Origin of the sequence: Streptomyces sp. DvalAA-43 (assembly GCF_900091725.1) — a bacterium.
Classification (GTDB): Bacteria; Actinomycetota; Actinomycetes; order Streptomycetales; family Streptomycetaceae; genus Streptomyces; species Streptomyces pulveraceus.
In genome coordinates this window covers 56,901-114,021 of the sequence record NZ_FMBW01000057.1, presented here as the reverse complement: position 1 = coordinate 114,021, position 57,121 = coordinate 56,901, and the positions used below count along the sequence as shown (strand labels likewise).

The 57,121-nt window shown below is 71.3% G+C and carries 52 protein-coding genes and 5 tRNA genes (2 of these 57 only partly in view); 38 read left to right on the top strand and 19 right to left on the bottom strand.

All coding sequences use genetic code 11. From position 1 onward, the window contains the following. The 6 genes from GA0115234_RS23960 to GA0115234_RS23935 form a co-directional block, all read left to right on the top strand. A protein-coding gene (locus tag GA0115234_RS23960; protein WP_093545203.1) for a serine/threonine protein kinase crosses the window boundary here: on the top strand, nt 1–1,714 show its 3' portion. 632 nt of this gene lie to the left of the window's left edge; the window shows 1,714 of its 2,346 coding nt (coding positions 633–2,346); its start codon lies beyond the left edge, outside the window; the stop codon is at nt 1,712–1,714. Further along, nucleotides 1,715–3,124: a hypothetical protein gene (locus GA0115234_RS23955; RefSeq protein ID WP_093545200.1), complete on the top strand. Its 1,410-nt coding sequence runs from the start codon at nt 1,715–1,717 to the stop codon at nt 3,122–3,124. It begins immediately after the preceding gene. Further along, entirely contained in the window at nt 3,121–4,125 is a 1,005-nt protein-coding gene (locus GA0115234_RS23950; RefSeq protein WP_256088790.1) for a hypothetical protein, read from the top strand. Before GA0115234_RS23955 ends, GA0115234_RS23950 begins: the two co-directional genes overlap by 4 nt. Further along, the gene (locus GA0115234_RS23945; protein WP_093545197.1) at nt 4,122–5,354 is read left to right on the top strand and encodes a hypothetical protein; all 1,233 of its coding nucleotides are present in this window, start codon (nt 4,122–4,124) and stop codon (nt 5,352–5,354) included. Before GA0115234_RS23950 ends, GA0115234_RS23945 begins: the two co-directional genes overlap by 4 nt. 153 nt (nt 5,355–5,507) lie before the next feature. Further along, entirely contained in the window at nt 5,508–7,091 is a 1,584-nt protein-coding gene (locus GA0115234_RS23940; RefSeq protein WP_072487290.1) for an acyl-CoA carboxylase subunit beta, read from the top strand. Between the two features lie 70 nt (nt 7,092–7,161). Beyond that, nucleotides 7,162–7,365, top strand: a complete 204-nt coding sequence (locus GA0115234_RS23935) for an acyl-CoA carboxylase subunit epsilon (protein WP_093545194.1) — start codon at nt 7,162–7,164, stop codon at nt 7,363–7,365. A gap of 73 nt (nt 7,366–7,438) precedes the next feature. On the opposite strand, the gene GA0115234_RS23930 is transcribed toward GA0115234_RS23935, so the two are convergent. The 8 genes from GA0115234_RS23930 to GA0115234_RS23895 form a co-directional block, all read right to left on the bottom strand. Then, nucleotides 7,439–8,020 carry a GTP-binding protein gene (locus GA0115234_RS23930; RefSeq protein ID WP_014048542.1) on the bottom strand — a complete coding sequence of 194 codons (582 nt, stop codon included), beginning with the start codon at nt 8,018–8,020 and terminating at the stop codon, nt 7,439–7,441. Continuing rightward, nucleotides 8,001–8,624, bottom strand: coding sequence for a DUF742 domain-containing protein (locus GA0115234_RS23925; protein WP_093545191.1), 624 nt, complete (start codon nt 8,622–8,624; stop codon nt 8,001–8,003). Before GA0115234_RS23925 ends, GA0115234_RS23930 begins: the two co-directional genes overlap by 20 nt. An 89-nt stretch (nt 8,625–8,713) precedes the next feature. Continuing rightward, nucleotides 8,714–9,127 carry a roadblock/LC7 domain-containing protein gene (locus GA0115234_RS23920; protein WP_006127847.1) on the bottom strand — a complete coding sequence of 138 codons (414 nt, stop codon included), beginning with the start codon at nt 9,125–9,127 and terminating at the stop codon, nt 8,714–8,716. A gap of 10 nt (nt 9,128–9,137) precedes the next feature. Continuing rightward, nucleotides 9,138–12,311 (bottom strand): sensor histidine kinase, encoded by a 3,174-nt coding sequence (locus tag GA0115234_RS23915; RefSeq protein ID WP_093545188.1) that lies wholly within the window; start codon nt 12,309–12,311, stop codon nt 9,138–9,140. A gap of 347 nt (nt 12,312–12,658) precedes the next feature. Further along, nucleotides 12,659–13,240 carry a GTP-binding protein gene (locus GA0115234_RS23910; RefSeq protein ID WP_072487286.1) on the bottom strand — a complete coding sequence of 194 codons (582 nt, stop codon included), beginning with the start codon at nt 13,238–13,240 and terminating at the stop codon, nt 12,659–12,661. Further along, the gene (locus GA0115234_RS23905; protein ID WP_003966010.1) at nt 13,221–13,628 is read right to left on the bottom strand and encodes a DUF742 domain-containing protein; all 408 of its coding nucleotides are present in this window, start codon (nt 13,626–13,628) and stop codon (nt 13,221–13,223) included. The genes GA0115234_RS23910 and GA0115234_RS23905 overlap by 20 nt, the downstream gene beginning before the upstream one ends. A gap of 133 nt (nt 13,629–13,761) precedes the next feature. Then, entirely contained in the window at nt 13,762–14,184 is a 423-nt protein-coding gene (locus GA0115234_RS23900) for a roadblock/LC7 domain-containing protein (RefSeq protein WP_003966009.1), read from the bottom strand. Next, complete coding sequence (locus GA0115234_RS23895) at nt 14,185–17,961, bottom strand: sensor histidine kinase (protein WP_093545185.1); 3,777 nt, start codon at nt 17,959–17,961, stop codon at nt 14,185–14,187. Between the two features lie 579 nt (nt 17,962–18,540). On the opposite strand from GA0115234_RS23895, the gene GA0115234_RS23890 reads away from it, so the two are divergent. The 9 genes from GA0115234_RS23890 (at nt 18,541) to GA0115234_RS23850 (ending at nt 22,597) form a co-directional block, all read left to right on the top strand. Further along, entirely contained in the window at nt 18,541–18,729 is a 189-nt protein-coding gene (locus GA0115234_RS23890) for a hypothetical protein (protein WP_093545182.1), read from the top strand. Nucleotides 18,730–18,879: 150 nt separating this feature from the next. Next, complete coding sequence (locus GA0115234_RS23885) at nt 18,880–19,656, top strand: fumarylacetoacetate hydrolase family protein (protein ID WP_093545179.1); 777 nt, start codon at nt 18,880–18,882, stop codon at nt 19,654–19,656. Further along, nucleotides 19,649–21,121, top strand: a complete 1,473-nt coding sequence (gene gltX, locus GA0115234_RS23880; RefSeq protein ID WP_093545176.1) for a glutamate--tRNA ligase — start codon at nt 19,649–19,651, stop codon at nt 21,119–21,121. Before GA0115234_RS23885 ends, gltX begins: the two co-directional genes overlap by 8 nt. Before the next feature lie 164 nt (nt 21,122–21,285). Next, nucleotides 21,286–22,005 carry an HAD family hydrolase gene (locus tag GA0115234_RS23875; RefSeq protein ID WP_093545173.1) on the top strand — a complete coding sequence of 240 codons (720 nt, stop codon included), beginning with the start codon at nt 21,286–21,288 and terminating at the stop codon, nt 22,003–22,005. An 87-nt stretch (nt 22,006–22,092) separates the two neighbouring features. Continuing rightward, nucleotides 22,093–22,164 (top strand) — tRNA-Gln (locus GA0115234_RS23870). A 35-nt stretch (nt 22,165–22,199) separates the two neighbouring features. Next, nucleotides 22,200–22,272: transfer RNA gene (locus GA0115234_RS23865), tRNA-Glu, on the top strand. A gap of 60 nt (nt 22,273–22,332) precedes the next feature. Then, nucleotides 22,333–22,405: transfer RNA gene (locus tag GA0115234_RS23860), tRNA-Glu, on the top strand. 12 nt (nt 22,406–22,417) lie between these two features. After that, nucleotides 22,418–22,489, top strand: a tRNA-Gln gene (locus GA0115234_RS23855). A gap of 35 nt (nt 22,490–22,524) precedes the next feature. Continuing rightward, nucleotides 22,525–22,597: transfer RNA gene (locus tag GA0115234_RS23850), tRNA-Glu, on the top strand. 84 nt (nt 22,598–22,681) lie between these two features. Here GA0115234_RS23850 and GA0115234_RS23845 read toward each other — a convergent pair. After that, nucleotides 22,682–23,323 (bottom strand): MerR family transcriptional regulator, encoded by a 642-nt coding sequence (locus GA0115234_RS23845; RefSeq protein ID WP_093545170.1) that lies wholly within the window; start codon nt 23,321–23,323, stop codon nt 22,682–22,684. A gap of 89 nt (nt 23,324–23,412) precedes the next feature. Between GA0115234_RS23845 and GA0115234_RS23840 the strand changes: the two genes are divergently transcribed. Then, nucleotides 23,413–23,910: a DUF4188 domain-containing protein gene (locus GA0115234_RS23840; protein ID WP_093545167.1), complete on the top strand. Its 498-nt coding sequence runs from the start codon at nt 23,413–23,415 to the stop codon at nt 23,908–23,910. 91 nt (nt 23,911–24,001) lie between these two features. On the opposite strand, the gene ndgR is transcribed toward GA0115234_RS23840, so the two are convergent. Beyond that, nucleotides 24,002–24,718 carry an IclR family transcriptional regulator NdgR gene (gene ndgR, locus GA0115234_RS23835; protein ID WP_014048551.1) on the bottom strand — a complete coding sequence of 239 codons (717 nt, stop codon included), beginning with the start codon at nt 24,716–24,718 and terminating at the stop codon, nt 24,002–24,004. A 174-nt stretch (nt 24,719–24,892) separates the two neighbouring features. Here ndgR and leuC point away from each other — a divergent pair, with 174 nt between their 5' ends. The 4 genes from leuC (at nt 24,893) to GA0115234_RS23815 (ending at nt 28,060) form a co-directional block, all read left to right on the top strand. After that, nucleotides 24,893–26,317: a 3-isopropylmalate dehydratase large subunit gene (gene leuC, locus GA0115234_RS23830; protein WP_093545164.1), complete on the top strand. Its 1,425-nt coding sequence runs from the start codon at nt 24,893–24,895 to the stop codon at nt 26,315–26,317. A gap of 5 nt (nt 26,318–26,322) precedes the next feature. Beyond that, a complete protein-coding gene (gene leuD / locus GA0115234_RS23825) occupies nt 26,323–26,916 on the top strand; it encodes a 3-isopropylmalate dehydratase small subunit (RefSeq protein ID WP_093545161.1) in 594 nt (197 codons plus the stop codon). 104 nt (nt 26,917–27,020) lie between these two features. After that, entirely contained in the window at nt 27,021–27,248 is a 228-nt protein-coding gene (locus GA0115234_RS23820; RefSeq protein ID WP_093545158.1) for a hypothetical protein, read from the top strand. A 143-nt stretch (nt 27,249–27,391) separates the two neighbouring features. Then, nucleotides 27,392–28,060 (top strand): HU family DNA-binding protein, encoded by a 669-nt coding sequence (locus tag GA0115234_RS23815; RefSeq protein WP_093545156.1) that lies wholly within the window; start codon nt 27,392–27,394, stop codon nt 28,058–28,060. A gap of 134 nt (nt 28,061–28,194) precedes the next feature. Here GA0115234_RS23815 and GA0115234_RS43630 read toward each other — a convergent pair whose 3' ends face one another. Further along, complete coding sequence (locus GA0115234_RS43630) at nt 28,195–28,398, bottom strand: hypothetical protein (RefSeq protein ID WP_237541659.1); 204 nt, start codon at nt 28,396–28,398, stop codon at nt 28,195–28,197. A gap of 10 nt (nt 28,399–28,408) precedes the next feature. Then, nucleotides 28,409–29,140: a 2-phospho-L-lactate guanylyltransferase gene (gene cofC / locus GA0115234_RS23810; protein WP_256088792.1), complete on the bottom strand. Its 732-nt coding sequence runs from the start codon at nt 29,138–29,140 to the stop codon at nt 28,409–28,411. Nucleotides 29,141–29,295: 155 nt separating this feature from the next. Here cofC and GA0115234_RS23805 point away from each other — a divergent pair, with 155 nt between their 5' ends. The 3 genes from GA0115234_RS23805 (at nt 29,296) to GA0115234_RS23795 (ending at nt 32,316) form a co-directional block, all read left to right on the top strand. Continuing rightward, entirely contained in the window at nt 29,296–30,048 is a 753-nt protein-coding gene (locus GA0115234_RS23805; RefSeq protein WP_093545152.1) for a lysophospholipid acyltransferase family protein, read from the top strand. Further along, nucleotides 30,045–31,055, top strand: a complete 1,011-nt coding sequence (locus GA0115234_RS23800) for an NAD(P)H-dependent glycerol-3-phosphate dehydrogenase (protein WP_093545149.1) — start codon at nt 30,045–30,047, stop codon at nt 31,053–31,055. The genes GA0115234_RS23805 and GA0115234_RS23800 overlap by 4 nt, the downstream gene beginning before the upstream one ends. A 103-nt stretch (nt 31,056–31,158) precedes the next feature. After that, nucleotides 31,159–32,316, top strand: coding sequence for a D-alanine--D-alanine ligase family protein (locus GA0115234_RS23795; protein WP_093545146.1), 1,158 nt, complete (start codon nt 31,159–31,161; stop codon nt 32,314–32,316). A gap of 48 nt (nt 32,317–32,364) precedes the next feature. On the opposite strand, the gene GA0115234_RS23790 is transcribed toward GA0115234_RS23795, so the two are convergent. Continuing rightward, nucleotides 32,365–32,847 carry a DUF3515 domain-containing protein gene (locus tag GA0115234_RS23790; protein ID WP_370804556.1) on the bottom strand — a complete coding sequence of 161 codons (483 nt, stop codon included), beginning with the start codon at nt 32,845–32,847 and terminating at the stop codon, nt 32,365–32,367. A 19-nt stretch (nt 32,848–32,866) separates the two neighbouring features. Continuing rightward, a complete protein-coding gene (locus GA0115234_RS23785) occupies nt 32,867–33,100 on the bottom strand; it encodes an Lrp/AsnC family transcriptional regulator (RefSeq protein ID WP_093545140.1) in 234 nt (77 codons plus the stop codon). 324 nt (nt 33,101–33,424) lie between these two features. Here GA0115234_RS23785 and GA0115234_RS23780 point away from each other — a divergent pair, with 324 nt between their 5' ends. Both GA0115234_RS23780 and thiD read left to right on the top strand, forming a co-directional pair. Next, on the top strand, nt 33,425–34,396 hold the full coding sequence (locus GA0115234_RS23780) for a thiamine-phosphate kinase (RefSeq protein WP_093545137.1): 972 nt from the start codon (nt 33,425–33,427) through the stop codon (nt 34,394–34,396). 10 nt (nt 34,397–34,406) lie between these two features. After that, nucleotides 34,407–35,213, top strand: coding sequence for a bifunctional hydroxymethylpyrimidine kinase/phosphomethylpyrimidine kinase (thiD, locus tag GA0115234_RS23775; protein ID WP_093545134.1), 807 nt, complete (start codon nt 34,407–34,409; stop codon nt 35,211–35,213). Between the two features lie 78 nt (nt 35,214–35,291). On the opposite strand, the gene rpmB is transcribed toward thiD, so the two are convergent. Beyond that, complete coding sequence (rpmB, locus tag GA0115234_RS23770; protein WP_030928661.1) at nt 35,292–35,477, bottom strand: 50S ribosomal protein L28; 186 nt, start codon at nt 35,475–35,477, stop codon at nt 35,292–35,294. A 258-nt stretch (nt 35,478–35,735) separates the two neighbouring features. On the opposite strand from rpmB, the gene GA0115234_RS23765 reads away from it, so the two are divergent. After that, nucleotides 35,736–37,355 carry a DAK2 domain-containing protein gene (locus tag GA0115234_RS23765; RefSeq protein ID WP_093545131.1) on the top strand — a complete coding sequence of 540 codons (1,620 nt, stop codon included), beginning with the start codon at nt 35,736–35,738 and terminating at the stop codon, nt 37,353–37,355. Nucleotides 37,356–37,480: 125 nt separating this feature from the next. On the opposite strand, the gene GA0115234_RS23760 is transcribed toward GA0115234_RS23765, so the two are convergent. Next, entirely contained in the window at nt 37,481–40,438 is a 2,958-nt protein-coding gene (locus GA0115234_RS23760) for a hypothetical protein (RefSeq protein WP_093545128.1), read from the bottom strand. Continuing rightward, nucleotides 40,435–42,324 carry an HSP90 family protein gene (locus tag GA0115234_RS23755; RefSeq protein ID WP_093545125.1) on the bottom strand — a complete coding sequence of 630 codons (1,890 nt, stop codon included), beginning with the start codon at nt 42,322–42,324 and terminating at the stop codon, nt 40,435–40,437. The genes GA0115234_RS23760 and GA0115234_RS23755 overlap by 4 nt, the downstream gene beginning before the upstream one ends. 211 nt (nt 42,325–42,535) lie before the next feature. Here GA0115234_RS23755 and recG point away from each other — a divergent pair, with 211 nt between their 5' ends. The 8 genes from recG to mutM all read left to right on the top strand — a co-directional run bounded on the left by recG (nt 42,536) and on the right by mutM (nt 50,026). After that, a complete protein-coding gene (recG, locus tag GA0115234_RS23750; RefSeq protein ID WP_176729252.1) occupies nt 42,536–44,752 on the top strand; it encodes an ATP-dependent DNA helicase RecG in 2,217 nt (738 codons plus the stop codon). Nucleotides 44,753–44,894: 142 nt separating this feature from the next. Beyond that, nucleotides 44,895–45,479, top strand: coding sequence for a 16S rRNA (guanine(966)-N(2))-methyltransferase RsmD (gene rsmD, locus GA0115234_RS23745; protein WP_093545122.1), 585 nt, complete (start codon nt 44,895–44,897; stop codon nt 45,477–45,479). Between the two features lie 26 nt (nt 45,480–45,505). Beyond that, entirely contained in the window at nt 45,506–45,985 is a 480-nt protein-coding gene (gene coaD, locus GA0115234_RS23740; RefSeq protein ID WP_202554107.1) for a pantetheine-phosphate adenylyltransferase, read from the top strand. 98 nt (nt 45,986–46,083) lie between these two features. Beyond that, nucleotides 46,084–47,175 (top strand): cell division initiation protein, encoded by a 1,092-nt coding sequence (locus tag GA0115234_RS23735; protein ID WP_093545116.1) that lies wholly within the window; start codon nt 46,084–46,086, stop codon nt 47,173–47,175. 169 nt (nt 47,176–47,344) lie between these two features. Continuing rightward, the gene (locus tag GA0115234_RS23730) at nt 47,345–48,019 is read left to right on the top strand and encodes a YceD family protein (RefSeq protein WP_093545113.1); all 675 of its coding nucleotides are present in this window, start codon (nt 47,345–47,347) and stop codon (nt 48,017–48,019) included. A gap of 2 nt (nt 48,020–48,021) precedes the next feature. Further along, entirely contained in the window at nt 48,022–48,195 is a 174-nt protein-coding gene (gene rpmF, locus GA0115234_RS23725) for a 50S ribosomal protein L32 (protein ID WP_003965982.1), read from the top strand. Between the two features lie 19 nt (nt 48,196–48,214). Continuing rightward, nucleotides 48,215–49,039 carry a ribonuclease III gene (gene rnc / locus GA0115234_RS23720; RefSeq protein ID WP_093545110.1) on the top strand — a complete coding sequence of 275 codons (825 nt, stop codon included), beginning with the start codon at nt 48,215–48,217 and terminating at the stop codon, nt 49,037–49,039. A 117-nt stretch (nt 49,040–49,156) separates the two neighbouring features. Then, nucleotides 49,157–50,026 (top strand): bifunctional DNA-formamidopyrimidine glycosylase/DNA-(apurinic or apyrimidinic site) lyase, encoded by an 870-nt coding sequence (gene mutM / locus GA0115234_RS23715; RefSeq protein ID WP_093545107.1) that lies wholly within the window; start codon nt 49,157–49,159, stop codon nt 50,024–50,026. Here mutM and GA0115234_RS23710 read toward each other — a convergent pair. Both GA0115234_RS23710 and GA0115234_RS23705 read right to left on the bottom strand, forming a co-directional pair. Further along, entirely contained in the window at nt 50,023–50,418 is a 396-nt protein-coding gene (locus GA0115234_RS23710) for a winged helix-turn-helix transcriptional regulator (RefSeq protein ID WP_093545104.1), read from the bottom strand. The two genes, mutM and GA0115234_RS23710, sit on opposite strands and share 4 nt — an antisense overlap. A gap of 76 nt (nt 50,419–50,494) precedes the next feature. Further along, complete coding sequence (locus tag GA0115234_RS23705) at nt 50,495–51,406, bottom strand: CAP domain-containing protein (protein WP_093545101.1); 912 nt, start codon at nt 51,404–51,406, stop codon at nt 50,495–50,497. Between the two features lie 145 nt (nt 51,407–51,551). Between GA0115234_RS23705 and GA0115234_RS23700 the strand changes: the two genes are divergently transcribed. The 4 genes from GA0115234_RS23700 to GA0115234_RS23680 all read left to right on the top strand — a co-directional run. Next, complete coding sequence (locus GA0115234_RS23700; RefSeq protein WP_093545098.1) at nt 51,552–51,833, top strand: acylphosphatase; 282 nt, start codon at nt 51,552–51,554, stop codon at nt 51,831–51,833. 439 nt (nt 51,834–52,272) lie between these two features. Continuing rightward, complete coding sequence (locus GA0115234_RS23690; protein ID WP_018551753.1) at nt 52,273–52,485, top strand: hypothetical protein; 213 nt, start codon at nt 52,273–52,275, stop codon at nt 52,483–52,485. A 337-nt stretch (nt 52,486–52,822) separates the two neighbouring features. Beyond that, a complete protein-coding gene (locus GA0115234_RS23685; RefSeq protein WP_093545095.1) occupies nt 52,823–56,554 on the top strand; it encodes an AAA family ATPase in 3,732 nt (1,243 codons plus the stop codon). Nucleotides 56,555–56,759: 205 nt separating this feature from the next. Beyond that, nucleotides 56,760–57,121, top strand: the beginning of a protein-coding gene (locus GA0115234_RS23680) for a sugar porter family MFS transporter (RefSeq protein ID WP_093545091.1). It continues 1,057 nt past the right edge of the window; 362 of the gene's 1,419 nt are visible here — the first part of the coding sequence; it begins with the start codon at nt 56,760–56,762; its stop codon lies beyond the right edge, outside the window.

The window sequence follows — 57,121 nt, the reverse complement described above, 5'->3', positions numbered from 1 at the left end:
CGTCGGCGACCGCACGCTCTCCGCCGTCGTCGAGGCGACCCGGCAGGGCAACTTCGTCCTCGACATCGAACACGTCATCACCTACGGCTGCCAGATCCTCGAAGCCCTCGCCCATCTGCACGGCATGGGATTCCTGTACGGGGACATGAAGCCGTCCAACGTCGTCCACCAGCACGACGGCGTCAAGGTCATCGACCTCGGCGGGGTGCGCGGGAGCCGCTCCGCCGGGCTGCCCCCCGTCATCACCCCCAGATACGCCGCGCCCGAGACGGCCGGCAACGGTGCGCTGACCATCGCCCACGACATCCACACCGTCGGCGCGACCCTGGCCGAACTGGCCGGCTGGGCGGTCGGCGACGATGTGCCCGGCCTCGGCACCAGCTCGTTCCGGCTGGTGGTGGACCGGGCCACCGACCGCGACCCGGAACGCCGGTTCGCCGACGCCGAGGAGATGGCCGGCCAACTGCGCGGAGTGCTGCGCGAGATCCGGGCGCTGCGCGGGAAGCGGGACCGGACCGAGCCGTCCACCTACTTCACCCCGTCCACCGAACTGCTCGGCGCACGGCTGGGCACCGTGCCCGACTACGCGCACTGGCTGGACCGCGCCCCGCACCGCCGCGACGAGACACGCGAGGCGCCCGCCCTGGACTCCGGGATCCCCACCCCCACCGAGATCGCCCGGCGGCTGCCCGTCCCCCGGCCCTACCCCGGGGACCCGGAGGCGGCCCGGTTCCTGGTGAGCAGCTACGACCCCGCCCGGCTGCTGGCCCAGCCCGGGTCGGGGGAGCGGTCGGTGGAGATCTGCCTGCACAACGCCCGGCTGCTGCTCGGCCAGGAGGGCGGCGAGGCGGTGGCGCTGGCGCGCGAACAGGTGGAGGCGGCGAACGCCATCCCCGGCCCGGGGCCGGTGCGGCAGTGGCGCCTCAGCTGGCACTGGGGACTCGTCGCACTGCGCAGCGCGGACGTCCTGGACGACCGGCGGCAGCTGCTGGAGGCCGCCCTGGAGCACTTCGCCGCCGTCCACCGGGCGCTGCCCGGCGAGTACGCCGCGAAGCTGGCCCTGGCCTATGTCGCGGAACAGCTCGGCCCGGACCGCCCGGCCGGTGCGATCCCTTCGGCGTACGAACTCTTCCGGGCCGTGCACGCCCGCAACCCCTCCCACGTCGGTGCCGCGCTGGGGCTGGCCAGGCTGGCCCTGGCGCGCGGCGACCGGGACGCGGCGGCCGAGGTGCTGGACCTGGTGCCGGACGAGTCGCGGGACCACGCCGTCGCCCGGATCGCCGCGCTGCGCATCCGGGCCGCCCGGCTCGCGGCGGGCGGGCGACCGCTGCCCGGGAAGCGGCGGATCGACGCCGTGCTCGCCGCGGTCCCGCTGCGCGAGGGCGGCCCCGGGCCGCATCCGGCGTCCGTGGTGACGGGCGACGAAGCGGCCCGGCTGCTCCGTACCGAGCTGTACGAGTGGAAGCTCGACGCGGTCCGGGCGGAGGCCGGTGGCGTACGGCCCGACGGCCGCTGGTGGCGGCGCGGACTGCCCCCGGCACCGGTGCCCGGGGAACCGGCCGTACGGGCGGAACTGGCGGGCTCCTACCGCTGGATGGCCCGCCAGTGCAAGGACACCGCCGACCACGAGAAGCTCATCGACCTCTCGCACGCCGTCCGCCCGCAGACCCGCTACTGGTTCCCACCCCGACGCCGTACCCCCGGAGGCAGCTGAATGGGCCGTACCCCCGCGTCGTCCGGTCTCGGCATCGGTCTGTCCGTCCAGGTCGCGAAGAGGCAGCGCCCGGACCGGGACGCCCGGATCGACGCCCATGTGAAGGTCCGGGCGGTCGCCGTGGGCCCGCGCGACCGGGTCCCCGCCGTCGACATCGCCCTGGTCATCGCGGTGGACGTGGCCGCCGTACGGCGGGACGCGGCCGTCGCGGCGCTGTCCGGGACGGTGGCGGAGCTGCCCGACGGGATCTCCTACACCGTGCTGGGCGGCGGGGCCGCGCAGTGCTACCCGCTGCGCGGCCGATGGGCGCTCGCCGGTCCCGACGACCGGCGCGACGCCGCCTTCAGCGTCGGGCGGATCGCCGCGGCCGCCGAGGGACAGGAGCCGCCCGGATACACCGGCTGGCTGGCCAGGGCGCGCGCACTCTTCGCCGAACGCGCCCTGCCCGTACGGCACCTGCTGCTGATCACCGACGGCAGCAGCCGGGGCGAGGGCGACGACACCACCCGCCCGGACAGCGCGCTGAGCATCGAACTCGACCGCTGCGAAGGGGAGTTCACCGCCGATGTCATCGCGCCCGGAGCGGGCTGGGACCCGGCCCCGCTGCTCGCCGTTGCGGACCGGCTGCACGGCGCCGCCGTGCCCTCGCCCGACTCCTTCGCCCCCGCCGTCACCGCCGCCCTGGGCAGGCTGCGCCGGGTCCGCAGCCCCGAGCTCCCCATCGAGGTGACCGTGCGCCCCGCGGTGCGGGACGTGACGCTGACCGAGACCGCACCGCATCAGCAACTGCTGGAACCGGAGCCCGTCCAGGACGCTCCGCGCCGCCTGGCCTTCCGCACCCACCAGTGGAAACCGGAATCCCGCGACTACCTCCTCACCCTCCGCGCCGACGCGGGCAACGACCCGCTGGGCGTGCCCCTCCAGTTCGCCGCCGTCACCGTCGGCGGCGCCACCGAGGCGGTCGTGGTCAGCTGGCTGCCGTCCGGAACCGCCGCGGACACCGCACGCATCTCCGGGGCCGTGGGCCGCAACATCCACACCATGAACGTCTCCACGCAGATGCGGACCGCCCTCACCCACGGGTACACCGCCCTGGACCTGGCGGACCGCGGGCGCGCCGAGGCACAGCTCGGACGCGCGGTCCGGCTCGCCACCGAGATCGCCGCCGACTGGGCCGTGGACGAGGTCCGCAAGGTCGCCCGCATCGTGGACGCCCCGCGCGGGATCGTCCGGATCGGGCCGGGCGTCGACCCGGGCGCCGTACGCCAGGGCATGCTGAGCATCACCTCCGGGCACCCCGTGGAGCTGCCCCCGGTGCCCCGGGCCGGGCCCGCGGTCCCGTGCCCGCACTGCGGCCATCCGGCCGGACCGGCGGCCGTGTACTGCATCGACTGCGGGAGGCGGCTGTGACACCGCGACGACGATCGGGCCGCGGCGCCTACCGGTCCAGGACCCGGCGGCTGCTGGAGTGGCATCTGGCCGCGATGCTGGTGGCCGCCCTCGTCTCGATGAGCGCCCTGCTCGTCTCGTACCGCGAGGTCCAGATCTCGGCGGGCGAGATGCGCAGCCGAGGCGCCCCCGCCGTGCAGGGAGTGGCCGCCACCCAGCTCGCCCTGCTGCGCGCCCACAAGGAGGCCGAGGCGTCGGTCCACAGCGGCATCGCCGACGTGGTCGGCGCCGGTGCCCGGTACGAGAACCAGCTCGCCGCCGCCGACCAGGGCCTGTCCCGGCTCTCCGACGTGCAGATCGACGGGGACCGGGGCCGCGGGGTGCTCGAAACCGTGAACGGGGTGCTCACCTCGTACAGCAGCTCCATCACCCCCGGCGCGGTGAAGTACGTGTCGGACGAGCCGATGCAGACCGAGAAGTTCACCGAGGCCGAGATGCTCCTCACCCGTGCGGGCACCGGTGTGGTGCCGCGCCTGGATGTCCTCCAGGGGCACCAGATGGCCCGGATCGACACGCTCAGCTCGCTGAACCCCTTGCAGTGGTCCGGCTGGGCGGCCGCCGAACTCGGCCTGCTGGTCCTGGTCCTGATCACCCTCTCCGCGCTGTGGGTGCTGCGCACCCGCTGCGGCCACAGCCTCGACCTCTGTCTGCTGGTCTCGCTGCTGGGCGTCGTCTTCCTGGCGACCGGCCCGCTGATCGCGACGAGCACCACCCAGGACCGGCTGGCGACCGCCCGCGACGGGCTGGTCCGGATCGAACAGCAGGCCCATGACCACCGCGATCTGGCCGCCTCCCAGCAGGCCGTCACGGACACGGCGACCCGGGTCCGCGCGGGGCTGGCCGCCCAGGGCTGGCAGAGCGGCGTCTACTACGGGGCGCTCGCGGCCGGTGCCCTGATCGTGCTGCTGCCCGCCGTCGGTATCGGCCGTCACCTGAACGCCGACTACTGGAGGACCGGATGATGCGTCGCGCCCGCGCCCTCCTGCTGGTGCTGTGCCTGGCGCTGGTGGCGGCGGGCTGCGGGCTCGCCGCGCCCGGCAGCGGTGACGAGCAGCCGAAGGTGACGATCCTCGGGCCGTGGACCGACAACCAGGAGGCCCAGTTCAAGGCGGTCCTGGACACGCTGGACACCCCGTACACCTACCAGGGCACCGCCGCGACCCGGGAGGTCCTGCTCGCCGCGGTGCAGGCGGGCAATCCGCCCGACATCGCGATCCTGCCGGGCGTCGGGGACCTCGTCGAGTACGCCGCGGAGCGGCGGCTCCGCCCGCTGGGCAAGGGCGCGGGCGCGAAGTACGGCAGGCCCTGGCAGCCGGAGGCGAAGGGCATAGAGGCCGATCTCTGGGTGCCGCTCAAGGCGGACCTCAAGAGCATCGTCTGGTACCGCGAGGACCGGCCGCCGCCCTCCTCACCCGCGCCGCTGACCTCCTGGTGCATCGGCATGGGCGACGACGGGGCCTCGGGCTGGCCGGGCAGCGACTGGATCGAGGACCTGATCCTGCAGACGGCGGGCCCGGTGCTGTACGAGCGGTGGGCGACCGGGGAACTGAAGTGGACGGACGGCCCGGTGGTCCACGCCTGGAGCCTGTGGGCCGGTCTGCTCGCCCAGGACCCGGCCGCCGCCCGCCGGGCCCTGCTGCGCGACCACCGGGGCGCGCCGGGCGGCAGCGGACTGCTCTTCGGCGGCGGCTGCGCGCTGGAGCACCAGGGCTCCTTCGCCCGGTCCTTCTACGGGGACGACCGGGACCGGGCCGCCTTCACGGACTCCGCGCCGCTGCTGCCCTCGGGCCCGAGGCTCAAGGGCCGCGAGGTGTCCGCCGACTTCGCCGCGCTCTTCGGCGGCTCCGCCGAGGCCCGCGAGCTGCTCACCCGGCTGACCTCGCGCCGGGCCCAGGAGGAATGGGGCCGCCGGGCCGGGGTATTCTCGCCGGACTCCGGGGTACCGGCCCGGGACGGCACGGTCGAGAAGCAGATCAGCGGCCGCCTCACCGACCAGCGGGTGCCGCTCTGCCTGGACGCCTCCGACGTGATGCCCGCCGCCGTGCGGGACGCGTTCTACGAGGCGGTGCTGCTGACCATCGCCCACCCCGACGCCCCGGTGCGGGACCGGCTGGACGACGTCCAACGGGTGCAGGAAGCCCAACCGGACCACACCGGAAGGCTGACAGGGGTGTGCAGCAGACCACAGTGAGTCTTTGTCGGACTCGCACAAAGACTGCCCCGTACTGGCTGGTACTTCGCCTGCATGCCGCCCGGCTTCTGTGGGGCTCCGCCAGGAAACGGGTCAGGAGACTGTACGGAGTCGACGGCAGGATTTCCTTGCCGGGCTTCGTAGGGTCGGTACATGACCGTTGTGGACGAAACCCCGGGCGAGCCGAGCGACACCCGTGGCCGTGTGGCCGAACTGCTGGCGCTGCGTGAGCAGGCCCGTCGCGGACCGAGTGACCGGGCGACCGAGGCGCAGCACGCCAAGGGCAAGCTGACGGCGCGTGAGCGCATCGCGCTGCTGCTCGACGAGGGTTCGTTCAAGGAGGTCGAGCAGCTGCGCCGGCACCGGGCGACCGGCTTCGGCCTGGAGGAGAAGAAGCCGTACACCGACGGTGTCATCACCGGCTGGGGCACGGTCGACGGCCGTACGGTCTTCGTCTACGCGCACGACTTCCGGATCTTCGGCGGCGCGCTGGGCGAGGCCCACGCGACGAAGATCCACAAGATCATGGACATGGCCATCTCGGCCGGTGCGCCGCTGGTCTCGCTGAACGACGGCGCGGGCGCCCGTATCCAGGAGGGCGTGAGCGCGCTCGCCGGATACGGCGGGATCTTCCAGCGCAACACCCGGGCGTCCGGTGTCATCCCGCAGATCAGCGTGATGCTCGGCCCGTGCGCGGGCGGCGCGGCCTACTCCCCGGCGCTGACCGACTTCGTCTTCATGGTCCGTGAGACCTCGCAGATGTTCATCACCGGACCGGACGTCGTCAAGGCGGTCACCGGCGAGGAGATCACCCAGAACGGGCTCGGCGGCGCGGATGTGCACGCCGAGACCTCGGGCGTCGCGCACTTCGCGTACGACGACGAGGAGACCTGCATCGCCGAGGTCCGCTACCTGATCGGGATGCTGCCCTCGAACAACCGCGAGAACCCGCCGACCGCCGCGAGCGACGACCCCGCCGACCGGCGCGGCGACGTCCTGCTCGACCTGGTTCCGGCCGACGGCAACCGCCCGTACGACATGCACAAGGTCATCGAGGAGCTCGTCGACGACGGCGACTACCTGGAGATCCACGAGCGCTGGGCCCGCAACATCGTCTGCGCCCTGGCCCGGATGGACGGCCAGGTCGTCGGCATCGTCGCCAACCAGCCGCAGTCCCTCGCCGGCGTCCTGGACATCGAAGCCTCCGAGAAGGCGGCTCGCTTCGTCCAGATGTGTGATGCATTCAACATTCCCATCATCACTCTTTTGGACGTACCCGGCTTTCTGCCCGGGGTCGATCAGGAGCACGGTGGAATCATTCGGCACGGTGCGAAGCTGCTCTACGCGTACTGCAACGCCACGGTGCCGAGGATCTCGCTGATCCTGCGCAAGGCGTACGGCGGTGCGTACATCGTGATGGACAGCCAGTCCATCGGTGCGGATCTGACCTACGCCTGGCCGACCAACGAGATCGCGGTGATGGGCGCCGAGGGCGCCGCCAACGTCATCTTCCGTCGGCAGATCGCCGACGCCGAGGACCCGGAAGCCATGCGCAAGCGCATGGTCAAGGAGTACAAGGCGGAACTGATGCATCCGTACTACGCAGCCGAGCGCGGCCTGGTCGACGACGTCATCGACCCCGCCGAGACCCGTGAGGTACTGATCGCCTCGCTCGCCATGCTCCGCTCCAAGCACGCCGACCTGCCGTCCCGCAAGCACGGCAACCCCCCGCAGTAGTCCGCACCCCGCGCGGCACCCCTGCCGAGCCCGCGAAGACCTGCCTGCCGAGAAGACGGAGAAACCACCCATGAGCACTGCCGCCGAGTCCGTGTTGCGTGTCGAGAAGGGTCTTGCCGACCCCGAGGAACTGGCCGCGATAACCGCGGTCCTGCTCGCCCGCGCCGCGGCCCAGCCCGCCGCGCCCCCCGCCCACCGCGGCCGCAACACGGCCGGCTGGCGCCGTCTGGAGCGCACGCCCGGCTTCCGGGCCCCGCACTCCTGGCAGGGCTGACACCCACCGCGTGAAAGGGCCCCGCACTCCTTCCGGAGTGCGGGGCCCTTTCGTACGTCCGGACCGGGAGGTCCTAGCGGAGCCGTGCCATGAGCGCGTGCTCGACGAGCGTGATCAGCGCGCTCTTGGCGTCGGCGCGGTGGCGCGCGTCCGTGGTCAGGATCGGGGTGTCGGGTCCGATCTGGAGGGCTTCGCGGACTTCGTCGGGGGTGTAGGGCTGGTGTCCGTCGAAGCCGTTGAGGGCGATGACGAAGGGGAGGCCGCTGTTCTCGAAGTAGTCGACGGCGGGGAAGCAGTCGGCGAGGCGGCGGGTGTCGACGAGGACGACGGCGCCGATGGCGCCGCGGACCAGGTCGTCCCACATGAACCAGAAACGGTCCTGCCCCGGTGTACCGAAGAGGTACAGGATCAGGTCCTGGTCCAGCGTGATGCGACCGAAGTCCATCGCCACCGTCGTGGTGGTCTTGTCCCCGGTGTGCGTCAGGTCGTCGATGCCCGCGGACGCGGACGTCATCACGGCTTCGGTGCGCAGCGGGTTGATCTCCGAGACGGCACCGACGAACGTGGTCTTACCCACGCCGAAGCCCCCTGCCACCACGATCTTCGCCGAGGTAGTGGAGCGGGCTGCTCCGCCGCTAGAGCTTGCGAAGTCCACTGAGCACCCTTTCGAGCAGTGTCACATCTGGCTGGCCGCCGGCGGACTCGTCGCCGCCGGGCTGATGAATAGCGACGAGTCCGGCCTCTGCCAGGTCGGCTACGAGGATCCGGGCAACGCCGAGCGGGATCGAGAGCAGTGCCGAAATCTCGGCGACCGACTTGATCTCGAAGCACAGCCGGCAGATCCGCTGGTGCTCGGGCAACTGCCCTTGCAGCCGGGACGGATCGGCCGTGGTACTGACCAACGCCTCAATGGCGAGTTGGTAGCGCGGTCGGGTCCGGCCGCCGGTCATGGCGTACGGACGAACCAGCGGATTGTGCGCGGAGGGCGCGGCAGGCTCGGGGGTCTGCCGCGGCTGCACCGGCTGGATACGGGGCGTCCGGGGCGGGTCGTAGCGGTGAGGACGCTGCGCGGGCCATCCGGAGCCCTGCGGGGTGCCCTGCGGCGGCTGCTGGGCCTGCCGCGGCTGCTGGTAGGGCCGGTAGAGCGGCTGGGGGCCCTGTCCGCCGGGTGCGGAGGGGAAGTAGAACCGGTTGTCCCCGTGCTCACCCGGTACGTGTCGGCCACCGTCGTAAGGGTGCCCGCCCTGGGGTGTGTCCACGATTCCTCCTCCGACTGCCGGTCCCGATCCCAGTGGGTCCGCGCCACCGCACCTTATGGCGCGGTGGCGTGAAACGCACTGTCTGTCTACTAGTTAAGAAGACTTCCCTGTAGTTCGGCACGGAGGTCCGGAGTGAGGACACTGCCCGCGCGGTCGACGAGAAGTGCCATTTCGTACCCGACCAGACCGATATCGGCATCCGGATGTGCAAGAACGGCAAGTGAGGATCCGTCGGAAATGGACATGATGAAGAGGAATCCGCGCTCCATCTCCACAACTGTCTGATTCACCGCGCCGCCCTCGAAGATCCGCGAGGCACCCGCGGTCAGCGAGGTCAGCCCGGAGGCGACGGCCGCCAGCTGGTCGGCGCGGTCACGGGGGAATCCCTCGGACATGGCCAGCAGGAGTCCGTCGGCGGAGACCACCACCGTGTGCGACACCCCGGGGGTGTTGTCCACGAAGTTGGTGATCAACCAGTTCAGATTCTGCGCCGCCTGGCTCATCGGGCTCACACTAACGCTCCTGGTCGTAGGTATTACTGTCGTCCGAACCCGCGCTGCGTCCCCGCAGCACACCCCGCCGCAGGTTGCTCAACCTGCCGCGGATGTCCTCGGGGGCACGGGAAACCTGGGGGCCGCCCTGCACAGTCTGTTCCGCCGTGCCCTCGACCAGATTGGCCTTGGGCACCCGCCGCGGGAGTCCGGACGGGGTGATCCCGCCCGCCTTCGGCTCCCGGAGCTTCTCGGCCCGCTCCCAGCGCTCGTCGTTGGCCGAACGCCAGTCGTCGGAGCCGGTTCCGTCCTGCTGCGCGGGCGACGGCTGCTGCGGCAGTTCCTGCTGTTGCTGCACTTCCTGCTGCGCGGCGACGGGGCGGCTGTTGCCGCGACCGGTGGGCTGCCAGTGCTGCTGTCCGCCCCGGCGCGGCAGCCCGGCTTCGGTCAGCTCGTGACCGGAGTTGGGCGTGGGCCCCTGGGAGTCGAAGCCTACGCGCTCCTGCGGCTCCGCAGGGGCGCTCGCGACGGATTCCGCTTCCGCCGGGGCCAAGGGCTCGTACGCACCCTGGTAGGCACCCTGATCCGGCCAGTCGTCCTGGTGGGACCGGGGAGCGAACTGCTCCCCGTACGACGGCTGCGGGGTCTCGCCGCTCGCATAACCGGCTTCCGCATAGCCGCCGGGCAGACCCTGTTCGGGCTGCTGGGCGAAGCCCGGGGCACTGCCGTAGGGCTCGTAGCCGCCCTCGTACGGAGCCTGCTGGTACTGCTCCTGCGCGGTCGGCTGCGGCTCCTGGGCGTATCCGTTCCCGGCGTACGGGCCGTCGGCGTACGGCTGCTGCGGGAACTGCTGGTGCTCGTCCGCCGTCTGCGCCCCCAGCGCCGCCCGGCGCTCCCCGCGCAGCAGCGAACGGCCCACCGGGTCCAGCTGCGGGGCCTCCGGCGAGGGCTGCTCGTAGCGGGAGTCGTCGAAGCCGAGTTCCGCCGCCGTGCGCGGCTGCGGCTGGGGCGGCTGCTGGGCGAAGCCCTGCTGCTCCGGAATGATCGAGGAGACGGTGAAGTCGTCGGCCGCGGGGGCCGGTTCGCCACCGCCGCCATGGGTGATCGCGTCCGGCAGCATGACCAGCGAGGTGGTCCCGGCCTGCTCGCCCGAGGGGCGCAGCTGGACCCGGATGCCGTGCCGGTCGGCGAGCCGGCCGACCACGAACAGCCCCATCCGCTGCGACACCGCGGCGTCCACGGTCGGCGGGTTGGCCAGCTTGTGGTTGATGTCGGCGAAGTCCTCGCCGGTGAGGCCGATGCCCTTGTCGTGGATCTCGATCATCACGCGGCTGTCGGGCAGCCGGGTCGCGGTGACCCGCACCTTGGTCTGCGGCGAGGAGAACGTGGTGGCGTTCTCCAGCAGCTCGGCCAGCAGATGCACGAGGTCGGTGACCGACTGGCCGTGGATCTCGGTCTCGGGCACCCCGGAGAGCTCGATGCGCTCGTACGACTCCACCTCGGAGGAGGCGGCGCGGAGCACGTCGACCAGCGGGACCGGCTGGTTCCAGCGGCGGCCCGGCTCCTCGCCGGCGAGGACCAGGAGGTTCTCGCCGTTGCGGCGCATACGGGTGGCCAGGTGGTCCAGCCGGAAGAGGTTCTCCAGCTGGTCCGGGTCGGCCTCGTTGTTCTCCAGGTCGGTGATGAGGGTCAGCTGACCCTCGATCAGCGACTGGTTGCGGCGCGAGAGATTGGTGAAGATCGCGTTGACGTTGCCCCGCAGCATCGCCTGTTCGGCCGCCAGCCGGACCGCCTCGCGGTGCACCTGGTCGAAGGCGCGGGCGACCTCGCCGATCTCGTCGCGGCTGTGGATCGGGATCGGCTGGACCCGGGTGTCGACCCGTTCCGGTTCGGCCCGGGAGAGCTGGTCGACCAGCATCGGGAGCCGCTGCTCGGCGATCCCGAAGGCGGCCGTACGCAGCTTCCGCATCGAGCGGCTCATCTGCCGGGCCATGAGGCCGGCCAGGATGAACGCGGCCAGCAGGGCGACGATCACGACGGCGGCGTTGACGAAGGCGTCGTTGCGGGCGCCGGACGAGATGTCCGAGGCCTCCTTCACGGCCTTGTCGACGAGCTCGTCCTCGACCGTGGTGTAGCCGTCGAACTTGGCGGTGGCGGCCGCCATCCAGGTCTCGGGCGTGATGCCCTTCGCGGCCAGCTTCTCGGGCGACTTGCCCTGAGCGATCTGCTGGGCCATGCCGTCGAAGACCGAACCGTCGATGCTGGGCGGGGTGACGAACGGGGTCCCCGCCGCGGCGGCCTTCTCCCTGGCCTTCCTGACCTCCTGGGCACCCTCGTCGGCCTTGGCGGTCATGACCTGCTTCAGCCGGGCCGCGTCGGCCTCCGTACCGCCGGAGGTGAACTCGCCGAGTGCGATCTGCTCCAGGTAGTTGTACGAGCCGAAGGCCTTGACCTGGGCGTCGAACGTGGCGCGCTCCTGGCTCGGGCGGACCAGCAGATGCATGCCGATGGAGCGCTGAAGCGATTCTGCAGCCTTGGCGAGTTCGAGCGCGTAGACCGTACGGCCGTAGCTGGTGATGTTGCCGGTGCCCAGCCCCAGCTCGTTGCTGAACTCCATCAGGGAGTGCTGGACCTTGACGTAGCCCTCCTCCGTCTTCACCGGGTCCATGGCCCCGGCGAAGGCCGCCTTGCGCAGCCCGGGGAGGGTGGGCTCCTCCAGCCGGAAGAGCTGGAGGCGCCGCTCCAGGCCCTGCTTCCGGGGCATGCCCTTCACGGCGTCGTTGAACTTGCCCGCGGCGTTGTCGGTGGCGGCCTGGACCTGCCCGATGACGGCGGCGTCGCGCTTGTTCGAGAGGAGGGGCTGGGCGGAGAGGTCGCGTTCGTTGAGGAGGGCCTGGCCGTACTCGGCGGCCGCGCGCACGATCAGCGCGGTCTTCTCGGCGTCCTGCGCCTCGCGCCAGGTGTCGATCGACCCCTTCACCTGGAACCCGCCCATGACCAGGCCGACCGCGACGGGGATCAGGAGGATGGCGTTCAGCCGAGTGGGCACCCGCCAGTTGCGCGGGGACAGCCGACTGGTACTGCCACCGGACACCGCGGTACGGGACGCATCGGCGGACGCCGCCGCGGCGCGCGGCGGCGGGGTGAAGTTGCCCCGCTCCTGCTGCGCCGTGGAGCCCGCGTTGTTTCGCCTCACTCGACCAACAACCTCTCGGCGTCGGCACCTACGCTGTGCCGTGTTTCGTTCAGGGCCGTACTACTCGGGAGTTCGTCGAATTCCAGCACGGGGACCGGCCGCGTTCCAAACAGTCGGAACCTGTCATTCCGAGTGGCCCAGACCTCAGATAAAACGGGCATAAAGAACGAGCCCCGTCAAAAGGCGGGGCTCAGGTGAGCGGAGTGGCACCAAACGGATGCGCCGGGTGTCGAACGCGGGGCAATTCTCTGTCGAAACGTTATGAATACGGGGGCGGATCGTGTCAAAGGACACAGCCCACCCCCGTCCGACTACGGTAACTACCGTACGGCAATACCGACTTGTTCTTACTTGAGCCGTGCCATGAGCGCGTGCTCGACGAGCGTGATCAGACCGCTCTTGGCATCCGCGCGGTGGCGCGCGTCCGTCGTGATGATCGGGGTGTCGGGTCCGATCTGGAGGGCTTCGCGGACTTCGTCGGGGGTGTAGGGCTGGTGTCCGTCGAAGCCGTTGAGGGCGATGACGAAGGGAAGGCCGCTGTTCTCGAAGTAGTCGACGGCGGGGAAGCAGTCGGCGAGGCGGCGGGTGTCGACGAGGACGACGGCGCCGATGGCGCCGCGGACCAGGTCGTCCCACATGAACCAGAAGCGGTCCTGTCCGGGCGTACCGAAGAGGTACAGGATCAGGTCCTGGTCCAGCGTGATACGGCCGAAGTCCATGGCGACGGTCGTCGTCGTCTTGCCCCCGGTGTGCGTCAGGTCGTCGATGCCCGCGGACGCGGACGTCATCACGGCCTCCGTACGCAACGGGTTGATCTCCGAGACGGCACCGACGAACGTGGTCTTGCCCACGCCGAAGCCCCCTGCCACCACGATCTTCGCCGAGGTGGTGGCACGGGCCGCACCGCCGCTAGAGCTTGCGAAGTCCACTGAGCACCCTTTCGAGCAGTGTCACATCCGGCGCGCCGCCGGCCTCTCCATTGCCCGGCTGGTGGATGGCCACCATGCCGGCTTCCGCCAGGTCCGCGACGAGAATCCGGGCCACACCGAGCGGCATCGACAGCAGCGCCGAGACCTCGGCCACCGATTTGACCTCACGGCAGAGGTGGCAGATCCGCTGGTGCTCGGGCAGCAGTGTGCCCAGGTGCGCGGGGTCGGCCGTGGTGGAGACCAGCGCCTCTATGGCGAGCTGGTAGCGCGGCCGGGTCCGGCCACCGGTCATGGCATACGGGCGGACCAGTGGCTGGTCGCCTTCACCGTCGTACGACGCGTGGTGCAGTGCGCCGTACGGATCGGGTGAGGCGGGTGGCGGGGTCATGAATCCTCCGGGCGTGACAGCAGTGCGTCGGCTTGCCGTCTGAAGGGGCCGGTGGGGGGCTCTAAGCGGCCGGACGGGCGAGGGTTGAGGGCGTTGGCTGGGGCAATCGAGTCTGTCATCGATCCATGGCCGCCTAATGGAGCAGGCTGCCCTGGAGCTCGGCACGGAGATCGGGGGTGAGGACGGTGCCCGCACGGTCGACCAGCAGAGCCATCTCGTACCCGACCAGGCCGATGTCGGCGTCCGGGTGGGCGAGGACGGCCAGCGAGGAGCCGTCCGAGATGGACATCAGGAAGAGGAACCCGCGTTCCATCTCCACCACGGTCTGGCTGACGGCACCGCCCTCGAAGATCCGGGAAGCACCCGCGGTCAGCGAGGTCAGCCCGGAGGCGACGGCCGCCAGCTGGTCGGCGCGGTCACGGGGAAATCCTTCGGACATGGCCAGCAGGAGTCCGTCGGCGGAGACCACCACCGTGTGCGACACCCCGGGGGTGTTGTCCACGAAGTTGGTGATCAACCAGTTCAGATTCTGCGCGGCCTGACTCATCGGGCTCAACTAACGCTCCTGCTGGTGAGTGGGGCCGAGTGGGAAACTGCCGGTCGACTGGCCGTTGTTGGCCTGTCGCCCTTGCTGGATGCCCCGGCGGAGATTGGTCAACCGCCCGCGTACATCATCGGGGGCGCGTGACACCTGCGGACCTGACTGATGGTTCTGCTGCTGAGCGGTGCCCGGCACCAGGTTGGCGCGAGGCACTCGGCGCGGCAGTCCGGAAGTGGTGACTCCGCCTGCCGCGGGCTTCTTGACCCGCTCCGCCTGCCGTACGAGTTCGTCGTTCGGCGAGGGGCGCCAGGAACTTGTGGCGTTGCCCGTGTCGTCTCCGCCGCGGCGCGGGGCCGCGGGAGGCTCCGGGGCCTGCTGCGGGGAGAGGTGCGCGGGCGCCTGCGGCTCGGCGGGCGGCTGCTGACCGCCCTGCTGCGGGCCGTGGAACCAGTTGGTCTCCAGGGTGTCGTACAGCGGTGTACGACCGTCCCCGGGCCCGGCCGCCGGAGGAAGCGCCTCGGGCTGCGGCTGCGGCGGCAGCACCGGACGGTACTGCCCGTCACCGGCGGGCGGACGCGGAGCACCGAAGTCCTCGTCGTCCCGGCCGCGCTGACGCGGGGCCGGCAGGCCCTGGTCCGGCGACCGGGTGGGCAGCGGCTGTCCGAAGTCGGGCCGGGCGAACTGCGAGGTGCTCGCCGGGTCCTGGGCCGACAGGTCCTGCGGGGCCTGGGGCTGCGGGGCCGGGCCGGAGAAGTCAGGACGGGCGAACTCGGCGGTGGAGCCGGGGCCCTGCCGGTCGTCCATGGGCGTCCGCGGGGGGAGCGGCGGGTTCATCGGCCGCTGGAACTGGCCGGTGGACTCGGGCTCCTCGTGACCGCGCGGGGCGTCCAGCGGAGTACGCCGCGGCGCGGACGGCTCCTCTGTGCCCCAGCTGGTGGTCTGCGGACGCTGCGGCTGGGGGTTGCCGCCGGGCAGCTCGGCGCGCGGGCCGCCGGCCGGGGGCAGCCGGAGACCGGACTCGCCCCGGCCGCCGGGCTGCTGGAAGCCGCCCTGGCCCGCCGGGTTCTGCCGGGCCTGCTGCGGCTGCGAGGGCTGCCACGGGGCGGGGCCGTTCGGCCGGCCCTGCTGGCCGTTCGGGTCCTGGCGGTCCGGGCCCTGGAAGCTCTGGCCCGGGAAGTTCTGGTCCTGGCGGTTCGGGTCCTGGCGGTTCTGGCCGAACAGGTCGGGGCGGCCGGAGTCCGGACGACCCGGTCCGTCGCCCTGGCCGCGGGCGCCGAGCCGGGCGCCGTTGCCGAAGGCGCCGGCGAGGCCGCCGCCCTGACGCTGCGGCTCCGGGCGGGAGACGTCCTGTGGTCCGGTGCCGGACAGCCCGGCGGACTGGAATCCGGCGTTCTGCTGACCCTGCTGGTTCGGCTGGCCCTGCTGGTGACGGGGGGAGCCGTCGCGGGAGGGCAGGGCGGCACGCGGCGCGGAGCCCGCGCCGACCTGGCCGCGCGAGGCGCCCGGCCCCGGGGCGAGACGGCCGGCCGGGCCCGACGGGGCACCGCCGGGACGGGAGCCGTTGCCCGGACCGCTCGCGCCGCCACCGGCGAGCAGGCCGCCGGGGGCGCCGGACTGCTGTCCGGGTGCCTGCTTGGGAACCGGCTGCTTGCCGCCGTGCGCGACATCGACGGGCAGCATGACCAGCGCGGTCGTGCCGCCGGAGTCGGAGGGCCGCAGCTGGATCCGGATGCCGTGACGCAGGGACAGCCGGCCGACCACGAACAGACCCATGCGGCGGGAGACCGAGACGTCCACGGTGGGCGGCGAGGCGAGCCGCTCGTTGATCGCGGCGAGGTCCTCGGGGGAGAGGCCGATGCCCGTGTCGTGGATCTCGACCAGCACCCGCCCGTCGGGCAGCGCGTGACCGGTGACCCGGACCTTCGTCTGGGGCGAGGAGAACGACGTGGCGTTCTCCAGCAGCTCGGCGAGCAGGTGCACGAGGTCGTTGACCACGCGGCCCGCGACCTCGGTGGCGGGCACCGCCGCCAGTTCGATGCGCTCGTACTGCTCCACCTCGGAGGCGGCGGCACGGAGCACGTCGACCAGCGGGACGGGGCGGGTCCAGCGGCGGCCCGGCTCCTCGCCCGCGAGGACGAGGAGGTTCTCGCCGTTACGGCGCATGCGGGTCGCGAGGTGGTCGAGCTTGAAGAGCGAGGAGAGCTGGTCCGGGTCGGCCTCGCGCGACTCCAGCTCGGAGATGAGCGAGAGCTGGCGCTGGATGAGGCCCTGGCTCCGGCGCGAGAGGTTGGTGAACATCGCGTTGACGTTGCCCCGGAGGAGGGCCTGCTCGGCGGCGAGACGGACGGCCTCGCGGTGCACGTCGTCGAAGGCCGCGGCCACCTTGCCGATCTCGTCCCGGGAATGCACACCGACCGACTCGACCGAGGTGTCGACGTCCTGCGGGTCGGCCTCGGAGAGCTGCTTGACGAGCTCGGGCAGCCGGTCCTGGGCTACGCGCGTCGCGGTGTCCTGGAGCCGGCGCAGCGAGCGGATCATCGACCGGGCGACGACGAAGGCGCCGACCAGCGAGACGCCGAGCACCAGCAGGATGAGCGCACCGCTGATGATCGCTTCGCGCTTCGACTCGTCGCGGAGCTCGCGGGCCTTGCCCTCCATGTCGCTGAGGAGGGTCTCCTCGATGGTCTTCATCGCCTGGATCTTGGTCGAGCTCTGGTCGTACCAGTCCAGGTAGGAGCGGCGCGCGGTGCCGGTCATGCCCGAGGGGCTGTCCAGCACCTTCTTCGCGTAGGTGTTGGCCGCCTTGATCTCGGGGTTGCCCTCGTCCAGCGTGGCGGTCAGCTCATCGGCGTTGTCGCCGTACACGGCCTTGAAGGAGCGGAGCGCCGAGGTCTCCTTGCGCAGCGCGGCACGGCCGAACTGCTTGTCGTTCTCGTCGAGGTGCGGCTGCTTGTCGTTGCCGCCGGGCAGCGCCGCGGCGATGATCGCCCGCTGGACCGAGGCGTACTCCTTGGCGGAGGAGAAGGCCGCCAGTGCCCGGGTCCGCTTGATCATCTCCGAGTTGCTGGTCGCCTGCGCCATGTCCTGCGAGAGGCTCAGCAGCGAGGTGATCAGCTGGCTGTACTGGTCGACGGTCTGGAGACTCGGGGTGCCCTTGCCGTACGCCGCCTTGCGGATGTCCCGGATCTCGGCCAGCTGGCTCGCGATCTGGGTGACGCTCGAATAGATGCCTTCGAGGGCCTCGTCGCCGGAGGGGTCGCCGATCGAGGTCGTCGCGTCGAGGAAGGCCGTCTTCGCCCGGTCGGTCTTCTTGCGGGGCTCGGTGACCTTGAAGTCGTCGGGCTTCACGCCGTTGGCCAGCGGACCGGCCGAGCGGTCGCGCTCCTCCTGGAGCGCCTGGGCCAGCGACGTCGCCTGCTTCGTCATCTTGGTCAGCAGCTGCATGTGGTCCAGCTGCTGGATGTCGTTCATGGAGTCGTTGATCCGCAGTCCGCCCAGGGTGGTCGCGGCGACCACGGGAAGGGCGAGCAGGGAGACCAGACGGGTGCTGATGCGCCAGTTGCGAAGAGCGACGCGTGAGCCGGTGCTGACGGGGCCCCGGGACTGCGGCGACGCGACCGGATCGGTCTCGCCGTTCGCCGTGGCACCGGGGCGCTGTGCGCGGTCGCCGCTCTCGCCGGCCGCGGCAGGCCCGGGGTTCTGGGCGTGCTGGGCCGAGGAACCGCGGTCGGTCCCGCCGTGCGGCTCCTGCTCCGCCGCAGCGCTGCCATCCCTCTTGAAACGTCCCTGCACTAGCGTCGCAACCTCTGGACCAGGCGTTCCCTCGCGCGAAGCGGTGGAACGGTGTCGGCGTCGTGGGGCGTTGTACCCGCCCCATGGTGGTCGTGAGTGACCGGCGTCCTTCCCCTTTCCGCCGCCACTCGGCGCTCCGTTGCGCCCCCTGCGCGCCGGCTTGAAACCCGCGGCGGTGCGTGGAATTCCAGCACAGTGCCGGATCTCCAACAAGGGCCCCGCGCCGCACCATGGCCTGAGTGACACGTTGTGACGACTGAGTAACAAGCAGTGGAGCGTGATCACGGATAAAGCGGATGATTAAGGGCGAATCGATCAACCGTAAAGGGTGTCCCAGTCGCCATGGTCAGGAGTGGAATGGATGATTCAGTGACGTAATGTCTGTTTCTGTCGCCATGGTCTACTGCCCGAAATGCGGGAATTGCCGGTGCGGCCGTGAGCAAACTCACATGATGATCGCCGTCTCTTCCGGGCTCCCGGAGGGAATTGGATGTTTAGCCTGACGCTTTACAGGGATGGCAAATCCGACAACCGGCGCCCCTCCGGGCGGCGCCCGTACCGACAGGGTCCGAACGGCAGATGAAGACGACGATGACGTTCCGCAACATTGCCAACCCCCGGCGCACCACGCTGGCGCACCTCAAGGACGCCGAAGCGCTGCGGACGCCGGAGCGGCCGGAGCACGCCGTGGATCTGCCCACCCAGACGGCCAACCCCCGGCGCACCATCCTCATGGAAGCCCCGGCCTCCGCCGTCGTCGCGGAGTAGCACGGACGCCGCCTCCCGATCCCGCGCCGCAGCCCCCGCCCGGCGGGGGTGCCCCGTCACGCCGCCCGGCAATTGGGGCAATCCCCGCCGGGCGACGCGTTAGCCTGGAGCGTCAGTCTTCAGCCAGCAAGTGAGGGGCGACAGCATCCCGTGCGCATCGCCAGGTTCTCCATCGACGGCAATGTCGCCTTCGGCGCCGTCGAGGGCGAGGGGCCCGATGGTCTCGTCCTCGACATCATCAAGGGCATTCCGTACGCCGAGTTCGAGCTCTCCGGCACCAAGGTCCCGCTGAGCAAGGTCCGCCTCCTGCCGCCCGTGCTCCCCAACAAGGTCGTGGCCATCGGCCGCAACTACGCGGAGCACGCAGCGGAACTCGGCAACGAGGTACCGGACGTCCCCGTCGCCTTCTTCAAGCCCACCACCTCGGTGATCGGCTCCGGCGACGCGATCGAGTACCCCTCCTTCTCGAACGAACTCCACCACGAGGCCGAACTGGCCGTGGTCATCGGCCGCATGTGCCGGGAAGTGCCGCGCGAGCGCGTGAAGGACGTCATCTTCGGCTACACCTGCGCCAATGACGTCACCGCCCGCGACGCCCAGAAGCGCGAGAAGCAGTGGGCCCGTGCCAAGGGCTTCGACACGTCGTGTCCGCTCGGCCCCTGGGTGGAGACCGACCTCGACCCCCACGACCTGACCATCCAGGCCACGGTCAACGGCGAGCAACGCCAACTGGGCCGGACGAGCGACATGATCCGCTCGATCGAGGATCTGGTCGTCCACATCACGGAAGCCATGACGCTGCTCCCGGGCGATGTGATCCTCACCGGTACTCCCGCAGGGGTCGGACCCCTCCATGTCGGCGACGAGGTCGCCGTCACCATCGAAGGCATCGGCACTCTCACCAACAAGGTGATCAAGCGTGGCTAACGCACCTGTACGCGTACGTTTCTGTCCCTCCCCGACCGGCAACCCCCACGTGGGCCTGGTCCGCACCGCCCTGTTCAACTGGGCCTTCGCCCGGCACCACGGCGGCACCCTGGTCTTCCGCATCGAGGACACGGACGCCGCCCGTGACTCCGAGGACTCCTACAACCAGCTCCTGGACTCGATGCGCTGGCTCGGCTTCGACTGGGACGAGGGTCCCGAGGTCGGCGGCCCGCACGCCCCGTACCGCCAGTCGCAGCGCATGGACATCTACAAGGACGTCGCCGACAGGCTCCTCGCCGGCGGGTACGCGTACCACTGCTACTGCACCACCGAGGAGCTCGACACCCGCCGCGACGCCGCCCGCGCCGCCGGCAAGCCGTCCGGCTACGACGGCCACTGCCGCGAGCTGAGCGCCGAGCAGATCGCCGCGTACGAGGCCGAGGGCCGCACGTCCATCGTCCGCTTCCGGATGCCCGACGAGGCGCTCACCTTCACCGACCTGGTCCGCGGCGAGCTGACCTTCCAGCCGGAGAACGTGCCGGACTACGGCATCGTCCGCGCCAACGGCGCCCCGCTGTACACGCTGGTCAACCCGGTCGACGACGCGCTGATGGAGATCACCCACGTCCTGCGCGGCGAGGACCTGCTCTCCTCCACCCCGCGCCAGCTCGCCCTCTACAAGGCGCTCATCGAGCTGGGCATCGCCAAGGACACCCCGGCCTTCGGCCACCTGCCGTACGTCATGGGCGAGGGCAACAAGAAGCTCTCCAAGCGCGACCCGCAGGCGTCCCTGAACCTCTACCGCGAGCGCGGCTTCCTGCCCGAGGGACTGCTCAACTACCTCTCCCTGCTGGGCTGGTCGATCGCCGAGGACCGCGACATCTTCTCGATCGAGGAGATGGTGGCCGCGTTCGACATCAAGGACGTCAACGCCAACCCGGCGCGCTTCGACCTGAAGAAGTGCGAGCACATCAACGCCGAGCACATCCGCAAGATGGACGTGAAGGCGTTCACCGAGGCCTGCGGCCCCTGGCTGAAGGCCCCGTTCGCCCCCTGGGCCCCGGAGTCCTTCGACGCGGAGCAGTTCGCCGAGATCGCCCCGCACGCCCAGACCCGCGTCACGGTCCTCTCCGACATCACGGCCAACGTCGACTTCCTCTTCCTCGACGAGCCGGCGACGGACGAGGCGTCCTGGACCAAGGCGATGAAGGAGGGCTCCGACGCCCTCCTCACCACGGCCCGCGCCAAGCTGGCCGACGCCGAGTGGAACGCGGACGCCCTGAAGAACGCCATCCTCGCCGCGGGCGAGGAGCACGGCCTGAAGCTCGGCAAGGCCCAGGCCCCGGTCCGCGTCGCGGTCACCGGCCGCACGATCGGCCTGCCGCTCTTCGAGTCCCTGGAGATCCTGGGCCGCGAGAAGACCCTGGCCCGGGTGGACGCGGCCCTGGCGAAGCTGGCCGCGTAACGGTCCAGGTTTCCTGCCCCGAGGGGGCGGCCCCGGTTCACTCCGGGGCCGCCCCCTGCGCCGTTTCCGGGCCGGGAGACTCGTTCCCCAGGCGTCGGCCGGCTGGAATTCCGAGCCCTGGTGACGCCCTCCCGCGCCCGGCACGTGACCGCTAGCCTGGCCGCATGGTCATCCGAGCCGTGCTCTGGGACATCGACGACACGATCTTCGACTACAGCGGCGCCGACCGCGTCGGCATGCGCGCCCACCTCGAACAGGAGGGCCTGCCCGGTGGATACGGCGACGCCGAGCAGGCGCTCGACGCGTGGCGGGCGATCACCGATGTGCACTGGGCGCGGTTCGCCGCAGGGGAGACGGACTTCCTGGGGCAGCGCCGGGACCGGGTCAGGGAGTTCGTCTCGCGGGCGCTGGACGATGCCGAGGCCGACGACTGGTTCGCTCGCCACGCGGCCCACTACGAGGCCGCCTGGGCGCTCTTCCCGGATGTGCTGCCCGTGCTGGATCTGCTGGCGGACGGGTTCCGGCACGCGGTGCTGTCGAACTCCAGCATCCACAACCAGGACCGCAAGCTGCGCGCGCTCGGGGTGCGGGACCGGTTCGAGGCGGTGGTGTGTGCCGTCGAGCTGGGGGTCTCCAAGCCGGCGGCCGGGGCGTTCCACGCCGCGTGCGAGGCGCTGGCGCTGGAGCCGGAGGAGGTGGCGTACGTGGGGGACGAGCCGGACATCGACGCCGGTGGAGCGGTCGCCGCCGGGCTGATGGGGATCTGGCTGGACCGCGGCGGACGCGGCGGACGGCCCGAGCTCGTCCGTATCAGCGGGCTCGACCAGCTGCCCGGACTGCTGGCGGGCAATACCCGTTTTGGAGCGCCGGACACCTTCGGGTAATGTTCTTCCTGCGCCGCCCGAGCGGGACGGAAGATCCGAACGGGAAGCGCAAGCGGAACAAAAACCCCGCAAGGGGTTGCGTTTCAGTGGGCTATGGTGTAATTGGCAACACTACGGTTTCTGGTACCGTCATTCTAGGTTCGAGTCCTGGTAGCCCAGCGCAGAAATGCAACAGCAGTAATCAGTAGTAACAAGCCCCCGTTGTGTAGCGGCCTAGCACGCTGCCCTCTCACGGCAGTAGCGCCGGTTCGAATCCGGTCGGGGGTACAGATCCTTCCCGCGAGATCATCTGGGTCGCACCCACGCTCTCGATGCAGGATCGCTAGGGCCCCCGTTGTGTAGCGGCCTAGCACGCTGCCCTCTCACGGCAGTAGCGCCGGTTCGAATCCGGTCGGGGGTACTTGTAACACCATGGGCTATGGTGTAATTGGCAACACTACGGTTTCTGGTACCGTCATTCTAGGTTCGAGTCCTGGTAGCCCAGCGCAGAAATGCAACAGCAGTAATCAGTAGTAACAGGCCCCCGTTGTGTAGCGGCCTAGCACGCTGCCCTCTCACGGCAGTAGCGCCGGTTCGAATCCGGTCGGGGGTACAACAGCAGGACAGGCGGAGGCCCTTCACTTCGGTGGAGGGCCTTCTCCGTTGCCTGCGCGGCCCGTTCGGGCCGCGGGGCCGTTCAGAGTCCGTAGCGCCGGGCCGACTCCTCCTCCTGGGCCATCCGGCGCAGGGCCATCAGCAGCGGCTCGTAGAGCACGGCCGACGCGACCGCCATCTCCACCTGCTCCGGCTCCGTGGGGTACGTCTCCATCATGTCCAGGTCCTGGACGGCGACTTGACGCATCAGGCCGGCCTGCTCGGCCAGGTAGTCGGCGTCACAGGGGTAGCCGAGCCGGATCAGGGTGGCCACCGACGATACCAGGGAGCGGTGCGCGGGGGAGAGGGAGCCGATCTCCTGCGACGTCGCCCAGCCGATCCGGTCCAGGAGCCGCTCGACGGCCTCCCGGGCGGCGGCCGTCTCCGGTGCCTCCTCGTCGGGGTCCGGGCCGTGCGGGAGCGACCACAGCGCCGCGCCCAGCCGGATCGTCCGGCCCAGGGACGCGTCGTCGATGTGGGAGAGGACTTCGCGCGCCGTGGCCACGGGAAGCCGGCCCACCTGGATCAGGGCCCGCACCAGACGCAGCCGGCGCAGATGGGCCTCGTCGTACTCGGCCTGCGTCGCGGTGATCCGTTGACCGGGGGGCAGCAGCCCCTCGCGCAGGTAGTACTTGATCGTCGCGGTCTTGACGCCGCTCCGCTCGCTCAGTTCCGAGAGCCGCATGTTCCGTGCCTTCCCTTGCGCCACCTCTTGGGCAGTGGCACTATCCAATCATTGGATAGTGGAACTCTCCAATGGGGGAAGGGGCAGGCGTGTTCGCGAAGCCGATACCGGGACGGACCACCGCCGGGGCCGAGGGGGAGGTGGTCGTGCTGCTCATAGGGATGCGCATCAACCACTTCCGGGGCGTGCACCACTGGCTGCCCGTACTGCTGGCGATGCTGCGCATGCTGCGGGAGTTGGGCAGGGACGAGGGGCGCGGCCTGCTGGGCCACACGCTGCTGACCGGCTCGCCGCGGACGTACTACGTCGTCCAGTACTGGGAGTCGAAGGAGAAGCTCTACGCGTACGCGAGCGCTCCCGACATGTTCCACCGCAGGGCCTGGGCGATCATGAACCGTAGGGAGAAGAAGTCCCGGCGGCACGTGGGGTTGTGGCACGAGTCGTATGTCGTGCCCGAGGGCGGTTACGAGTCCATCTACGCCGATATGCCGGTCCGTGGGCTGGCCCGTGCGACGGGCGTACTGCCGCTGGAGGCGCGGGGCCGTCGGGCGGCGGACCGTTTCGCGCACCGCTCGTCCGCGAACTGAGGTTCCGGGGGTGAACTCCCCGGCAGCGAGGTGCTGGGAGGGGGCCGCCACGACGCTGGGGCGGCCGGGGGAAGGTGTGCTCGGGTAGGCGTCAGCCGGTGCGGCGCAGGGCCTCGCTGAGCCGGGCCGCCGAGTCGATGACCGCCTGGGCGTGCATCCGGCCCGGGTGCCGGGTCAGCCGCTCGATCGGTCCGGAGACCGAGACGGCGGCGACCACCCGGTTCGAGGGGCCGCGCACCGGCGCCGAGACCGAGGCCACACCCGGCTCGCGCTCGCCGATCGACTGGGCCCAGCCCCTGCGCCGTACGCCCGAGAGTGCCGTCGCCGTGAAGCGGGCGCCCTGGAGGCCGCGGTGCAGCCGTTCCGGCTCCTCCCAGGCCATCAGGATCTGGGCCGAGGAGCCGGCCTTCATGGTGAGCGTGGAGCCGACCGGCACGGTGTCCCGCAGACCGGACAGCCGCTCCGCCGCCGCCACGCAGATCCGCATGTCGCCCTGCCTGCGGTAGAGCTGCGCGCTCTCGCCGGTGATGTCCCGGAGGTGGGTGAGTACCGGTCCGGCCGTGGCCAGCAGGCGGTCCTCGCCCGCCGCCGCCGCGAGCTCCGCCAGCCGGGGGCCGAGAATGAAACGGCCCTGCATGTCCCTCGCCACCATGCGGTGGTGTTCCAGTGCCACGGCCAGTCGATGGGCCGTGGGCCGTGCGAGCCCGGTCGCCGCGACCAGCCCGGCGAGGGTGGCCGGGCCGGACTCCAGGGCGCTCAATACCAGAGCCGCCTTGTCGAGAACGCCGACGCCGCTAGAGTTGTCCATACGACGATACTCCCGTCTCACTCTGTGAAACGCAAGTTCAATATTCGGCGGAAGTTGCGAACCTGTACGGGCGGCCACACAACGGCCCGTAGCCACCGCCCCGCACGGGGGTCCGGACGGCGGCGCACCGAATCTCTAGTTGGGCCGGCGAAGACGCCGGCCGGAGGGAAAGCGATGGGTAGGACACTGGCGGAGAAGGTCTGGGACGACCATGTCGTCCGGCGCGCCGAAGGTGAGCCCGACCTCCTCTTCATCGATCTGCACCTGCTGCACGAGGTGACCAGCCCCCAGGCCTTCGACGGCCTCCGGCAGGCCGGACGCCGGGTGCGGCGCCTCGATCTCACCATCGCCACCGAGGATCACAACACCCCGACCCTCGACATCGACAAGCCGATCGCCGACCCGGTCTCCCGCGCCCAGCTGGAGACCCTGCGCAAGAACTGCGCGGAGTTCGGCGTACGGCTGCACCCCCTGGGCGACGTCGAGCAGGGCGTCGTGCACGTGGTCGGCCCGCAGCTGGGCCTGACCCAGCCCGGCACCACCGTGGTCTGCGGCGACTCCCACACGTCCACGCACGGCGCCTTCGGCGCGCTGGCGTTCGGCATCGGAACCAGCCAGGTCGAGCACGTGCTGGCCACCCAGACGCTGCCGATGGCCCGCCCGAAGACCATGGCGATCACCATCGACGGCGAACTGCCCGACGGCGTCACGGCCAAGGACCTGATCCTCGCGATCATCGCCCGGATCGGCACCGGCGGCGGCCAGGGCTACATCCTGGAGTACCGCGGCTCCGCCATCGAGAAGCTCTCGATGGAAGCCCGGATGACCATCTGCAACATGTCGATCGAGGCCGGCGCCAGGGCGGGCATGATCGCCCCGGACGAGACCACCTTCGACTACCTGAAGGGCCGCGACCACGCCCCGCAGGGCGAGGACTGGGACGCCGCCGTGGCGTACTGGAAGACGCTGCGCACGGACGACGACGCGGTCTTCGACGCCGAGGTCGTCATCGAGGCCGCCGAACTGGCCCCGTTCGTCACCTGGGGCACCAACCCGGGCCAGGGCGCGCCGCTCTCGGCCAACGTCCCCGACCCTGCTTCGTACGAGGACGCCTCGGAGCGCAACGCCGCCGAAAAGGCGCTGGAGTACATGGGGTTGACCGCCGGCCAGCCGCTGCGCGAGATCGACGTGGACACCGTCTTCGTAGGCTCCTGCACCAACGGCCGGATCGAGGACCTGCGCAACGCGGCCGCGATCCTGGACGGCCGCAAAGTCGCCGACGGGGTACGGATGCTGGTCGTCCCGGGCTCGGTCCGGGTCGCGCTCCAGGCCGTCGAGGAAGGCCTGGACAAGGTCTTCACCGCCGCGGGCGCCGAATGGCGGCACGCCGGCTGCTCGATGTGCCTCGGCATGAACCCCGACCAGCTGGCCCCCGGTGAGCGCTCCGCCTCCACCTCGAACCGCAACTTCGAGGGCCGGCAGGGCAAGGGCGGCCGTACCCACCTGGTCTCCCCGCAGGTCGCCGCCGCCACCGCCGTGCTGGGCCACCTGGCCTCGCCCGCGGACCTGTCCGACGCCCGTACGCCCGCCGGAGTCTGAGAATCATGGAAGCTTTCACCGCACACACCGGCCGGGCCGTCCCGCTGCGCCGCAGCAACGTCGACACCGACCAGATCATTCCCGCCCACTGGCTGAAGAAGGTCACCCGGGACGGCTTCGAGGACGGACTCTTCGAGGCCTGGCGCAAGGACGAGAACTTCGTCCTCAACCGCCCCGAGCGCAAGGGCGCCACCGTTCTGGTGGCCGGCCCCGACTTCGGCACCGGCTCGTCCCGCGAGCACGCCGTCTGGGCGCTCCAGAACTACGGCTTCAAGACCGTCATCTCGTCCCGCTTCGCCGACATCTTCCGCGGCAACTCGCTGAAGAACGGACTGCTGACCGTGGTGCTCGACCAGAAGGTCGTGGACGCGCTCTGGGAGCTGACCGAGGCCGACCCCACGGCCGAGATCACCGTCGACCTGGAGTCGCGCCAGGTCCGGGCCGAGGGCATCACGGCCGACTTCGAGCTCGACGAGAACGCCCGCTGGCGGCTGCTCAACGGGCTGGACGACATCAGCCTCACCCTTCAGAACGAAGCGGACATCGCGACTTATGAGGTGGCAAGGCCGACCTTCAAGCCGCGTACAATTAACGCCTGAGCAGCGCGTTTCCAGGACTGCGCCCCCTGCCATCTGGTAGGGGGCGCAGTCGCTTGTTGAGACCCCGTCGGGCGACAACTCGCCCCAGATGGCACAATCGGTGCATGGAACGCGACAGCCAACTCAAGCTTTACGGCCAAGTCGCCGACCGATTGAAGGAAGCGCACACAAGAGTGCGCACACTGCAAGTCCCGGAGGGCGTAAGGATGGCGCTGTCCCGGAAGCTGTTGGTCATCACGGCCGCGGCTAAGCACGATCTGCCAGATGCGGCAAGGCGTCTGGACCGGTTGATGAAGGACCTCGATGAGGGCCGATTCCCCGAAGGTGACTGACTCTGCGGAACTGCGCAGCGGTCGACTTCGTTGCGGCACTAGGGTGATTAGCCCGTTTCGTGTTTGATTTGCGGTATATATCTGCCTAACGTGCGAAAACGCTTGAACACTTTCGTTCTGGCAATGTCTCCGAAGGGGAAGACGTGAACAAGGCGCAGCTCGTAGAAGCGATTGCCGACAAGGTCGGAGGCCGTCAGCAGGCCGCCGACGCCGTCGACGCGGTACTCGACGCGATCGTCCGTGCGGTTGTCGCGGGGGACCGTGTCTCGGTCACCGGCTTCGGCTCGTTCGAGAAGGTCGACCGCCCCGCCCGCTACGCCCGCAACCCGCAGACGGGTGAGCGCGTGCGGGTCAAGAAGACCTCGGTGCCCCGCTTCCGTGCGGGACAGGGCTTCAAGGACCTGGTGAGCGGCTCGAAGAAGCTCCCCAAGAACGACGTGGCCGTGAAGAAGGCGCCCAAGGGCAGCCTCTCGGGCGGTTCTTCCACCCGTACGACCGCCAAGGCCGCGGCCAAGAAGGCCACCGCCAAGAAGGCCACGGCGAAGAAGGCCACCGCCAAGAAGGCCGTGACCGCGGCGAAGACCACGGCGGCCAAGAAGACCACCGCGAAGAAGACCACCGCGGCGGCCAAGAAGACCACCGCGACGGCCGCGAAGAAGACCACGACGGCCGCGAAGAAGACGACGACCGCCAAGAAGGCCGTCGCCAGCAAGACCGCGCCCGCCAAGAAGGCCACGGCGAAGAAGGCGCCCGCGAAGAAGACCACGGCGCGCAAGACCACGGCGAAGAAGGCCACTGCACGGAAGAAGTGAGACCGAGCAGCTCAGGGCTACTCACACGCGCCGGGCCGGGCTCCCCTCGGGGGAGCCCGGCCCGCGGGCTGTCGTGGCAGCGGTGCGCGCGGCCGTCCGGAACGGCTGTCGCCCGGAGCGTCCGCCGCGCCAGCTCAGAACGTCTGCAGGGTCACCAGGGTGATCCGCAGCTCCGCGCCCTCGCCGGTGCCCTCGATGCGCACCCGCTGCCCCGGACGCAGCAGCCGCAGACCGCCCGCGTCGAAGGCCTGGGCGTCGAAATCCACCGGGGTGCCGTCGTCGAGCAGCACGCTGCCGGTGCGGGTCTCGGGGTCGTAGGTGTACGAGGTCGCCTGCATGGTCGGCAGCCTATAGGTCCGGCGAGGGGGCCGTTGAAGGCCGGTCGCCGCGGGTCCGGCCGGGCGTGACGGCGGGCCGGGAGGCCGCCGCGGCCCAGTGCCCCGCGGTGTGCGCGCCGACGCCCAGCGCCAGTGCCGCCCGCAGATCGTCGCCGGTGTCCACGTCCTGGCGGACCGAATCGATGCCGGTCAGCCCGATTTCCACCGCACCCGAGTCCAGATGCCGGGCCCGGGAAGGGCCGCCGAATGCCGGACGCAATTCCACTCCCGGCGCAGCCGACAGAAATGTTGTCCCGATTCCTGCCGCATCGGTCACAAATGCGCGGGGGAATTCTGCGGAATATTCGAGTACCCGGGACAATTCCGCGGGGCGCAGCGCGGGCAGATCGGCGTTGAGCGCGGCGACCGCGGCCCGGGGCCGCCCGGCCCGTACGGTCCGCTCGCCGTGTGCCAGCGCGGCGTTGAGTCCGCGGTCCGGTTCGTCGGGGACGACCCGCGCCCCGATGGCGGTGAGAGCCTTCCCGGCCTCCGGGTCGTCCGTGACTACCACCACATCCAGCACCGCGGGGCAGGACAGGGCGGCGGCCACGGTGTCCCGGGCGAAGGCGAGGGCGAGGCGGGGGCGCAGGTCGGCGCCGGTCGTGGGCGTCAGCCTGCTCTTGGCCCGCGCCAGCGGCTTCAACGGGACGACCAGGGACCAAGGACCGGTCGGGTCGGTGTTCGTGGCGATCTCCCCCTCGATGCGCGTCGCCGCCTATTCTCGCCTGCCGGTGCGAGAACCCGGAGGGTCGGCCCCGAAAGCGGGGCGTACGGTGTTCTCGACAGAGCAGGGGCCTGGGGCGAGACTTGACCGTCGGTAGCCAGGCAGAGTTCAGATCCTTAGAGGAAGGTGTCCGAGTGTCCCGCCGCAGAATCGGCTTCTGGTACCGCCTGGCGGCGGTCATCGCAAAACCGCCGCTGGTGGTTCTGTTCAAGCGTGACTGGCGGGGGATGGAACACATTCCGGCCGACGGCGGATTCATCACCGCGGTCAATCACAACTCCTATCTGGACCCGCTTTCCTACGGTCACTTCCAGTACAACACCGGACGGGTGCCGCGGCTTCTCGCCAAGGCGGGCCTGTTCAAGACCCCCTTTGTCGGAATGATGCTGCGCGGTACCGGACAGATCCCGGTGTACCGCGAGACGACCAATGCGCTGGACGCCTTCCGGGCGGCCGTCGACGCCATCGAGCGCGGCGAATGCGTCGCCTTCTACCCCGAGGGCACCCTCACCCGCGACCCCGACATGTGGCCGATGGCCGGCAAGACCGGTGCCGCCCGCGTCGCGTTGATGACGCAGGCCCCGGTCATCCCCGTCGCCCAGTGGGGCGCCAACTTCGCGATGCCGCCGTACGCCAAGGAGAACAAGCTCCGGCTGTTCCCCCGCAAGACCCTTCAGGTGCAGGCCGGACCGCCCGTGGACCTCTCCCGGTTCTACGACAAGGACCCGACGCCCGACGTCCTGCGCGAGGCGACCGAGGTCATCATGGCCGCGGTGACCGCGCAGCTGGAGATCGTGCGGGGCGAACCGGCCCCCGCGCAGCCCTACGACCACCGCAAGGCCCGCGCGGAACAGCGGCGCAGGGCCGAAGGAGAGGGAACCAAGTGACGCACCCCGCAAAGGCGGCCGTCTTCGGAACCGGCTCATGGGGTACGGCCTTCGGCATGGTCCTCGCCGACGCGGGCTGCGAGGTCACCCTCTGGGGACGTCGCGCCGAGGTCGCCGAGGCCGTGAACACGACCCGTACCAACCCGGACTACCTGCCGGGGATCGAGCTCCCCGCGTCGGTGCGGGCCACCACCGACGCCGTCGAGGCGCTGGACGGCGCCGACTTCGCCGTCCTCGTGGTGCCTTCGCAGACCCTGCGCGCCAACCTCGCCGCCTGGACCCCGCATCTCGGCCGGGACACCGTTCTCGTCTCACTGATGAAGGGCGTCGAACTCGGCACCGCGAAGCGGATGAGCGAGGTCATCGAGGACGTCACCAAGGTCTCCGCGGACCGGATCGCCGTCATCACCGGCCCCAACCTGGCCAGGGAGGTCGCCGAACGCCGCCCGGCGGCGGCCGTCGTCGCCTGCCAGGACGAGTCCGTGGCCCAGCGCCTCCAGACCGCCTGCCACACCTCGTACTTCCGCCCCTACACCAACACCGATGTGGTCGGCTGCGAGCTCGGCGGCGCGGTCAAGAACGTCATCGGCCTGGCGGTCGGCATCGCCGACGGCATGGGTCTCGGCGACAACGCCAAGGGTTCGCTGATCACCCGGGGCCTCGCCGAGACGACCCGCCTCGGCCTGGCCATGGGCGCCGATCCGCTGACCTTCTCCGGACTCGCGGGCCTGGGCGACCTGGTGGCGACCTGCTCCTCGCCGCTCTCGCGCAACCACACCTTCGGCACCAACCTCGGCCGCGGCATGACGCTCCAGGAGACCATCGCCGTCACCAGCCAGACCGCCGAGGGCGTCAAGTCCTGCGAGTCGGTGCTCGATCTGGCCCGCAGGCACGGCGTCGACATGCCCCTCACCGAGACGGTCGTCGGCATCGTCCACGAGGGCAAGCCGCCGCTGGTCGCGCTGGGCGAGCTGATGTCGCGCAGCGCGAAGCCCGAGCGGCGCTGAAGCCGGCCGGGGGCGGCCGGAGCGGTGAACGTTCCCGGTCGCCGCCCCGGCCGCCCCCGGCCGCGCTGACGCGCCGGGTACCAGCAGGTACGCTCAACGCGATATGAGCAGCGAGAACCTCCCCCAGAGCCCGGAGCAGCAGCTCCGCAAGCCGCGCGTGGCCGTCGTGTTCGGCGGCCGCAGCTCCGAACACGGCATCTCGGTCGTCACGGCCGGCGCCGTCCTGAACGCCATCGACCGGACCAAGTACGACGTCCTGCCGATCGGCATCACGACGGACGGCCGCTGGGCGCTCACCGCCGACGAACCCGAGCGCATGGCCATCACGGACCGGAAGATGCCGGAAGTGGCCCAGCTGGCCGAGTCCACCGAGGGCGCCGTGGTGCTCTCCGTCGACCCCGGCAGCCGCGAAGTGGTGTACAGCGAGCCCGGCTCGGTCCCGAAGGCGCTCGGCGAGGTCGATGTCGTCTTCCCCGTACTGCACGGCCCGTACGGCGAGGACGGCACCCTCCAGGGACTCCTGGAGCTCTCCGGTGTGCCCTATGTCGGCGCCGGGGTGCTCGCCTCGGCGGTCGGCCAGGACAAGGAGTACATGAAGCGGGTCTTCCTCTCCTTCGGGCTGCCGGTCGGCCCGTACCTGGTGGTCCGTCCCCGCGAGTGGGACAACGACCCCTCCGGCGCCCGCAAGCGCATCGTGGACTTCGCCGGTGACCACGGCTGGCCGCTCTTCATCAAGCCCGCCCGCGCCGGCTCGTCCATCGGCATCACCAAGGTCGACGACCTCTCCGGCCTCGACGAGGCGATCGAGGAGGCCCGCCGCCACGACCCCAAGTTCCTGGTCGAGTCGCTGCTGCGGGGCCGCGAGATCGAGTGCGGGGTGCTGGAGTTCGAGGACGGGCCGCGCGCCAGTGTGCCCGCCGAGATCCCGCCGGTGACCTCGCACGACTTCTACGACTTCGAGGCCAAGTACATCGACTCGGCCTCCGGGATCGTGCCCGCCCCGCTCACCGAGGAGCAGACCGCCGAGGTCCAGCGGCTCGCGGTCGAGGCCTTCGAGGCCACCTCCTGCGAGGGTCTGGTCCGTGCCGACTTCTTCCTCACCGAGGACGGCACCTTCGTGATCAACGAGATCAACACCCTGCCGGGCTTCACCCCGATCTCCATGTACCCGCGGATGTGGCAGGAGAGCGGTGTGAGCTACCCGGAGCTGGTGGACCGGCTGATCCAGGCCGCGTTGAGCCGCCCGACCGGCCTGCGCTGAGCCGGACCCGGCACCGCAGGGCGTGCGCTCCCGGGCGGGGGCGCACGCCTACAGGCTGGGCACCGTCTTCCGGACGGGCGGGCCGAACGCGGCCAGCGGGGTCGCGTCATGGGCGTACGCCTCCGAGAGCGTCACCTCGACGTACGCCTTGCGGTAGGTCGTCGTGAACCGCGGACCGGCGCCCTCGGGCTGCTCCAGCAGCCAGTTGACGCCGTTCGCCTCGGTCCCCTTCGCCATGGGGTCGTCCATCTTCGCGGGCCGGGGGACACCGCAGCGCAGTACGATCTCCCCGTCCCCCCACTCGGCGGTCAGTTCGGACTCCGGCCCGGCGTCACCGAGGCCGAGACCGGCAACGGTTCTCGGCAGCTCCTTGTGCAGCGCACGGCAGTAGCCCGCGGCTTCCGGGGAGGGCGTGGGAACCGTGATCGACACCGTGGCGTCCGACGAGGAACAGCCGGCCGCGGTCAGCAGCAGCGCGGCGACGGACAGGCCGAGGAACACGGGGTGGCGGAGCCGGCGCGATGATGTCACCGGCCCAGCGTAGACGGGACTACAGATGCACGACCGGGCAGGTCAGGGTTCGGGTGATGCCTTCCACCTGCTGGACCTTGGCGACCACCATGCGGCCGAGTTCATCGACCGTGTCGGCCTGCGCGCGCACGATCACGTCGTAGGGGCCGGTGACGTCCTCTGCCTGGATCACTCCCGGAACTCGGGCGATGGTCTCGGCGACGGACGACGCCTTGCCCACCTCGGTCTGAATAAGGATGTACGCCTGTACCACGGAACCTCCAGGGCGGCCACGAGGATCATGTGGGGGAGAAAGAGACGCCACGGTATCGCGTCGCCGCGTGCCGCGGGGAGACCTGTGGGCCGTTGACGCCCACAGCGTGGCGTGCACCGGACACAAGTTGACGTATCTCTTGACAGTACCGACAGCAGTGACGGCCCGCGACCGCAAGCGCAGCGGTCCGGAAGGGGGACGGGCATGGCGGTGACGAGCGGTGCAGACTGCTCACTGCGGCGGCGGCCGGTCCAGGGTCCGGACCCCCGGCCGCCGAAGCAGCCCGGACGACCGTCCGGCGCGATAGATGAGAGGTGAGACTCGGTGAAGGGAACCGTGGGCGAGTTGGGGGAGTTCGGGCTCATCAGGGAGCTCACTTCCCGGCTCACCACCACTCCGGCGGTACGGCTCGGCCCCGGCGACGACGCCGCGGTCGTGTCCGCTCCCGACCGCAGGGTCGTGGCCAGTACGGACATCCTGTTGGAGGGACGGCACTTCCGCCGCGACTGGTCGACGGCGTACGACGTCGGCCGCAAGGCCGCCGCCCAGAACCTCGCCGACATCGCCGCCATGGGCGCGGTGCCCACCGCGCTGCTGCTCGGCCTGGTCGTCCCCGCCGAACTCCCGGTCACCTGGGCCGGCGAGCTGATGGACGGCATCCGTGACGAGTGCCAGGTCGCGGGCGCGGCCGTGGTCGGCGGAGACGTGGTGCGCGGCGAGACGATCACCGTCTCGATCACCGCGCTGGGCGATCTGCGCAACCACGAGCCGGTCACCCGCTCCGGCGCCCAGCCCGGTGATGTCGTCGCCGTCACCGGCTGGCTCGGCTGGTCCGCCGCCGGGTACGCGGTGCTCTCCCGGGGCTTCCGTTCGCCGCGCGCCTTCGTCGAGGCCCACCGGCGCCCCGAACCGCCGTACCACGCGGGCCCCGCGGCCGCCGGGCTCGGCGCCACCGCGATGACGGACGTGAGCGACGGGCTCGTCGCCGACCTCGGGCACATCGCCGAGGCCAGCAAGGTACGGATCGATCTGCGCTCCGGACTCATCGACATCCCCTCGCAGATGTCCGACATCGGGCAGGCCGTCGGCGTCGACCCGCTCCAGTGGGTGCTGACCGGGGGCGAGGACCACGCGATCGTCGCCACCTTCCCGCCGGACGTGAAGCTGCCCGCCCGCTGGAAGGTGATCGGCGAGGTCCTCAACCCCTCCGCCCTGCCGCAGGTGACGGTCGACGGGGCACCGTGGACCAGCAAGAGCGGCTGGGACCACTTCGGTGACATAGAGGACGCCCAGTAGATTTCGGCGTATGCCCCTCTCTGTCGCTGTCCCCGCCCGTGTGCTCACCGTCGCCGGATCCGACTCCGGCGGCGGTGCGGGCATCCAGGCCGATCTGAAGACGATGCTGGCCCACGGTGTGCACGGAATGAGCGTGCTGACCGCCGTCACCGCCCAGAACTCACTGGGGGTTCAGGGCGCCTGGGAACTGCCCGCCGAAGCCGTACGCGCCCAGTACCGCAGCGTGGTGGACGACATCGGGGTGCAGGCGGTCAAGACCGGGATGCTGTCGTCGGCCGCCCTGGTGGAGACCGTGGCGGAACTCCTCGCCGCCACCGGCGCCCCGGCCGTCGTCGACCCGGTCGGCGTCTCCAAGCACGGCGACCCGCTGCTGGCCGCCGAGGCGCTCGATTCCGTACGGACGAGACTGCTGCCCGTGGCCACGGTCGCCACCCCGAACCTGGACGAGGTGGCGCAGCTCACCGGCATCCACGTCGAGGACGAGGCGGGGATGCGGCGGGCCGCCGCCGCGGTACTGGACTTCGGGCCGCGCTGGGTCGTCGTCAAGGGAGGGCATCTGCCGGGCGACCCCGTCGACCTGCTGACCGACGGCACCGAGCAGCACTGGCTGCGCGCCCCCCGGCACGACAACCGCCACACCCACGGCACCGGCTGCACGCTCGCCTCGGCCATCGCCTGCCGACTGGCCCTGGGACAGGACGTACCCGCGGCGGTACGGGGCGCGAAGGAGTACGTCACCGGGGCGATCGCCGCGGGCTTCCCGCTCGGCGCGGGGATCGGCCCGGTCGACCACGGCTGGCGGACCCGCACCGCGTGACGGCGCACAGCAAAAAGCCGGTCCACCGAGGTGGACCGGCTTTTTGGGCAACCGGAAGGCTGCGCTACGACGGGAACGTCAGCGCGCGACCTTGCCGGCCTTGATGCACGAGGTGCAGACGTTGAGCCGCTTCGGCGTCCGACCGACCACGGCACGCACGCGCTGGATGTTGGGATTCCAGCGACGGGACGTACGGCGGTGCGAGTGCGAAATGTTGTTGCCGAAGCCCGGCCCCTTGCCGCAGACGTCGCAGTTGGCAGCCACGGGTCACTCCAAAGACTTCAGATGCACTTACAGTGAAATCCGGCGCGCCGGAATCAGTTGACTGAAGTGGCGGTACCGGAGGGATGGCCCGACTCTCATCGGGCAACCGAAGCAGCATACAACGGCTGCGTCGGTAGAACGAAACTACCATGGGTTTCACCGACCTCGTCCCGCCCCCTGTCCCCGCCCGACCCGGCGCGCGGGGCTACTCTGCGATGCAGCCGGACGCCCACGGCCGAATCCGAGGAGGACCGACAGGTGCCGCAGACCGCCGACGACATGGACGCCGTCGCGGTGCGTACCTGGTGCTCACTGGCCCTGGAGGCGCTGGGCCGTGAGCGCGAGGCGATCGACGCGATCAATGTGTACCCCGTGGCCGACGGGGACACCGGGACCAATCTCTATCTGACCGTCGAGTCCGCGGCCCAGGCCGTCGAAGCGGTCTTCGCCGCCCACGCGACCGGAGCGACCGCTCCCGTCGCGGCCGACGCGGTACGGGCCATGGCGCACGGCGCCCTGATCGGTGCCCGCGGGAACTCCGGCACGATCCTGGCCCAGCTGCTGCGCGGGATGGCGGGAGTCCTGTCCGCCGGACACGACGCGGACCATCTGCGCCGGGCGCTCGCCGTCGCCGCCGACGCCGCCCGCCGGGCCGTCGCCCACCCCGTCGAGGGCACCGTGCTGACGGTGGCCACCGCGGCCGCCGAGGCCGCCGCGCGCACCGGGGACGACGCCGGGACCGCGGCGGTCGCACGCGCCGCGTACGAAGGGGCGCGAACAGCCCTGGAGGCGACCCCCGGACAGCTCGCCGTCCTCGGCCGGGCGGGCGTCGTGGACGCCGGCGGACGCGGCCTGGTGACGGTGCTCGGGGCACTCGTCGAAGCGGTCTGCGGCCGGGCGCCCGAGCGCACGTACGTGGCGGCGCCCGCCCTGCCCGTGCCGGACGACTGCGCGGCGGACGAGGCGGCGGGCGGACCGGCCTTCGAGGTGATCTACCTGCTGGAGGCCACCGACGAGGCGGTGGACCGGCTGCGGACCCGGCTCGACGGGCTCGGCGACTCGCTCGTGGTGGTGGGCGGCGACGGGCTGTGGAACGTCCATGTGCACGTCGACGACGCCGGTGCGGCCGTGGAGGCCGGGGTCGAGGCGGGGCGGCCGTACCGCATCCGGATCACCCACTTCGGCGCGGACCGGGTGCACCCCCACACCGAGCCCGTGCAGCGCGCGGTCGTCGTGGTGGTCCCCGGCGACGGGCTCCGCGGCCTGTGCGAGGAGGCCGGGGCCACGACCGTCCTGGCCCGCCCCGGGGAGCCGCCGGCCAGCGGCGAACTGGTCGACGCGATCCGCCGGGCGCACGCCCGCGAGGTTGTCCTGCTGCCCAACGACGCGGAGCTGCGCCACACCGCCGCCGCTGCCGCCGAGCAGGCCCGCGCGGAGGGCATCCGGGTCGCCCTGATCCCGACCAGGGCCGCTGTCCAGGGCATCGCGGCCCTCGCCGTCCACGAACCCGACCGCAGCTTCGACGAGGACGTGGTCGCGATGACCGCCGCCGCGGGCGCCACCCGCTACGCCGAACTCGCCGTCGCCGAACGGCAGTCCTGGACCATGGCGGGCATCTGCCAGGCCGGTGACGTCCTGGGCCTGATCGACGGCGATGTCGCGGTCATCGGCGAGGACGTGTCGCGGACCGCCCGCGATGTGCTGGACCGCATGCTGGCGGCGGGCGGAGAACTGGTCACCCTGGTCCTGGGCGAGGACATCCCCGACAGCCTCGCGGACGCGCTGGAGGAGCACGTGCGCGAGGGCCATCTGGCAGTGGACACGGTGGTGTACCGGGGCGGCCACCAGCGGGCTCCGCTGCTCATCGGGGTGGAGTAGGAGAGCGGGGCCCCTCGTCCGGATCAGGGTGCCGGGGCGCGCGCCCGGCACGATTCGGCACCCTGACCTGACCTGGTCCGGCCTTCGTCCGACCCGGCCGGACCGGACCGGACGAAGGACCCGGCTCAGGCGCCGGACGTGCCCGTCCTGCGGTCCACGTAGTCCAGCAGCGCCTCGGCCTCCGCGCGGCGCTCCTCGCCCGTCTCGTCCGGCTCACCGCCCCCGTGGATCTCCAGGACCGTCCGGGCCCGCTCCCGGGCCGCGTCCGGACGCCCCAGATCGGCCTCCAGCCAGCCGGCCATCAGCTCGGCGGCCGTGCGCAGGCCGACGAAGCCGTCACCGGCCCCGGTGAAGCCCGCGACCGCCCGGTGCAGGTAGCCGAGCGCCTCCTCGTACTCCGGCGCCTCGCCCGGCTCGCCCTCGCAGACATGGGCGATCAGCTCGCCGGTCTGGCGGTGGGTGTCCGCGAGCTCCGCGAGCAGTCCGGGCGCCCCGTCCGCCGGACCGGCGGCCAGGGCCGCCTCGCACTCCCGCGCCGCCGACGCCATGAACGCCCGCGCCGCCTCCGGGCCCGGCTGCCCCTCCCGGATCGCGATCCAGGCCCGCACCCGCAACGTCCGCACCAGCGCGGGGACATCGCCCAGCCCGCGCCAGAGCTCCCCGGCACGCGCGTACGCCAGCTCCGCCTGCGGGTCGAGATCGGCCCGGTAGAGCGCCTGCGCGGCCAGGTTCGCGAGCATCGCGTGGTCGTGCTGCTCGGGCCAGCCGCGGGCGATGTCCGCCGCCCTCAGCCAGTGCTCGGCCGCCTCCCGCGGCTCGCGCAGCTCCGTGAGCGCGTCGCCGAGCCACCACAGCGTCTGCACGACCATGCCGTCGCCGTGCTCCTCGACCGTGATGTCGGGCAGCACCGCCTCCAGCACCGCGGCGGCCTCCGCCGCCCGGTCCAGCCGGAGCAGCCAGCCGCCGAGCTGGTGACGGGCATGGGCCCCGAGCGTCCCGCCCTCGCCCGACTCGTCCGCCCAGTGCGCGGCGTCCAGCGCCTGATCGGCCGCCTCGGCGAACTGCCCGGTGCCGGCGAGGATCTCGGCCAGCCGCAGATGCAGCCGGGCCCGTCCGCGCGCCGGGACGAACGCCGCCCCGTGCTCCAGCGCGGCCCGCGCCGCGACCTCCGCCCGCTCGTACTCCTCCAGTTGAGCGGCGAGCCCGGACGTCTTGGCCTCGTACTCGACCGCGTACCAGGGCAGCCCGGCGCCCTTGGCCTCCGCGGCGGCCCGCTCGTACCGCTCCAGCGCGCCGTGCGGGTCGCCCCGGAACGCCGCGACGTCGCCGAGCAGATCCAGCGCCTCCGCGACGCGGGTGGCCACCCCGGCCTCCGCGCGCAGCGGTTCGGCGAAGGCGAGCAGCTCCCGAGCCCCCTGTTCGAGACCGGCGACGGCCGACTCGGCGGCCGCCTCGTCCGGGGCGTCCTGCACCAGCCGGCCGAGAACGCGGGCCCGGCACATCAGCACGGCGCTCGCCTGGCGGGCGGTGGCCGCGCCGTCGGCGTACAGGGCCAGGGCCCGGTCCACCAGCGGCGCGATCGAGGCCAGGGCCCCGTCCGCCCCGCCCGGCTCCAGCGCGCGGGCGAACACCGCCCTGGCCTCGGCGGCGACGGCCTCGCCCCGGTCGCCCGCCGCCCCGTACAGACCGGCGGCCGCCCCGAAGGCCGCCGCCGCCTCGGCGGGCGGCAGCGAGCCGTACATCGCCCGGTGGTCCTCGACGCTCGCCCGGTCGTGGTCCGAAAGCCCGGCCGCGGCTCCGTCCGGCCCGTCGACCAGACGGGCGACGGCCTCCCAGGCGGGCCCCGCCCCCGGGTGCTGGGCCTCGGAGAGGCGGTGCGCCTCGGCCAGCAGACCGGCCGGGTCGAGCGGGGTCTCCGCCGCACCCGGTGCCTGCGCCGGGGCGGCGTCCGGAGTCCGGTCCGGGACGCCCGGCCGCGCGGCCCGTACACCGAGCGGCAGCCGGTCCACCAGCGGCCGGCGGTCCAGGCGCTCCCGCACCACCGTGCCGACCTGCGCGGTGCCGTTGCGCTCGTCGAAACGGGCGGCCAGCTCCAGCGCCCGCGCACGGGCGTGGGCGGCCAGCGAGGACGCCGTCCAGTCGGTCCCGGCGGGACCCGGCACGGACTGCCCGCCGTGCCCCAGCGCGGTCAGCCGGTCCATCAGCAGCGCCGTGACGGCCAGGTAGTCCATCAGGCTGCCGGGGTTCCCGCTGTCGGTGAAGTACGCGGGCCGCTCGGCGACGATCTCCAGGGCACGGGCCTCGTTGCCGGACAGGGCACAGAACTCGATGTGCTGCGCGGCGGCGTCCCGCATGCTCTCCATCGACCGGACCATCCGGTACCCGCGCAGATGATGGGCGCGCGCCTGCTCGTACCGGCCGGTCCGCAGCAGCGGCAGGAGCGAGGCCGCCAGCACCGCGTGCGGCTCATGGGCGCAGGTGTGCTCACCGTCCAGCACCGGTGCCCAGGCCTCCAGCGCCTCGGCGTCCAGGCCGAGCTGCGCCCGCCAGCTGCCCTGTTCGTGCAGCTCGCAGGCGTGGCAGTTGGCCATCCGGTCCCGGTCGGCCGCCTGCCAGGCGGCGTACGCCCGCTCGGCACGCGGCAGATCGCCCAGGTGGCGGGCGATCTCCAGCTCGCCCTGGCACACGGCACGCTCCGAATGACCGGCCAGCCGGTAGCGGTGCTCCATCTCGCTCTGCCACTTCTCGATGGCGGCGAGGGGGATGTGCGGCTGGTCGACCATCGAGCTGGAGACCCACTTGAACATCCAGAACAGGTGGTGGGTCATGAAGTCGGAGAAGTCGCCGGGCCGTTCGTCCCACATGCGCAGCAGCCGCGCGAAGGGCACGAACATCTTGTCCTTCTCGGAGCTGTAGTTGTAGACCTGCAGCTGATGGGTGAGCGCCTCGATGACCAGGGCGGCGTCCCCGGTCTGCTCGGCCTCCACCAGCAGCCGCTCCGCGCGGGCGTTGCGCGCGGGGCCCTCCGGCTCGCCGTCGTTCTCCCGCAGCGCCCGGCGGATCGTGGTGATGTCGGGGCTCATCGGCCGTCCTCCTGGGGGTCCGCGGGGGAGTGTCCTGGTACTGCGGGATGCGTGGCCCACTCCAGCAGGCCGATGAACGCCCGGTTCAGCAGCGCCGAATCGGCCGGGCGCAGCGGGCGCTGCGCCATCAGCAGCGCCTGCCCGTACAGCGCCTCCGTCGCGGTCGCGGCCAGCTCCGGGGAGTCCAGCGAACCGATCCGGCGGATCAGCGGATTGAGGTGGTTCAGTACGAGCCGGGCGCGCGGCGCGCTGCCGCGCAGCGATCCGAGGATGCCCGCCCACAGCTCGTCGGCCTGCCCCTCGGCCTCGGCACGGGCCTGCTCGTGGCGGGCCGACCGGTCGTCGAGGTGGAGCGCGGGCACGGTCAGCGGATGGAAGGCGCGCAGCGCCACATCGCAGCCCAGCGGGTCCAGCCTGGCGCGGGCCGCGGCCAGGAAGGCGCCGAGCGCCAGCTCCTGCGCCGGATCGACGGCGTCAAGATGCGCGGTGACGGTGTCGGCGTCCAGCTCCGCGACCGCCGTCCCGGGCCGGACCGAGGGAAGCCGCTCGACCAGCTCGGTGTCGTAGGTGTAGCCGCCGTTGACCACCCCGATGCCCTGCGCGGAGGCGATCGGCGCGACCTGCCGGTACTCCTCCACGGTCCGCGTGAAGTGCACCACCGGATGGCGCCGGGCGAACTCCTCCAGCGACAGCCGCCCGTCCGTCGTCTCGAACGGCAGCCACGGCAGCATCGTGCGCAGCATGTCCCCGTCGTGCCGGGCGAGCGACTTCACCCCCAGGTGGTGCACGGAGAGGAACTCCGCGAGCCGCTCCGGATCGCCCGCGGCGAGCCCGGTGAGCCACTGCCTGATCCGGTCGCCGAGCGCCTCGCGGACGGCGGCCAGGGTCTCGTCCGCGTACAGCGCCTCGCGCGAGGCGGTGGGCCGCAGACTGTCCGTGTCGATGACACAGCGCACGAAGAACGCCCAGTCGGGCAGCAGCTCGTCTGCCCGGTCGGTCAGCAGCATCCCCTTCAGATGTACCCGGTGGCCGGCCCGCTGCGCCGGGCTCACGGCGGACGGCAGCACATAGGCGACCCCGCGGATCCCGGCGAGCGGCAGATCCAGATCGATCGCGTCGAGCGGCGGGAAACCGAACTGCTCCTGGCAGTGCCGGGCGAGCGCCACCCGCCGCGCCGCCGGGCCCGGATACGGGCGGTCCCACGGCGCCGGCAGGGCGGTGACCGCGGCCTCGCCGACCCGCACGTCGTAGGGCAGGAGCGAGCCGAAGTCATGGGCGAGGGAGAGCACCCGCTCCTCGGTGAGCCAGTCCCCGCTGCCGGGCCGCGCGGTCAGGTGCACGGTGGTGCCCGGCTCCGGCCGGGCGCTGTCGGGCAGCGTCCGTACGGTGTACGAGCCGTCGTCGCGGGCGCACCACTCCACGGGCGGCGACGCGGGCGTGCGCGCCGAACGGCTCACCACCCGGATCTCGGCCGCGACGACGAAGCACGCCAGCAGCCCGATGCCGAACTGACCGAGGAAGTCGGCGCGTGCCGAGGCCAGCCCTTCCGCCCCCGCGCGCTTGGAACTGCGGCCGATGGTCGCGAGCAGGTTGTGTACATCGGTCTCGGTCAGACCGATCCCGCTGTCCTCGACCCGGAGCCGGCCGCCGTCCGTGTGCAGCCGCACCTGGGCGGGCGCCTCCGGCTGCTCGGCGCGGCGGGCCGTGATGGCGTCCACGGCGTTCTGCAGCAGCTCGCGGAGGTAGACCCGGGGAGAGGAGTAGAGATGGTGGGAGAGAAGGTCGACCAGTCCGCGCAGATCCACCTGGAAGGTGCGCGGCGACCGGCCGGCCGGGGGCTCGGTGTGTTCGTGGGACGCGGAATTCGCTGAGGTCTCAGATGTCATCGTCGCAGCGCCGGTGGGGGGAGCTGTGCCTCGCCCGGCGGGACGGCCGAGGGCGGGACAGTTGCGACAGCGCGGGTCGGGCGATCCCGCAGGGGTGATCGCGAGCCGGAAGCGTGGGAGCCGATCCTAGGTGCGGGGCGACAATTCTGACCAGCGGATTCCCGGGTTCAGGGTGGTGCCCGCCGGACATCTGTCAGTGGAGTGGTGTGCAATGGATCGCGTGTCTGCGTTCGATGAACCCCTCAAGAAGCTGCTCGGCGGGGCCACCGCGAAGGTGATGGCCGAACACCTCGACCTGCACACGGTCGGTGATCTGCTCCACCACTACCCGCGGCGGTACGAGGAGCGCGGCCGGCTCACGGCACTGGCCGACCTCCCGCTGGACGAGCACGTGACGGTGGTCGCCCAGGTCGCCGACGCCCGCGTCCTGATGTTCAACAACGGCCGGGGCAAGCGCCTCGAAGTGACCCTGACCGACGGCCACGGCCGCCTCCAGCTGGTCTTCTTCGGCCATGGCGTCCACAAGCCGCACAAGGAGCTGCTGCCCGGCCGGCGGGCGATGTTCGCGGGCAAGGTCTCCGTCTTCAACCGGAAGATGCAGCTGGCCCACCCCACGTACCAGCTGATGGACGCCGAGTCCGTCGACGAGGCCGGGGCCACGGAGGCGGTGGACGCGTTCGCCGGGCGGTTGCTGCCGATCTACCCGGCCTGCAAGCAGCTGGACTCCTGGCGGATCGCCAAGGCCGTCGACACCGTGCTGCCCAGCGCCCGGGAGGCCGTCGACCCGCTGCCGCCGAGCCTGCGCGAGGGCCGCGGGTTCACCGCGCTCCCCGAGGCGCTGCTCAAGGTCCACCGCCCGCAGACCAAGGCGGACATCGCCGAGGCCAGGGACCGGCTGAAGTGGGACGAGGCCTTCGTCCTCCAGGTCGCGCTGGCCCGCCGCAGATACGCCGACACCCAGCTCCCGGCCGCGGCCCGCGGCCCCCGGTCCGGCGGACTGCTCGACGCCTTCGACGCCAAGCTGCCCTTCACCCTCACCGACGGGCAGAGCAAGGTCTCCAAGGAGATCTTCGACGACCTCGCGACCGAACACCCGATGCACCGGCTCCTCCAGGGCGAAGTCGGATCGGGGAAGACCATGGTCGCGCTGCGCGCCATGCTCCGTGTCGTCGACGCGGGCGGGCAGGCCGCCATGCTCGCGCCCACCGAGGTGCTCGCCCAGCAGCACCACCGCTCCATCACCGAGATGATGGGTGAGCTGGCCGAGGGCGGCATGCTCGGTGGCTCCGAGCAGGGGACGAAGGTGGTGCTGCTCACCGGGTCGATGGGCGTCGCGGCCCGCCGCAAGGCGCTCCTGGACCTCGTCACCGGCGAGGCCGGGATCGTGATCGGCACCCACGCCCTGATCGAGGACAAGGTGCGGTTCCACGACCTTGGCCTGGTCGTCGTCGACGAACAGCACCGCTTCGGCGTGGAACAGCGCGACGCCCTGCGCTCCAAGGGGAAGCAGCCGCCGCATCTGCTGGTCATGACGGCCACCCCCATTCCCCGTACGGTCGCCATGACCGTCTTCGGCGACCTGGAGACCTCCGTACTCGACCAGCTCCCGGCCGGCCGCTCGCCGATCGCCAGCCATGTCGTCCCCGCCAAGGACAAGCCGCACTTCCTCAGCCGCGCCTGGGAACGGGTGCGGGAAGAAGTGGAGAACGGACACCAGGCGTACGTCGTCTGTCCCCGCATCGGTGACGACGCCGAGGACGAGGCGGCGGGGAAGAAGGCGAAGAAGAAGACGCCCGAGGACGACGGCGAGAAGCGCCCGCCGCTCGCCGTGCTGGAGATCGCCGAACAGCTCGCCAAGGGCCCTCTGTCCGGTCTGCGCATCGAGGTGCTGCACGGCAGGATGAATCCGGACGACAAGGACGACGTGATGCGCCGCTTCGCCGCGGGCGACGTCGACGTCCTGGTCGCCACCACCGTCATCGAGGTCGGCGTCAACGTCCCCAACGCCACCGCCATGGTGATCATGGACGCCGACCGCTTCGGCGTCTCCCAGCTCCACCAGCTGCGCGGCCGGGTCGGGCGGGGCTCCGCCCCCGGGCTCTGCCTGCTGGTCAGCGAGGCCCACGAGGCCGGTCCCGCCCGCGCCCGGCTCTCCGCCGTCGCCGCCACCCTCGACGGCTTCGAGCTGTCCCGGATCGATCTGGAACAGCGCCGCGAGGGCGATGTCCTCGGCCAGGCCCAGTCCGGGGTCCGCTCCTCGCTGCGGATGCTCACCGTCATCGACGACGAGGAGGTCATCGCCGCCGCGCGCGAGGAGGCCGTCGCGATCGTCGCCGCCGACCCGGAGCTCACCCGCCTCCCGGAGCTGCGGACCGCACTGGACGCGCTGCTCGACAAGGAGCGTGAGCAGTACCTCGACAAGGGGTGACGCGAGCAGTGCCTCGACAAGGGGTGAGGAGGAGCCCGCGGGACGCCGGGCGCGCGGGCCCGATCGGCCGCCACGCCATATCGTGGGTGGCACGGCGCCGCGGCACCCCGCGGGCCGCCCACGAACCGAGGACCAGACACCCATGACCCGCGTGATCGCCGGCTCGGCCGGCGGACGCCGCCTGGCCGTTCCGCCCGGCACCGGCACCCGCCCCACCTCCGACCGTGCGCGCGAGGGCCTCTTCTCCACCTGGGAAGCCCTCCTCGGCACCCTGGAGGGCATCCGTATCGCCGATCTGTACGCGGGTTCCGGGGCCGTCGGCCTGGAGGCGCTCTCCCGGGGCGCGGTGCACGCCCTTCTCGTCGAGGCCGACCCCAAGGCCGTGCGGACCGTCCGGGACAACGTCCGCACGCTCGGTCTGCCCGGCGCCGAGGTCCGCACCGGCAGGGCCGAACAGATCGTTACGGGACCGGCGCCCGCGGAGCCGTACGACGTGGTGTTCCTGGACCCGCCGTACGCCGTCACCGACGACGATCTTGGCGAGACACTGCTCACACTCCGTGCCCAGGGGTGGCTCACGGACGATGCTCTCGTCACCGTGGAACGCAGCACCAGAGGCGGAGAATTCGGCTGGCCCGAGGGATTCCGACCGTTGCGGGCCCGCCGATACGGCGAAGGAACGCTTTGGTACGGTCGCGCCGCCTCTACGTGCGAAGACGCACGATGACCGGACCGGAGAGCGAGGGAACCAAGTTGCGCCGCGCCGTCTGTCCGGGGTCTTTCGACCCCATCACCAATGGACACCTCGACATCATTGGCCGCGCCTCGAAGCTGTACGACGTCGTACACGTCGCGGTGATGATCAACCAGTCCAAGAAGGGCCTCTTCACGGTCGACGAGCGGATCGACCTGATCCGCCAGGTCACCGCGGACTTCGGCAACGTCCAGGTCGAGTCCTTCCACGGCCTCCTGGTCGACTTCTGCAAGGAGCGCGACATCCCGGCGATCGTGAAGGGCCTGCGGGCCGTCAGCGACTTCGACTACGAGCTCCAGATGGCCCAGATGAACAACGGCCTCTCCGGCGTCGAGACGCTCTTCGTGCCGACCAATCCCACCTACAGCTTCCTGTCGTCCTCGCTGGTCAAGGAGGTCGCCACCTGGGGCGGCGACGTGTCCCACCTGCTCCCCCCGCTGGTCCAGCAGGCCCTCACCGAGCGTCTCGCCCGCGACTGAAGCGCTGACGGTCCGTCACCAGGTGTCGGACGGGCGCCGACTGGCCTTACAGTCGTCCCGTCCGTCTCCAATCGGCTGTAGAGAGTGGCGAGCACACGGTGGACGTGCAGAAGAAGCTGGACGAGATCGTCGAAACGGTCGGGAACGCCCGGTCGATGCCCATGTCGGCTTCGTGCGTGGTCAACCGCGCCGAACTGCTCGCGATGCTGGAAGAGGTGCGCGAGGCCCTGCCCGGCTCGCTCGCCCACGCGCAGGAGCTCATCGGCGGCCACGAGCAGCTGACCGAGCAGGCCCGCCAGGAGGCCGAGCGGATCATCGGGGCCGCCCGCGCCGAACGCACCTCGCTGATCTCCGACACCGAGGTCGCCCGGCAGTCCCGCGGCGAGGCCGACCGCATCCTGGAGGAGGCCCGCCGGGAGGCCGCCGAGGTCCGCGCCGAGGCCGACGAGTACGTCGACAGCAAGCTCGCCAACTTCGAGGTCGTCCTCACCAAGACCATCGGCTCCGTCGACCGCGGCCGCGAGAAGCTCCTCGGCCGCGGCCAGGCCTTCGACGCGCAGGGCTACGAGGACCCGGACTTCGCCGAGGCCCCCGAGCGCAGCACCGACCCGGCCACGCTCCAGCGCCGGGCGGACGAGTACGTCGACACCAAGCTGGGCGCCTTCGAGGCCGTGCTCGCCAAGACCCTGGAGGCGGTCGGCCGAGGCCGGCAGAAGCTGCACGGCCGGGTCGCCACCGATGAGCTCGGCGCGCACGTGGCCGCCCAGGACGCGGCGGGCAACCAGGCGCACATGAGCGACGAGGACCACTGGGCCGGCCTCGCCGAGATCGCCACCCCCGAGCCGCAGCCGGTGCACCAGCAGGCCCAGCCGCAGTTCCCCGCCCAGCCGCAGCCCGGCTACGCGGAGACCTACGCGTACCAGGACCAGCCGCAGCAGGACATGCAGAACATGTACGGGTACCAGCAGCAGCCGGACCCGTACGCCGCGGCCTATCAGCAGCAGGGCTACGACCAGGGCCAGGGACAGGCCCAGGTGCCGGTCCAGGGGTACGACGGCTGGCAGCAGCAGCCCGTGCAGCCCCAGCAGGCGCTCCAGCAGCAGGGCGAGAGCGCCCTCGACGAGACCAGCCTGTTCGACACCAGCATGATCGACCTGGACCAGCTCCGCCGGTACGAACAGGAGCACTGACCGGGCAGGGGCGGGCCCGGAGCACGCTCCCGGGCGGCCCCGACCGCCCGGATTGGGAGCTGGGCGGCGCGTCCAGTATCCTGGCTCTTCGGTCGCGCGTATGTCCGCGATCCCGGCTGCCCGCTTCGACTCCGAATCCGGTCGGCCCTCCCCACGATGTGCGTTGCACATGATTGCGAAAGCAGGAACAGCCCTGAACGGCCACCTCGACCACCGAAACCCCCTCGTGTTCGATACGCACGAGCTGGGCCGGCGTCCCGGTGCCCTCCAGCGGCTCTCCCGCACGGTGGACGCACCCGGTCCGCCGTCGGTCCTCGGCATCGAAGGGGTCATCGGTGTGCCGGAAGGCGCACCCGTGGAGCTGGACCTCCGCCTCGAATCGGTCATGGAAGGGGTGCTTGTCACAGGCACCGCCCGTGCGTCGGCCGAGGGGGAGTGCGTAAGGTGTCTGGAGCCGCTGCGCCTTGAGGTCGCGGCGGACTTCCAGGAGATGTTCTCGTACCCTGACGCCGATGACCGGGGCCGCAGCACCAAGGCGGAACCGGCCGACGACGCCGAGGACGACGAGGACAGGCTCTTCATCGAGGACGGCCTGTTCGACCTCGAACCAGTGCTGCGCGATGCGGTGGTGCTCGCACTGCCGATGCAGCCGGTGTGCCGGGAGTCCTGCGCCGGCCTGTGTTCCGAATGCGGAATCAGGCTGGACGAGAATCCTGGTCACCACCATGATGCCGTCGACATCCGTTGGGCGGCATTGCAAGGACTCGCCGACACCGTTCAGGACGGCGAGAAGGACAACATGGGCGGCGCCGAAGCGGGCGTCGACGAGAAGCAGGAGAAGTAGCCGTGGCTGTTCCGAAGCGGAAGATGTCGCGCAGCAACACGCGCCACCGCCGGTCGCAGTGGAAGGCTGCGGTCCCCACCCTGGTTTCGTGCGAGCGTTGCCAGGAGCCGAAGCTGCAGCACATCGCGTGCCCCAGCTGCGGCACGTACAACAAGCGCCAGGTCCTCGAGGTCTGAGCGGCTGGTGAGAGGCCCGATGTCTGAGTTGTCCCACGCCAAGAAGAAGGCAGACAACGTCAACACAGCCTCGTCCCACACGCTTCTGGAAGGGCGGCTCGGGTATCAACTCGAGACCGCCCTTCTGGTGCGTGCGCTGACCCACCGTTCGTACGCATACGAGAACGGCGGTCTGCCCACCAACGAGCGGCTCGAATTCCTCGGGGATTCGGTGCTCGGCCTGGTGGTCACGGACACGCTGTACCGCACCCACCCCGACCTGCCCGAAGGCCAGCTGGCCAAGTTGCGGGCCGCGGTGGTCAACTCTCGTGCGCTGGCGGAAGTGGGCCGCGGCCTCGAACTCGGCTCCTTCATCCGGCTCGGCCGTGGTGAAGAGGGCACGGGAGGCCGGGACAAGGCGTCCATCCTCGCCGACACCCTTGAAGCGGTGATCGGCGCGGTCTATCTCGACCAGGGCCTCAGCGCGGCCTCGGAGCTGGTCCACCGGCTCTTCGACCCGCTGATCGACAGGTCCTCGAACCTCGGTGCCGGCCTGGACTGGAAGACCAGCCTCCAGGAGCTCACCGCCGGCGAGAGCCTCGGAGTCCCCGAGTACCTCGTCACGGAGACCGGCCCGGACCACGAGAAGACCTTTACTGCTGCTGCTCGCGTCGGTGGTGTCTCGTACGGCACCGGCACCGGTCGTAGCAAGAAGGAAGCGGAGCAGCAGGCGGCGGAGTCCGCCTGGCGCGAGATCAGCGCCGCCGCGGAGGAGCGGGCGGCCGCGGCGAAGGCCGCGGCCGACGGAGGGGCCGCCGACGCGTCGGCCGGTCCGTCGTCGTCCACGGACGCCGCTCCGGCCTGACCCCCGGAACCCCTCGGTGCCCTGTGCGCCGGGGGGTTCTTCCTGCCCGGAACCGCACGGTCCCGGGCGGATCACCACGTCACCACTTCGTCACGTCATCACTTCAGGAGCGAGACCGTGCCCGAGCTGCCCGAGGTCGAAGTCGTCCGGCGTGGCCTGGAGCGCTGGGTCGCCGGACGCACCGTCGGCGAGGTCGAGGTGCTGCACCCGCGTGCGGTCCGCCGCCATCTCGCCGGAGGCGCGGACTTCGCGGCCCGGCTCGGCGGCGCCCGGTTCGGGACGGCGATGCGCCGCGGCAAGTACCTCTGGGTGCCGCTGGACGACGCGGCCGCCTCGCTCCTCGGCCACCTCGGCATGAGCGGCCAGCTGCTCGTACAGCCCGAGGACGCACCGGACGAGAAACATCTGCGCGTCCGGATCCGCTTCGACGACGCCCTCGGCACCGAACTCCGCTTCGTCGACCAGCGGACCTTCGGCGGGCTCTCTCTCCACGAATGCGCCGCTGACAGCACGGACGGGCTGCCCGACATCATCGCGCACATCGCCCGCGACCCCCTGGACCCGGCGTTCGACGACGCCGCCTTCCACACCGCCCTGCGCCTGCGCCGTACTACCGTCAAGCGGGCCCTGCTCGACCAGTCGCTGATCAGCGGTGTCGGCAACATCTACGCGGACGAGGCGCTCTGGCGCAGCAGACTGCACTACGACCGGCCGACCGCGACCCTCACCCGCCCCAAGTCGGCCGAACTGCTCGGCCATGTCCGCGACGTGATGAACGCGGCGCTCGCCCAGGGCGGCACCAGCTTCGACAGCCTCTACGTCAATGTGAACGGCGAGTCCGGCTACTTCGACCGCTCGCTCGACGCCTACGGACGCGAGGACGAGCCCTGCCACCGCTGCGGTACGCCGATCCGCCGCCGCTCCTGGATGAACCGCTCCAGCTACTTCTGCCCACGCTGCCAGCGGCCGCCGCGCGCGACGCTCTAAGAGCCTGTCGGATGCGTCGCGTCGTAGTGCTCGCGGGCCCGGAGCACCTCGGGCATCCGGCCCTCGACGAGCTGGATCAGCGCGAGCAGTCGTTCGGCGACCTGTCGGCCCAGGGGCGTCAGCTCGTAGTCGACGCGCGGCGGATTGGTCGGCTGGGCCTCGCGGTGGACCAGGCCGTCCCGCTCCAGGGCGTGGAGCGTCTGGGAGAGCATCTTCTCGCTCACCCCGTCGACCCGGCGACGCAACTCGTTGAAGCGGAAGCCGCCTTCGTACAGTGCGCCCAGCGTCAGGCTGCCCCAGCGCCCGGTGACATGCTCCAGCGTGCCGCGTGAGGGGCACTGTCTGGAGAACACATCGAAGGCGAGCGCGTCCAGACGGGTCTTCTCGTCCATACCGAGCAGCGTACGCCCGCACAGCGCTCACCGCCGGAGTGCGCTTTCGGTGGGTGAGCGCTGGGCCGGGTGTGGGTCAGAAGCCGAAGTCCTGAGTCCACCAGGGGCCGTCGGAGCCGTAGTGCACACCGACGCCGAGTGTGCGGTAGTCGCAGTTGAGGATGTTCGCCCGGTGGCCGTCGCTGTTCATCCAGGAGTCCATCACGGCCTGTGCGGTGGCCTGGCCGCGGGCTATGTTCTCGGCGGCGAGGCCCTGTACGCCGGCCTTGGAGGCGCGGTCCCAGGGCGTCCGGCCGTCGGGGTCGGTGTGGTCGAAGAAGCCGCGCGCGGCCATGTCCTCGCTGAAGTCCTGGGCGAGCGAGGCGAGCGAGGGGCTGGCGGTCAAGGGGGTGCAGCCGGCCTTCGCGCGCTCCTGGTTGACCAGAGCGAGCACGGCGGACTGGACGGAGGAGCCGGCCGGGGCCGTGGCGCTGCGGGTGGCGGGCGCGGAGGTCTTCGGTGCGGCCGACGGCTTCCGGGCGGCGGGGGCGGTGCTCTTCCCGGTACCGGCCGAGGCGGAGTCCGACGGCGCGGCCGGGGACGGTTTCGGCCGCCCGGTGTCCCGGGACGCCTTGGAGCGGGCGGACGCGGGGGACCCGGAGGGGGATTCCGCAGTCGGGCCTCCGGCGCGTCCGGTGCCGCGGCCGGCGGACTCGGTACCACGGTCGGGCGGGGCGGTGGAGCCGCCCTGGGTCAGCAGATCCGGGGTGCCCTCTGCACGCACCCGGTCGCTGCCGCCCCCGCCGACCGTGAAGGTGTCGCCACCGGGCACCAGGCCGGAGGCCACCGCGACGGCTCCCACGGCAAGGGCCGCGGAGACGCCGACCAGTCCCGTACGGACCGGTGCCCCGGACCGCTTCCTGCGGTGCCCGCCGTGCTTCAGGTCCGTGTCCCCGGCCGCGTGGTCCTCAGCGGCCGGAACGGTGGCGGAGCGTCGATGGCGTCCCATCTGCTGAGCCCTTCTGACGGTCTGGACGCCGGTTCCGGCGTCAACACGATTCACCCGTTGGAGTGAGGCCATTGCGTCGGGACTGTACGCCATGGCCCCACGGCCGGATGTGCTCCAAGGCCGATCGGCCGGTTAGCGTGCGGGCATGAACGAAGATGTACGGCTCACCGCTTGGGTACGCGGCCGAGTGCAGCAAGTCGGCTTCCGCTGGTTCACCAGGGCGAACGCACTGGAGATCGGCGGTCTCACCGGCTTCGCGCTCAATCTCGACGACGGCAGGGTGCAGGTCGTGGCCGAGGGGCGGCGTGAGGATTGCCACCGTCTGCTGGACTGGCTGCGCTCGGACGACACACCCGGCCGTGTCGACGGAGTCACTGAGATATGGGACACCCCGCGCGGTGGTTACGAGGGATTCGCGATCCGCTGATCCGGGTCTCTTCCGGGGGTGCGAAGCGGGCTGTGTTCGGACCGTGTTCGAAATACGGCGAAGGGTCACCCGGCGGGGTGCTCATCTGCGTACACATGAAATGACCTGCGGAATGTCCGGGTGGTTGCCAAGATTCGGTTGGCGTGCCAGGCTGCGGCAGTAAGGATGATCTCCACGCCCCTCAGGGCCCCGCAGGAGAGTCGCGCCGCATGATCGTCAAGCCGCGCGCCCCCGGGCTGCCCGTCTCTACAGGGCGTGATCGTGTTGACCGTCAAAGTTTTTGGTGAGACGCTGAAATCCCCGCGCACCTTAGCTGTTTGGCAGAGCTGTTTGGCAGCAGAACAGCAGTGACGACAGAGCGCTGCCGAGCACCGCGGGTGCGATTCCCTCACGACCCACACCGCATCGGTCGGTCACTCAGTGTGGAGGACCATCCATCATGGCAAAGGCGCTTCTCGGTTACGTCGGCGGTTCCGACCCGCGACTCCTCGCCGAGATGCGACGGCTCCAGCAGCGCGTCCAGGATCTCGAATCCGAGCTCGTACGGATTCAGGACGAGAACGACGCGCTGAACGCCGCCGCCCAGCACCAAGAGTCGCTGCTCGACAGCATCGACATCGACGTACCTCAGGCGGAGCCGGCGCTTACCTGACCGATGGCCCCCAGGGGCCGGTCGAGTCGTACGCGTCAGCCGTCCGAGAACATCGCCCGGATCGTCGCCGGATCATTGAAGATCACTACTCTTGATCTGTCACTCTCGTGACATGTCCTTGATCCGTCATGCGCAGCTGCACCAGTACCACCGTGCGTAACACCGCACAAGATTTACAAGGGGCGCTTCGGCGTCCCTTCTTTCTTTTCCCGCCCGCGATCCTTTTCCGCCCGGACCTGTGCGGCAGCCGCCCCCGGCATACGCCCCTTCCCTTAACGTCTGATGTGCCCTGCACCTTCATCAGCGAAACCGAGAGCGAAAGGTAGAGTCCGGCGGCGTGCACCTCAAGGCCCTGACCCTGCGTGGTTTCAAATCGTTCGCCTCCGCCACGACGCTGCGGTTCGAACCCGGCATCACCTGCGTCGTGGGCCCCAATGGGTCCGGCAAGTCCAATGTGGTGGACGCGCTCTCCTGGGTCATGGGGGAACAGGGCGCCAAATCCCTGCGCGGCGGCAAGATGGAAGACGTGATCTTCGCCGGAACCACCGGGCGGCCGCCGCTCGGCAGGGCCGAAGTATCGCTCACCATCGACAATTCCGATGGCGCACTGCCCATCGAGTACGCCGAAGTGACGATCACTCGGATCATGTTCCGCAATGGCGGCAGCGAGTACCAGATCAATGGCGACACCTGCCGTCTCCTGGACATCCAGGAACTCCTCTCGGATTCCGGTATCGGCCGCGAGATGCATGTCATCGTCGGCCAGGGCCAGCTCGACTCGGTGCTCCACGCCGATCCGATGGGTCGTCGCGCGTTCATCGAGGAAGCCGCGGGTGTGCTCAAGCACCGCAAGCGGAAGGAGAAGGCGCTGCGGAAGCTGGACGCGATGGGCGCCAACCTCGCCCGCGTCCAGGACCTCACCGACGAACTGCGGCGCCAGCTGAAACCGCTCGGCCGACAGGCCGCCGTGGCGCGCCGGGCCGCCGTCATCCAGGCCGATCTGCGCGACGCCAGGCTGCGGCTGCTCGCCGACGACCTGGTGCGGCTGCGCACGGCGCTGCGCAGCGAGATCGCCGACGAGGCGGCGCTCAAGCAGCGCCGGGAGGCGGCGGAGGCGGAACTGAGGGCGGCCCTCGCGAGCGAGGCGGAGCTGGAGGACGAGGTACGGCGGCTGGCGCCGCGGCTCCAGCGCGCCCAGCAGACCTGGTACGAGCTGTCCCAGCTGGCCGAGCGGGTGCGCGGCACGATCTCGCTGGCCGACGCCCGGGTGAAGAGCGCCTCCGCCCCGCCGGAGGAGGAGCGGCGGGGCCGCGATCCCGAGGACATGGAGCGGGAGGCGGCCCGGATCCGTGAGCAGGAGGCGGAGCTGGCGGCGGCGCTGGAGGCCGCGGAGCACGCGCTGGAGGACACCTCGGCCCACCGCGCCGACCTGGAACGGGAGTTGGCGGCAGAGGAGCGCAGGCTGAAGGACGCCGCCCGCGCCATCGCGGACCGCCGCGAAGGGCTCGCCCGGCTGAACGGCCAGGTCAACGCGGCCCGCAGCCGGGCCGGTTCGGCGCAGGCCGAGATCGACCGGCTGGCCGCCTCCCGGGACGAGGCGCGGGAGCGGGCGGTCGCCGCCCAGGAGGAGTACGAAGAGCTCAAGGCCGAGGTCGAGGGCCTGGACGCCGGTGATCAGGAGCTCGGCGAGCAGCACGATGCCGCCAAGCGGGAGCTCGCGGAGGCGGAGTCGGCGCTCTCCGCGGCCCGGGAGGCGGCCACCGCCGCGGAGCGGAAGCGGGCCGCGGTCGCGGCCCGCCATGAGGCGCTGGCCCTCGGCCTGCGCCGCAAGGACGGCACGGGCGCGCTGCTCGGGGCGCAGGAGAGGCTGTCGGGCCTGCTCGGTCCCGCCGCGGAACTCCTGACCGTGGCGCCGGGGCACGAGGTGGCGGTGGCGGCGGCCCTGGGCGCGGCGGCGGACGCGGTCGCGGTGACGGACCCGGCCACGGCGGCGGAAGCGATCCGGCTGCTGCGCAAGCAGGACGCGGGACGGGCCGCGCTGCTGCTCGGCGGGGCGCGGGGCGGGGTCCCCGATCAGGGGGGCGCCCATGGTGCGGGGGCGGCCGGCGGTGCTGCTTCCGGTGTGGCCGGTGCTGATGCCGGTGCCGGCGGTACCGACGCGTCCGCCGTGCACGTACCCGGACAGGTGCAGGGGCCGGGCGAGGCGGACGGGCCGCTCGTGCCGGTCCGTGTCGCGGCCGTCGCCGTGGGCGGGGGGTCCGCCGAAGGGCCGCCCGCCGTGGCCGATCTCGTCCGCGGGCCCGTCGAACTGATGGGCGCCGTACGCAGGCTGGTGCGGGACATGGTGGTCGTCGGCACCCTGGAGGACGCCGAGGACCTCGTCGCCGCGCGCCCGGAGCTGACGGCCGTGACCGCCGAGGGGGACATCCTCTCGGCCCACTTCGCGCACGGCGGTTCCGCCGGGGCGCCGAGCCTCCTCGAAGTACAGGCCTCGGTCGACGAGGCCGCCGCCCAGCTGGAGGAACTGGCCGTGCGGTGTGCCGGGTTGAGCGAGGCGCAGCGGCTCTCGGGGGAGCGGCGCCGGGCCGTGGCCGGGCTGGTCGAGGAGCTGGGTGAGCGGCGCCGGGCCGCCGAGCGGGAGAAGTCCGGGGTCTCCCAGCAGCTGGGGCGGCTGGCCGGGCAGGCCCGTGGCGCGGCGGGCGAGGCCGAGCGGATGACGGCGTCGGCCGCCCGTGCCCAGGAGGCCCTCGACCGGGCGGCCGAGGAGGCGGAGGAGCTGGCCGAGCGGCTGCTCGTCGCCGAGGAGACGCCGGTCGAGGAGGAGCCGGACACCTCCGTGCGGGACCGGCTCGCCGCCGACGGTGCCAACGCCCGCCAGACCGAGATGGAGGCCCGTCTCCAGCTGCGTACCCACGAGGAGCGGGTCAAGGCGCTCGCGGGCCGGGCGGACTCCCTCGACCGGGGCGCCCGTGCCGAACGGGAGGCCCGTGCCCGCGCCGAGCGGCGCCGGGCCCGGCTGCGGCACGAGGCGGCGGTGGCCTCCGCCGTCGCCTCCGGCGCCCGTCAGCTGCTCGCACACGTCGAGGTGTCCGTCGTACGGGCCGAGCGGGAGCGGGTGGTGGCCGAGGCGGCGAAGGCGGAGCGGGAACGGGAGCTGGCGGCCGAGCGTGGCCGGGGCCGCGACCTCAAGGGCGAGCTGGACAAGCTCACCGACTCCGTCCACCGCGGCGAGGTGCTCGGTGCCGAGAAGCGGCTGCGGATGGAGCAGCTGGAGACGAAGGCGCTGGAGGAGCTGGGCGTCGAGCCCGCCGGGCTGGTCGACGAGTACGGCCCCGACCAGCCCGTACCGCCGTCACCGGCCGCGGAGGGCGAGGAGCTGCCGTCGGACCCGGAGCATCCGCGCAACCAGCCGACGCCGTTCGTCAGGGCCGAGCAGGAGAAGCGGCTGAAGTCGGCCGAACGGGCGTACCAGCAACTCGGGAAGGTGAATCCGCTCGCCCTGGAGGAGTTCTCGGCGCTGGAGGAGCGGCACAAGTTCCTCTCCGAGCAGCTCGAAGACCTGAAGAAGACCCGGGCCGACCTGATACAGGTCATCAAGGAGGTCGACCAGCGGGTCGAGCAGGTGTTCACGGAGGCGTACCGGGACACGGCCCGCGAGTTCGAGGGCGTCTTCTCGCGGCTCTTCCCGGGCGGCGAGGGCCGGCTCGTCCTGACCGACCCGGACAACATGCTCGCGACCGGTGTGGACGTCGAGGCGCGGCCGCCCGGCAAGAAGGTCAAGCGGCTCTCGCTGCTGTCCGGCGGCGAACGCTCGCTCACGGCGGTGGCGTTGCTGGTCTCCATCTTCAAGGCCCGGCCGAGCCCGTTCTATGTGATGGACGAGGTCGAGGCGGCGCTCGACGACACCAATCTGCAGCGGCTGATCCGGATCATGGAGGAGCTCCAGGAGAGCTCGCAGCTCATCGTGATCACGCACCAGAAGCGGACGATGGAGGTCGCCGACGCGCTGTACGGCGTCTCGATGCAGGGCGACGGTGTCTCGAAGGTCATCAGCCAGCGTCTGCGCTGAGCCTTTACGCAATCTTCAAGACTTCGACCTGTCCTCCGGGTGTTCCTGGGTAGCTGTAGGCACCGACCGCATATTGATTTCGAGATCTGAACGAATAATCTCTGCGGCGTCGTCTTTTCCTTCAAGTGGTGGCAGTCGAGAAGTTATGCGCCACTTGGAGGAGTTTCCAGCCACCTGACGGCGCGGCCAGGCATCAGGAGTTCATGTGACCAGCACCTCGCAGGGACCGGAGTCCGGAGCACGGGCGGCCCACCCGGACCACCTCGGCCATGTCATCTTCATCACCGCGGCCGCCGCCATGGGCGGCTTCCTGTTCGGCTACGACAGCTCCGTCATCAACGGCGCCGTCGAAGCGATCCGCAGCCGCTACGACATCGGCTCCGGAACGCTCGCCCAGGTCATCGCCATCGCCCTGATCGGCTGTGCGATCGGCGCGGCCGCCGCGGGGCGCATCGCCGACCGCATCGGCCGCATCCGCTGCATGCAGATCGCCTCCGTGCTCTTCACCATCAGCGCCGTCGGCTCCGCGCTCCCGTTCGCGCTCTGGGACCTGGCGATGTGGCGCAT

What these genes read in the sequence shown, in the direction of transcription:
- GA0115234_RS23955 (WP_093545200.1), top strand. Translation starts at nt 1,715, where the DNA reads ATGGGCCGTACCCCCGCGTCGTCCGGTCTCGGCATCGGTCTGTCCGTC.
- GA0115234_RS23945 (WP_093545197.1), top strand. Translation starts at nt 4,122, where the DNA reads ATGATGCGTCGCGCCCGCGCCCTCCTGCTGGTGCTGTGCCTGGCGCTG.
- GA0115234_RS23940 (WP_072487290.1), top strand. Translation starts at nt 5,508, where the DNA reads ATGACCGTTGTGGACGAAACCCCGGGCGAGCCGAGCGACACCCGTGGC.
- GA0115234_RS23935 (WP_093545194.1), top strand. Translation starts at nt 7,162, where the DNA reads ATGAGCACTGCCGCCGAGTCCGTGTTGCGTGTCGAGAAGGGTCTTGCC.
- GA0115234_RS23920 (WP_006127847.1), bottom strand. Translation starts at nt 9,127, where the DNA reads ATGAGCCAGGCGGCGCAGAATCTGAACTGGTTGATCACCAACTTCGTG.
- GA0115234_RS23905 (WP_003966010.1), bottom strand. Translation starts at nt 13,628, where the DNA reads ATGACCCCGCCACCCGCCTCACCCGATCCGTACGGCGCACTGCACCAC.
- GA0115234_RS23890 (WP_093545182.1), top strand. Translation starts at nt 18,541, where the DNA reads ATGAAGACGACGATGACGTTCCGCAACATTGCCAACCCCCGGCGCACC.
- GA0115234_RS23875 (WP_093545173.1), top strand. Translation starts at nt 21,286, where the DNA reads ATGGTCATCCGAGCCGTGCTCTGGGACATCGACGACACGATCTTCGAC.
- GA0115234_RS23845 (WP_093545170.1), bottom strand. Translation starts at nt 23,323, where the DNA reads ATGCGGCTCTCGGAACTGAGCGAGCGGAGCGGCGTCAAGACCGCGACG.
- ndgR (WP_014048551.1), bottom strand. Translation starts at nt 24,718, where the DNA reads ATGGACAACTCTAGCGGCGTCGGCGTTCTCGACAAGGCGGCTCTGGTA.
- leuC (WP_093545164.1), top strand. Translation starts at nt 24,893, where the DNA reads ATGGGTAGGACACTGGCGGAGAAGGTCTGGGACGACCATGTCGTCCGG.
- leuD (WP_093545161.1), top strand. Translation starts at nt 26,323, where the DNA reads ATGGAAGCTTTCACCGCACACACCGGCCGGGCCGTCCCGCTGCGCCGC.
- GA0115234_RS23820 (WP_093545158.1), top strand. Translation starts at nt 27,021, where the DNA reads ATGGAACGCGACAGCCAACTCAAGCTTTACGGCCAAGTCGCCGACCGA.
- GA0115234_RS43630 (WP_237541659.1), bottom strand. Translation starts at nt 28,398, where the DNA reads ATGCAGGCGACCTCGTACACCTACGACCCCGAGACCCGCACCGGCAGC.
- GA0115234_RS23795 (WP_093545146.1), top strand. Translation starts at nt 31,159, where the DNA reads ATGAGCAGCGAGAACCTCCCCCAGAGCCCGGAGCAGCAGCTCCGCAAG.
- thiD (WP_093545134.1), top strand. Translation starts at nt 34,407, where the DNA reads ATGCCCCTCTCTGTCGCTGTCCCCGCCCGTGTGCTCACCGTCGCCGGA.
- GA0115234_RS23760 (WP_093545128.1), bottom strand. Translation starts at nt 40,438, where the DNA reads ATGAGCCCCGACATCACCACGATCCGCCGGGCGCTGCGGGAGAACGAC.
- GA0115234_RS23755 (WP_093545125.1), bottom strand. Translation starts at nt 42,324, where the DNA reads ATGACATCTGAGACCTCAGCGAATTCCGCGTCCCACGAACACACCGAG.
- recG (WP_176729252.1), top strand. Translation starts at nt 42,536, where the DNA reads ATGGATCGCGTGTCTGCGTTCGATGAACCCCTCAAGAAGCTGCTCGGC.
- rsmD (WP_093545122.1), top strand. Translation starts at nt 44,895, where the DNA reads ATGACCCGCGTGATCGCCGGCTCGGCCGGCGGACGCCGCCTGGCCGTT.
- GA0115234_RS23730 (WP_093545113.1), top strand. Translation starts at nt 47,345, where the DNA reads ATGATTGCGAAAGCAGGAACAGCCCTGAACGGCCACCTCGACCACCGA.
- rnc (WP_093545110.1), top strand. Translation starts at nt 48,215, where the DNA reads ATGTCTGAGTTGTCCCACGCCAAGAAGAAGGCAGACAACGTCAACACA.
- GA0115234_RS23710 (WP_093545104.1), bottom strand. Translation starts at nt 50,418, where the DNA reads ATGGACGAGAAGACCCGTCTGGACGCGCTCGCCTTCGATGTGTTCTCC.
- GA0115234_RS23705 (WP_093545101.1), bottom strand. Translation starts at nt 51,406, where the DNA reads ATGGGACGCCATCGACGCTCCGCCACCGTTCCGGCCGCTGAGGACCAC.
- GA0115234_RS23700 (WP_093545098.1), top strand. Translation starts at nt 51,552, where the DNA reads ATGAACGAAGATGTACGGCTCACCGCTTGGGTACGCGGCCGAGTGCAG.
- GA0115234_RS23690 (WP_018551753.1), top strand. Translation starts at nt 52,273, where the DNA reads ATGGCAAAGGCGCTTCTCGGTTACGTCGGCGGTTCCGACCCGCGACTC.